This window comes from Clostridium sp. RTP31139st1_H3_RTP31139_211217 (assembly GCF_040227035.1).
Lineage (GTDB): Bacteria > Bacillota > Clostridia > Clostridiales > Clostridiaceae > Clostridium > Clostridium saudiense.
The window spans coordinates 30,483-88,153 of sequence record NZ_JBCOAB010000012.1 but is presented as its reverse complement, the minus strand read 5'-3'; the positions used below and the strand labels follow the sequence as shown (position 1 = coordinate 88,153).

The following is a 57,671-nucleotide window of genomic DNA, read 5'->3' as shown; positions in this document are numbered from 1 at the left end:
AATAGTATCTATGATAGTAATAGTTGAAATATTAAATATAACTAATTATAATATATTTTTCATTAGTAACATATTAGTAGGATCATTATGTCTTCCATTTTCAATATATATAATAAGAAATGTTAATATATTTAAATTATTGTTTTTAGGGCATAAAATCTAAATATGATTATTTTGTAATACTCAAATATTGATAAATATTTTTTATGTGTTATGGAATTACAGTTTAATTAAATAAGTTTATGTAAAAACGTAAGTGTATTGGTTTAGTTAAATAAAAATTAAATGAAGGTCATATTGAAAGAATATAGCAAAAAACTTTTAAAATTTATGTTAAAAGTTGTATGTTACTATTATTTTTATCAAAAAATATAACATAAATATGTTATAATTTGAAGAAGAAAATTTTACTATTATTATAAATGGATAAATAAGTAGAAAAAATACTCAAGTTATAATAATAAGAGTTAATAATAAGGAGAATAAAATATGTGTGGAATAGTAGGATACATTGGTAAAAGACAAGCAGCTGATTTATTAGTTGAAGGTCTTTCAAAATTAGAATATAGAGGATATGATTCAGCAGGTGTTGCAATCATAGAAGATGAAAGAATAAGCGTAAGAAAACTTAAAGGAAGATTAGCAAACTTAGAAAATGATTTAAAGGCTAATCCAATCAATGGACATATAGGAATAGGACATACTAGATGGGCAACTCATGGAGAGCCATCTGATGTTAATTCACATCCACATTCAAATGGAAATGCAACAATTAGTGTTGTACATAATGGAATTATTGAAAACTACATGAAATTAAGAGAGTGGTTAACTTCAAAAGGATATGAATTCTTATCTGAAACAGATACAGAAGTTATACCAAACTTAGTAGATTACTACTATAAAGATGGAAGAAATCTTTTTGATGCAGTAGTTAAGGCAACTTCAAAATTAGAAGGAAGCTTTGCAATTGGAGTTATTGCAAATAATGAGCCAGATAAAATTATTGCAGTAAGAAAAGATAGTCCACTTATAGTTGGATTAGGTGAAGAGGAAAGCTTTATAGCTTCTGATATACCAGCAGTTTTAAATCACACTAGAGATGTATATCTTTTAGAAGATAAAGAATTTGTTATCTTAACTAAAGATGGGGTTGAACTTAGAACTGAAGATGGTGAAAGAATTGAAAAAGAAGTTTACCATGTAACTTGGAATGTAGATGCTGCTGAAAAAGGTGGATATGAAGACTTTATGTTAAAGGAGATTCATGAACAACCAAGGGCAGTAAGAGATACGTTAGCAGGGAAGATTCAATTAGGAAAAGAAATTGAATTAGATAATGTTAAGTTTAGTAAGGAAGAATTAGAAAACTTTGATAAAGTTTATATAGTAGCTTGTGGTACAGCTTATCATGCAGGTGTTGTAGGTAAAACCGTTATTGAAAAACTTGCTAAAATTCCAGTAGAAATAGATGTTGCATCTGAGTTTAGATATAGAGATCCATTAATAACAGATAGAACTCTTATAATAGTAGTATCTCAATCAGGAGAAACAGCAGATACTCTTGCAGTATTAAGAGATGGTCAAAGACAAGGAGCTAGAGTTCTTGCAATAACTAATGTTGTCGGTTCTTCAGTATCTAGAGAAGCTGATGATGTAATTTATACATTAGCAGGGCCAGAGATTGCAGTTGCATCTACTAAAGCTTATGTAACTCAATTAGCTGCATTTTATATCTTAGGATTATACTTTGGTAGATTAAAGGAAACTATTTCGGTTGAAGAAGCAGAAGCTATTAAAGCCGAAATGTTAACTATTCCTGAAAAGATAGAAATAGCTTTAGAAATGAAGGAAGAACTTCAAAAGTATGCTGATAAACACTATAATCACAGAGATATTTACTTCTTAGGAAGAGGATTAGATTATGCAGTAGCAATGGAAGGTTCTTTAAAACTTAAGGAAATATCTTATATTCACTGTGATGCATATGCTGGGGGAGAATTAAAGCATGGACCAATTGCTTTAATAGATAAAGGAACTGCAGTTATTACATTATTAACTCAAGAAGCTTTAAAAGACAAGATGGTTTCTAATGTAAGAGAAGTTTCTACAAGAGGTGGAAATATTTTTGCAGTAGTTAATGAAGGAGACACTACAACTAAGGACGTTGTTGATTCTTTAGTTTATATTCCAAAGACTATTGATTTATTAACTCCAATGGTAAGTGTTGTACCACTTCAATTAATATCTTACTATGTTGCAAAGCAAAAGGGATGCGATGTAGATAAACCAAGAAACTTAGCTAAATCAGTTACTGTAGAATAGTTTTTAGTAATTAATAATTTAAAATGCGATATAAATCTATATTATATCGCATTTTATAATACTATATTAATAGAGAAAATAAAGGTATTTAAAAGGTAAGGAATTTGGGGGAAGAGAATATGGTAAAAAGTAAGAAGGTAGCTATATGGGCTACTTGTATAGCAGGTATTTTAATTTTTGTTTTAGTGGGAGCAACAGTTTTTTATGGAAATTATCTATTAAATAAAATAGATAAGGTTGAAATAGATAAAGAGAATGTTGGAATAACTGAAGAGGTTGAAGAAAAGCTATCTCAATATGATGATAAGATAACTAATATAGCTTTATTTGGAATAGATGCCGAAGATGGTGGAGTAGGTAGATCAGATTCTATAATAATTGCTACATTAGATTTTCATAATAAAAAGTTAAAGCTAACTTCAATAATGAGGGATTCTTATGTAGATATAGATGGATATGGAACAGATAAAATAAATCATGCATATGCATTTGGTGGAGCTGAGCTTGCTATCAAGACTTTAAATCAAAACTTTAATTTGAATATTGAAGATTTTGTTGCTGTAAATTTTACTACTATGCCTAAAATTATAGATAAAATAGGTGGAATAACAGTAGATATTACTAGTGAAGAAGTATCACATATTCAAGGAATAGAGAGTGCTGGTACTTATAATTTAACGGGAGATCAAGCTCTTGATTATTCAAGAATTAGATATGCTACTGGTGGAGATTATGTAAGAACAGAAAGGCAAAGAACTGTATTGACTAAAATCTTTGGGAAAATTTTAGCTATGAATCCAACTAAATATCCAGGATTATTAAGTGAAGTTTTACCTATGGTTAAAACAAACTTTAATTCAGCTGAAATATTGCAGTTAGGAACTGAAGTTTTATCTATGGGAGTAGCTTCATTAGAACAAGAGAGATTTCCTTTAGATGGATATTGCGAAGGAAAAATGATTGATGGAATTTATTATTTAACATTTGATAAGGATGCAACAGTAAATCAGTTACATGAATATATATTTGAAGATAAGAAAATCTGGGAATAAGATTAGATAAAAATAAAGATGAGGTAAACAGAAATGGGAAGAATGTTTGGAACAGATGGTGTTAGAGGAATAGCTAACACAGAATTAACTGCAGAATTAGCATATAATTTAGGAAGAGCAGGAGCTTATGTATTAACAGAAGGGACACATAAACCAAGAATATTAGTGGCTAAAGATACAAGAATATCAGGAGATATGTTAGAATCAGCTTTAGTAGCAGGTATACTTTCAGTTGGAGCAGAAGCTATAATTTTAGGTGTAGTGCCAACTCCAGCAGTAGCACACTTAACAAGAGAATATAATGCTGATGCAGGAGTAATGATTTCAGCATCACACAATCCAGTAGAATATAATGGAATTAAATTCTTTGATGGAAAAGGATACAAGTTATCTGATTCATTAGAAGATGAAATTCAAAGAGTAATAGAATGTGGATTTGAAGGAGTACCAAGCCCAGTTGGTGAAGGTGTGGGTAGAGTTTATAGAGAAGAATCTGCATTAAATGAATATATAGAATATGCAAAAAGTACTATAAAAACTGATTTTAAGGGATTAAAAGTTGCTTTAGATTGTGCTAATGGTGCTGCATATAAAGCTGCAGTTAAAGCTTTTAGAGCATTAGGGGCTAGAGTTTATGTAATTAACGATAATCCAGATGGGAATAACATAAATGAAAATTGTGGATCAACTCATATGGAAGAATTAATGGATTATGTTGTTAGAAAGAAATGTGATATTGGTTTTGCTTTTGATGGTGATGCTGATAGATGTTTAGCTGTTGATGAAAAAGGAAACATGATTAATGGAGACTTTTTATTAACGATATGTGCTAAGGCATTAAAAGAAGCTGGACAATTAAAGGATGATACTTTAGTAGTAACTGTAATGAGTAACTTAGGATTAGATATTGCTGCTAAAAGAGAAGGAATTAATTTAGTTAAAACTAAGGTTGGAGATAGATATGTTCTTGAAGAAATGCTTAAGGATAATTATGTATTAGGTGGAGAGCAATCAGGGCACATTATATTCTTAAACCATAATACTACTGGAGATGGATTAGTTACAGCACTTCAAGTAGCAGCAATAGTTAAGGAAAGTGGAAAGACTTTCAGTGAGCTTGCTGGAGTTATGAAGGAATTACCACAAGTATTAGTTAATGCTACAGTTCCTAATAATAAGAAGAATATATATTTAGAAGATGAAGAAATTGTTAAGGCTATTAATGAGGTTGAAGCTAAACTAAATGGAGTAGGAAGAGTTCTTATAAGACCATCAGGAACTGAACCATTAGTAAGAGTTATGCTTGAAGGGGAAAATCAAGAAGAAATAAATGAAATGGCTAATGGATTAGTTGATTTAATATTAAGTAAAATTTAATTAAACTAAAATGTAGTAAAGTAAATCACAACTTAAGAAGAGGAGTCAAGCTTTAAAGCTTGACTCTTTTTATGGGAATATATAGTACATAGATAAAAGATTAATATTATAAAAATTTTAAATAAAAATTATACGAAAATTCACTTTCATTAAATCTATATTCATCAGGTAAATCAGGACCACAGCTATTTGAGCCAATACCACTTTGCTTATAATCAATAATTAAATAAGTTAAATCCTCCTTATTTAATTCAAAATTATGGTCAGTATTAGTTAACTGATTAACAGAAAAATGTGAAGCATTAAAAGCAAAATCATTTTCAGATAAAACATAGATCGTTTTCTTAGTATTACTAATAGAAACTTCTCTACAGAAATGATGACTTCCATTTTCCTGAGGCTTTATATAATCTTCATGCATTTCAGAAACAGTAGAATTAAATCTGCCTAAATAACATGATGAATTTTTATCTATATAATTTTCATATGGGCCAAAGCCAAAGTAACTTACATGTTCATATGATTTATTTAATTTTAATTCTACTCCAAAGCGAGGTAAATAAGGAGTTTTCATATTTTTAACAGCTTTAATATCACAATTAACTAAACCAGATGAATAAATGCTCCATACTACTGTAAGATCAAGAACTTTTTCTCTATATGCTGGAATTAAACTTAAAGAACTAATTATTTCTACCTTATTTGAATATTCTTTAATTTCATTATTATATACATATGTTGTAATTTGATCAAAACCAGCTTCAATCCAATCATTTTTAATTTTTCTATCATTATCTGTAGGAGCTCTCCAAATAATAAAGTCCATAGGATTATCTATAAATACTTCTCCCAATGATTCGATAAAGTCAAAGGAACCAGTATTTTTATTATATATATAATTAAAATCTGAATTTGAAATTTTAATTTTATTAACGGATTCTTCTATATAAAACTTTTCAGCAGTAGCATTAATTTTTATTAGTTCAGCTAAAGATGATATATTTTCTGCTTCATTTTTTATAATAAATTGATCATGGCCTAAAATTGTATCTTTTTCATAAAGTGAATTATTATATTTTACACTGTATTCAAATAGTATAGTAACTATTCCCTTTGGTAAATTTGATATATTTAAGTCATACCATTTTTCTTCTTTTGCTTTTAGGCTTTCTAATATTAATTTATTAGATGAAAGTAAACAACCATCTAAATACACTTTATAAGTAATATCTAAGAAGTCATTGATATTTTTAAAATCAAGCATATTTTTTAGTTTGACTTTTTTATTAGTTTGGTCTAATTCTAACGCTCTTACAGGTCTGTTAACATTTTTAAATTCTAATAATCCTGTATGAGGAGTTCTATCAGGATAAACTAAACCATCAACACAGAAGTTTCCATCATGATTTATTTCTCCAAAATCTCCACCATATCCATATGCTTTTTTACCATCTTTATATTCTTTCATAAGTAGAGCATGGTCACACCATTCCCAAACATAGGCACCTGCAAATTCATCATGATTTTGAATAAGTTCATCATACTCATTTAATCCACCAGGGCCATTACCCATTGCATGTGCATATTCACATAATATTAATGGCTTGTCTATACCTTTTTTAAAGTAATCTTTAATTTCATCTATGCTTGGATACATTCTGCTAATAACATCAAGGTTAGAAAAATCATTTTTCCTTTCTTTATTAGCGTAAAATGCACCTTCATAATGTAATGGACGTGAAGAATCTAATTTTCTAGCATGTTTAGCTCCACTTTCAAAGTTGATTCCAAAGCCTGATTCGTTTCCAAGTGACCACATAAAAATGCAAGATCTATTTTTAAAAGGAACTATAGAAGAGTCAATTCTATCTACAATAGCATTTTCATAAGTTTTATCATCAGCTATCATATTATAATTATCTAAATATCCAGCTCCATATAATTCAACAACTCCATGAGTTTCAATATCAGCTTCATTCATAACATAAAATCCATATTCATCGCATAATTCATAAAAGATTGGAGATTTAGGATAATGAGATGTTCTTATAGAGTTAATGTTACATTCTTTCATTAATTTTAAATCACAAAGCAAGTCATCATAAGTAACGGCATATCCTTTAACTGGATCAGAATCATGGTGATTAACACCTTTCAATTTTATAGGAGTATCATTAATCTTTAAAATTGAATTTTCTATTTTGATTTCTCTCATTCCTATTTTTTCTTTTATAACTTCATTTTCTGTTTCTATTAGTAATGTATATAAATTAGGTGACTCAGCATCCCAAAGTTCTACATCAGTAATATCTATTTGTAAGTTATTATCATTTATGTCTCCAGAAGAAATTATAGTATTATCTGGATTTAATAAAGTATATTTAATATGTGGATTACCAATAGTTGAAAGAATTTTAAGATTTAATTTTCCTTTTTTAGATGATACGTTTACACTAGGAGTAATCTTATAATCAACAATTCTTGACTTTGATCTTGTTAGTATATATACATCTCTGAAAATACCTGACATTCTAAATTTGTCTTGGTCTTCGAAATAAGTGCCATCACACCATTTTAAAACTAATACTGTAATAGTATTTTTACCATCAACTAAGAAGTTTGTAATATCAAATTCAGATATGCTATGAGATATTTGACTATAGCCAACAAACATATCATTTATCCAAAAGTAAAAACATGAATCTACTCCTTCAAAGTTTATATGGTAATCATGTGATTCAGAATTTATTTTAAAATCAAATTCCTTTTTATAAATTGCACATGGATTATCCTTAGGTACAAAAGGTGGATTATAAGGAATAGGATATTTAACATTTATATATTGGTTATAATCATAGCCATTCATTTGCCAAACAGATGGCACATCAATTGAATCTGAAAGATTAATTTCGCTAATATTATTAAAGTCTTTAATTAATTGTAGGCTATTGAAATAATTAAATTGCCATATTCCATTAAGTGTAAAAAAACTAGTTTGCTTATTTCTATCCTTAATATTAATAGCTTCATCAGTATCAATAAATGGAACATAGTAACTTCTTCTTTGCATCATATTTACATGCAGCTTATAAAGATTTTCGTGGTATTCATTTAATAGTGGCATATTTCCCTCCTAATATATTTAATTTAATTATGGTATAATGAATCATAATTATATATAAGTATTTTTTTTAGTATTTTTTCTTGTAATTTAATATTAATATCCAGATTAATCTTTTGAAATAGTTATAAGGTTCTAAAATATGGTATAATGTTTCCATTATAATTTTGTGGTTAATAATAGGGGCCTTATTAAACTTTTATAAATGAGATTGAGAAAAGACTTAATATAAAATCAATTAGTTTTATAGGTTTGGGAGGTATATATGCAAATACTATGGAAAAAATATACTAAAGAAAATTTTGAAATGAATGTAGATGAGTGTGGGATAGAGCAAGGCATTCCAGGCTTTGGCTATAAATATGAAGTGTTAAAAAATGCAGTTATACATTATATAAGTAAGGGGAATGGTACATTTAAATTTAATGATAAGGTATACAACCTAAAACAGGGTGATGTATTTATATTATTGAAAGGAATGAAAGTTGAATATATAGCATCTATAGATGATCCATGGGAATATTATTGGATAGGTTTTAGTGGTTCAAATGCTAATGAATATTTAAATAGGACATCTATAATTGATTCTTATGCTGCTAAGTGTAAAGGAGATTCAAAAATTCCAGATATAATATCAAATATGTGTGAAATATCAAAAACTTATAATCCTTCACGTTCTGATGATATATTATTATTAAAGGAACTTTATTCATTATTATATGCATTTATAGAGGAGTTTCCAAAGGCTTTTGAGTATAAGGATAAAGAATTACATACATATATTCAAGAAGCAATTGACTTTATTAATTCTAATTATATGAATAGTATAACTGTTAATGATATTGCTGAACATATAAATTTAAGCAGAAGTTATTTATATAAAATGTTTATGAAAAACCTTAAAGTTTCTCCACAGAAATATCTTATAAATCTTAGAATGTATAAAGCAACATTATTATTAAAAGGCACTAGAATTCCAATAGGAGAAGTTGCAAGCAAAGTTGGATATAGTGATTCCTTATTATTTTCAAAAACATTTTCAAAGTATTTTTCAATGTCGCCATTGAATTATAGAAATAATCAAACGAGTGATAATAAATAGTTATAAATTATTTGATGATTACTTTAAATTTAAAAGTTAATTTTAGATATTTACGAGTAGTTTAGAAGAAAATATAAGTATAAGAAGGAGTATTTAAATTGAATTGATGAATTCAACCTAAATACTCCTTTTAATATAGTGAGTATAAAAATTTATTTTAATATACTTTTTTAATTCTATTTAGTTACTCAATCTTGTAATTCCATGTTTTAAATCATCAACTATTGCATCATATTCTGCTTCTGATAAATTGTATTTTCTTAATAATAAGAAGCTTGTTATTATAATTATACATGGAACCAAAGTTTGAATTATGTGTATTCCATTTAATGTGAATGTAGATTGAGTAGAATTTGCTTTATAGCCAATATACGCTAGAATGTATCCACATAAAGAACCTCCAATTGCATTTGAAATTTTACTTTTAAAGATATTTAGGGAAAATATCATACCTTCTGATCTTTTTCCTGTTTTCCATTCACCATATTCAACACAGTCAGTAACCATTGAAGTTAATGTAATATATCCAGCTCCATCAAAAATTCCACATATGAAATTTATAGCTATCATTGCATATAAAGAAGAATATGATAGTAAAAATATTAAAAGTGATCCAGTAGCACCAACTAATAATCCTAAAAGAGCTGTATTTCTTTTTCCAAGTTTTTTTGTTAAATATGGAGATATTAATCCCCCTAATATACTTGCTACTAAAGTAATTGAAGTTACAACAGGAATCATCATTTCTGAATTAAAGTTATATTTAATATAATATATAGATATTGTATTTTTTATTGAGCCACTTAATTCTAGTACTAGCATTGATAATAATACTATTCTTAAAGGTTTATTTGTCTTTAATAATTCTATAAATTGTTTAAAGCCTTGTTTTTCTTTTTTAGTAGAAGTGCTACTAATTTCTTTAGTTCCTAAAGCTGTAATCCAAGTAAGTATGGTTGCAAAACAAACATAAATTATTGCTACTGTTGTCCAGTTTTTAAGAATTGATACAAGTGGAATAGTAAGTGTAGAAATTATAAATCCACCAACATATGCAACTGTTCTTGCAGATGTAACAATCTTAGTTTTTCCTTCAGAGGATCTTGTAAGATTTGCAGATAGTGACCAATATGGTATGTCCATAGCAGTAAAAGATATTCCCCAGAAGATATATGCTACATATATCCAGATAATTTTATTACTATAAGTTAAGTTTGGTGATGAAAAGCACATTATTGTTGCAAGTCCAACAAAAATAGGAACTATAAATAAATAAGGTCTACTTTTACCAAGTTTAGTGTTTGTATTATCAACTATAACCCCCATGATAGGATCTGTTATAGCATCTATAATTCTTGCTACTAAAAATAATGTACCTACAGCAGCTGCACCTACTCCAAAATTATCAGTTAAAAAAATTAGAAGGTAGGAACTAATTAATGAATATATTATATTATTGCCTAAGCTTCCTGAACTATAAGTAAGTAAAGTCTTTATAGAAACATTATCATTTTTATCAATTTTTTTATTATCTATTAGCGTATTCACACTCTCACCTCTATATTTCTTAATAATATCCTTAAATACCTGTTTAATTAAACATTGAATAGAAATCGATTTCTCAGTTTTCATATATATTATTACAAAATTTTTAGTTTAATAATATAGCATTAAGTTTCTAAAATATTGATTTATATTTCCTAATTAAAAAGATTAATTATATATTGACACAACAATACAAGTGTATATACAATTGAAACAAAAGAAATGTTACACAATTGGATATAAATTCAATAAAGGTGGCGGATACAGGAGTGATAATAGTGAGAAATAAAATTGCAGGAGCTATATATGGAATGGCACTAGGGGATTCCATGGGAATGCCTTCAGAACTATGGGGGCGAGATAAAGTAAGAAAATTTTTTGGAAAGATTGAAAGCTTGTTAGATGGACCTAAAGAAAATAGTGTAGCTTGCAATTATAAAAGAGGACAATTTACAGATGATACAGGACAAGCACTTGTTTTAGTAGATTCATTAAATAGTACAAACTTTAAACCTAATTCTAAAGATATTGCAGAAAGACTTTTAAAATGGGCTGAAAAAGAAAAGGCATTTGAAAATAATATTTTAGGACCTACTTCAAAGGTTGCATTAGCTAATTTTAGAGATGGGATAGATTCAAAAGCAGTTACAGATAAGGCTTTATCAAATGGATCAGCTATGAGAATTGCACCAATAGGATGTCTTTTTAATGCTGCTGATAAAGAAAGGATAGCTAACTTTGTTTATGGAGTTTCAGAAGTAACTCATACTAGTGATATATCAATTGCAGGAGCGGCGATGATAGCAATAGCTGTTAGTTCAGCTATCGAAAATACTGACTTTGAAGCTGTCCTAAAAGATGTTTTTGAAATGGAGCCTATTGCTAGAAAGTTAGGTGCAGAAACATTTAGTCCATCATTAACAGAAAGAATAAAATTAGGTATTTATTTAGCTAATAAATATAAGGATGATGAAGATTTATTTTTAGAAAAACTATATGACATAGTTGGAGCTGGTGTAAATATTAGCGAGTCTGTTCCAGCTGCAATTTCTATAGCTTATTATGCACAAGACCCTAATAAGTGTGCGGTGCTTTGTGCAAATTTAGCTGGAGATACTGATACTATTGGAGCAATGGCAACTGCAATTTGTGGAGCTTTTAAGGGAATAGATTCTATAAAGAAAGAGTATATTGAAGTCTTAAACGAAGCAAATGATGTTGATTTTGATAGATATATTTCTATCTTAATGGAAGGAAGGAGTTGCATTAAGTGAAAACTTTAGTACTTGGAGCTGCCATAGTAGATATTATTATGAAAATACCTAAACTACCGAAAAGTGGTGAGGATGTTTTATGTACTGAAAGAAAATTAACTGTAGGTGGATGTGCTTATAATGTTGCAAATATATTGAGAGGCTTTAATGTGGATCATGATTTATTTGTGCCAATAGGCTCTGGAATGTATGCAGATATAATAAGAAAAGGATTAAATGAAGATGGATATGATGTTTTAATAAGTGATTCAGAAATGGACAATGGATATTGTTTATGTTTAGTAGAAGATGATGGTGAAAGAACATTTATTACTGTTAAGGGCATTGAAGGGCTTCATAAAAAAGAATGGTTTAATAGCTTAAATATGAATGAATATGAAAATATATATGTAGCTGGGTATCAGGTTTGTGAAGATAAGGATGACATAATAGCAAATTGGTTAATAGAGCAAAAGGACAAGAATATATTTTTTGCACCAGGTCCAGTTATTAATGATATAGATAAAAATACAATGAAAAAGATATTTTCAACTAATCCAATATTACATCTTAATGAAAAGGAAGCTTTGGATTTTACTAAAAAGGATAATGTGGAGGAGAGCATTTTATCTTTATATGAATTAACTAAAAATATTGTATTTGTAACAGTTGGTGAAAGAGGAACAGTATTTTATGATGGGAAAGAAATTGTATATATAAAGGGTGAAACTGTGAATGTTGTAGATACAATAGGAGCTGGTGATAGTCATATTGGTGCAATTATTTCAGCATATTCTTTAGGCGCAACTAATGGATTTTCTTTAGTTGATTCAAGTAAGCTTTATTCCAAGGATTCAAGGAATATTTCTTTAGATAACTCACAGGCGGAGTGTTTAGAAAATAATGTTGGATATAATTTTGTGTCTGTATGTAAATTAGCAAATAAGATAGCGGCAGAAGTAGTGCAAATACAAGGGGCTAAGCTGAGTAAGGAATGTTTTGATAAATTTAAAGTATAAAGAGGGGGACTATTATTATGGATAAAATTAAAAATTATTTCACAGATTGGACGATGTTTGAAAAGTTATGGCTAATAACAGTATGTACAATTATGACGGTTATTTGGTACTTAAATGGAGATACACCATTTTTATTAGCATTAACTTTAACTGGTAGTCTTAATTTAGTTTTAGGTGCAAAAGGAAAGATAGCAGGATTATATTTTGCAATTATTAATTGTTTATTATATTCATATCAATGTATGGGAGTAAAGCTTTATGGAGAAGTAATGTATAATATGTTATTTAGTATTCCTGTTAGTGCCATAGCTATATATTTATGGAATAAAAATAAAGATGATGATGGGACAATACGTTTTAAGGTTATGTCTGGTAAGTTAATAGTATTATCTTTTGCTGGTACATTAGTCTGTGTATTCTTATATGCTAAGGTATTAAATCTATTAGGTGGAAATTTAGCATTTATGGATTCTTTAACAACTGTGGTTTCTGTTGTAGCTAGTATTCTTTATTTAATGAGATTTTCTGAGCAATGGTTAATGTGGGTTGGGGTAAATGCTTTATCAATAGTAATGTGGATAATGGTATATGTATCTGGTGATAAGAGTGCACTTATTATAATAGTTATGAAACTTACTAATTTATTGAATTCTTTATATGGTTATTATAATTGGAAGAAAATCGCGGGACAAACTAATTTAAAAGTAAAAAACTTTACAGAGGCAAGCTAATGCTTGTTTCTTTTTTTTATTTTGAAGAATATTTTTGTAATGTTAAAATTATGTAAAAATTGTGAAAAAAGCTTGAAATGAGCAATATAGTAGTTCTTTAAAAGTAAATAGCAAAAGAATGCTAAGGATTATAAATAATATAGTAGATACAACGAGAATAGATACTGGAGAATTTAGAGCTGATTTTGGAAATTATGAAATAGTTTCTTTAGTAGAAGATATAGCAATGTCAACAGTATCCTTTGCGAAATCTAAAAATATAAGTATTGAATTTGATACAAATGTAGAGGAGCATTATATTAAATGTGATCCAAGTATGATTGAAAAAATAGTATTAAACTTGATATCTAATTCTATTAAATATACTAAATATAGTAAGTATGGTGGAATTATAAAAATAGATATTATTTTAGAGGAGAAATGGATAAAAATATTGTTTGAAGATAACGGAATAGGTATTCCTTTGGAAATGAAAGATAAAATATTTGATAGATTTTTAAGGCTAGATAATTCTTTGAGAAGATTGAATGAGGGAAGTGGAATAGGGCTAAGTATAGTAAAATCTATGGTTGAAGTTCATGGTGGTAGTATTTCTGTAAATAGTATATTAAATCAAGGTAGTGTTTTTGAGGTTAAATTACCAAATACATTATTAGATAATTCTATAATGAATATATATAAGTTTAATGAAGCTAATACGGAGATTGAGTTATCAGATATATATAATTAGTATTTTTACATTAAATGTTCAAAAAATCTTAGTAATAAGAATTCTTAAAAGTTAGAATTCTTATTATTAAGATATTTATCTATATTTAAGGGGGGATCTTCTAATTTAGCAGCAGCTTCAATTTTATGTCTATAAAATAAAAATATTATTGAAGGTAATGCTGATAAAGCAAATATGAAATATACTAAAATTGATATTTTTTCTTTCGGATTTAAATAAAGTGACATATATATTGTAAAGAATATCATGAAAATCATAAATAAAGTCCAAAGCCAACTTAAAAATTTTAAAGTCACTAAAAGAAAGTTCTTCATAAAATATCGCTCCTTTATTTGTCACAAGACTTAATTATAATAAAATTATATAACAAATAAAGGTAATTTACTATATTTAACAATTAAGGGTAAATGTATTATCTACGAATATTGTAGATTTTTCAACATAGGATATGGAGAATAATTCTAGTATTATTATAATTAATTATGAAAAATAGTTAAAATATATTGCAAATGTTGAAACTAGTCGCAAAAATGGACAACATAGGTAATTATTAAAGTGATATAATTATATATGTTTTTAAGAGAAAATAAAAATTAATATATAAAGGGATAATAGTGATGGAAAAGAGAATAAGAAAAGCAATAATACCAGCAGCTGGTCTGGGAACTAGGTTTTTACCAGCAACAAAAGCACAACCAAAGGAAATGTTACCAATAGTTGATAAACCTACTTTACAATACATTATAGAAGAATGTGTTGCATCAGGAATAGAAGAAATTCTTATAATAACAGGAAGAAATAAAAAGAGTATAGAAGATCATTTTGATAGAAGTGTTGAATTAGAAATGGAACTTGAAAAAGCAGGAAAGCAAGAAATGCTTGAAATGGTTAGAGAAATATCTGATATGGTAAATATCCATTTCATAAGACAAAAAGAACCAAGAGGATTAGGACATGCTATACTTTGTGCAAAGACCTTTGTAGGAGATGAGCCATTTGCAGTACTTCTTGGAGATGACGTTGTTTATAATGATAACAAACCATGCTTAAAGCAACTTGTTGATTGTTATGCAGAATACAAAACTTCAGTTTTAGGAGTTCAAACTGTAGCACCTCAAGATGTAAATAAATATGGAATAGTTGGTGGAATACATATAGAAGATAGAGTATATAAAGTAAAAGACTTAGTAGAAAAGCCAGCAGTAGAAGAAGCACCTTCTAATGTTGCTATCTTAGGTAGATACATAATTACACCAAAAATATTTGAAATATTAGAAAATACTAAACCAGGTAAGGGGAATGAAATTCAACTTACTGATGCATTACTTGAACTTATTAAACATGAAGCAATGTATGCATATGATTTTGAAGGAAGAAGATATGATGTTGGGGACAAATTAGGATTCCTTCAAGCAACTGTAGAATATGCACTTAGAAAAGAAGAATTAAGGGATGGATTTATAGAGTATTTAAAAACTATAATATAATTTCTTTTATTTCCCTAGAAGAATTATTTTCTTCTAGGGAAATTTAATTATGATGAAATGACTAAGCATTTAACCATAGAAAATGATGAAGAAGATTTACATAAGAATATGGAAGTAGCAATTTCAAACTTGTATATAAGTAATAGATGTAATATTATTGTTTTAGATAAGTTTAAGGATTGTAAATTTAATTTTGTATAATAATATAAACAAGTAGGTATTAATTATTTATAAACTTATAATTAGTTATATAAGGAGTAGAGTAATGAAAAAGAATAAAAGCAAAAAGATTGTATTATGGATATTGGCAATTATTTTAGTTGTTGTTTTAGGGGCAGTTGGAGGAGCATTTATTTATGCAAATTCATTATTTAATAAGATGGAAAAGGTAGAAATAGATAAAGATAATGTTGGAATTACAGAAGAGGTTCAAGAAAAATTATCTGTATATGATGATAAGGTAACAAACATAGCTTTATTTGGGATAGATGCTGGAGAAGATGGTATTGGTAGATCAGACTCTATAATGATAGCAACTATAGATACACATAATAAGAAGTTAAAACTAACATCAATAATGAGAGATTCTTATGTAAATATTGATGGACATGGATTAGATAAGATAAATCATGCTTATGCATTTGGTAAATCTCAATTAGCTATTAAAACTTTAAATGAAAACTTTGATTTAAACATTGAAGATTTTGTTGCAGTAAACTTTTCATCATTACCTAAAATAATAGACAAAATTGGTGGAATAGAATTAGATATAGATTCAGAAGAATTAAAATATATTAATGGTTATATAAGTGATATAAATTCAGTTAATGGAACAAATTCTCCAGGAATAACAACTACTGGACTTCAGCATGTAGATGGTACTCAAGCAATGGGATATTGCAGAATAAGATATACTTCTGGTGGAGATTATAAGAGAACTGAAAGACATAGAGAAGTCTTAACTAAGATATTTGAAAAGATATTAAGTATGTCACCAACATCTTATCCATCATTATTAAATGATTTATTACCAATGGTTAGTACAAGTCTTGATGTAGGTGAAATAATGGATTTAGGTAATAAAGTATTAAGTATAGGAAATACAAGCTTAGAACAAGAAAGATTCCCAAGAGATGGGTACTGTGAAGGTCAAATGATAAATGGAGTATATTATTTAGTATTTGACAAAGAAGCAACTGTAAATCAGTTACATGATTATATTTTTGAAGATAAGAAAACTTGGTAATAATAAATAGTGCCCCTGTTGTCAATTTAATATTTAGATTGACAACAGGGGCAAAAACATATATTTCTATTATATGGGACTAAATAAATATATTAGTATTGGGATATTATTTAGTTTTATATAAATATAATTTATTGAGTTTAAGTACACCTAATTGGAGAAGCATAACAATAATAAAGGGGAATTGATTATTGTTAGTAGGGTGAAGAGGAGTATTTTACTGTTTATAGTTTATTAATGAATAAATTGGTAAGAATAATTGGTATAATTTTATAGGTTTATGTTAATTAAAAGGGGGGACAGGTATGAAGAAGAAATTAAGTATAGTATTATGTATATTGTGGATGGGATTTATATTTTATAATTCCAGCCAACCAGGAAATCAGTCAAATGAAAAAAGTATTAAGGTACTTAATATGATAAAGGAATTTCAAGATAATGCACTTGATATGATTCGTAAAATAATAAATGGTAATAATAGTTCAAGCTTAAATGGATATATAGTTTATAATGAAAGTACAAGAGAAATAATTGTTCCAAATAGTACTGTTAATTGGGGAGAGTGTAATGAAGGAGAGATAAGTAATATATTTATTAGTTATGATAATAGTGAAAATTATAACAGTATAGAGTTGTGTTGGATAAATTCAGATAATGTGGAAAGCATATCTTCAAATAGGATAAAAATTAATAAAGTAACTCAAGAATCAAATGATATTTTTAAAAATAGAATGATTAGTATTGATAAAAGTGATATTAAGAATTTGCTTATTAAAGTAAGAGATAGGATAAAGTCATTTGTGTATGAGCATTTCAATAATTTTAATGTTTTTGTTAGGAAATCTGCTCATGCATTTGAGTTTTTAGTACTTGCTATACTTTTATTATGGGCAATGGCCTGTCATGAAATTAAAGGAATGAAGGCAGTTATTTTTACATTATTAATAGTTTTATTTTATGCAATGACAGATGAATTTCATCAGTTATTTGTACCAGGAAGAGGGGCTAGTATTAATGATGTTATGATTGACTTTATTGGTGGAGTAATAGGAAGTATTTTATATAGTTGTGCTAGCTGGCTTTGTAATATTAAAGTAAGTGCTTTTGAAAAAGTCTAATTTAGAAAATATGCGTGCCTTCAGGTAGGACTTAATATTTAGGTCTTATCTGGAGGTATTTTTTATGTACAGAAAATATAAAAAATTTCAAGTCGTAAAGATAGTTATATCGATAGGTTTTAAGAGTTATAGATATAGGTTTGACACTATGAAGTGGGAATTATCATATCTAGATGGTGTTATAATAAAAATATTATTTAGATAATCCTTCATTTTTTATATGTAAATCCATTTGTGGGTATGGAATACTAATATCTTCATTGTCAAAGGCAACTTTTACAGATTAAAGTAAGTCAAAATGTACCTTCCAATAATCACTATTATTAACCCAAACTCTTACTACAAAGTTTATAGCACTATCACCATGATTAGAAAGAGCAATAAATGGTTCTGGTGTTTTTAAGATTAAGTCATGAGCTTCCACTATATTAGATAAAACTCTCTTAACCTTTAATATATCTTGTTCATATCCTACACCAAAAGTTAAATCAACTCTTCTTAATTCTTTAGCAGAGTAGTTTACTATACTTCCATTTGCTAAGGTTCCATTTGGTACAAGTATTAATTTATTATCAACACTTACCATATGTGTATAGAACATACCTATTTTTTCAATAACACCATTATGTCCAGCACCTTCAACATAATCGCCAACGTTGAAAGGTCTTATTAATAAAATTACTAAACCACCAGCAAAGTTAGATAAACTTCCTTGAAGAGCAAGCCCAATTGCAACCCCAGCAGAAGCAACTAATGCTGCAACACCAGTTGTTTTAATTCCTACATATTCTAAAACTACTAAGACTACTAGACCTTTTAAGATTACTTCTAAAAATGTATCTAAAAATGATCTAATAGTTACATCTACATTTCTTCTTTCTAGAGCTTTGTTTAATATGTTAACTATTTTTTTAGCAAGTTTCCAACCAATCCATAGTAAAAATATTCCTATAATTAGCTTTATACCATCAGTAGTTGCCCAGTTAACTATTTTTCCTAAAAATTTTTCTAAACTCATAGTTATAAAGAACCTCCTTTTTTATTATAAGCTATTTTATTATATAGTATTTTTAGTAATTATTACAATGTAATTATAAAAAGTGTTTTAATAAGTGATTTTTGTATATATTTAGTAGAATTTGTAATTGTTTAAATATTCTAAAAAAAATATACTTAAATAGACATCAATATACATTTTCCTCAGGGGGAAAATGAAAACAACTCCTTGATAATATCATGAGTAAAATATCATTATGCAAAAATAATACGGTTTCATAAAATAAAAAACTCCAGCCCCTTGAGGAATTTAAGATATTAAAGGTGAAAAGATAAAAAAGTACAATTATATGGTGATTTAAGGATTGAAAAAACAGCGACAAGCTATGCTTCGCTGTTTTTTCAATTAACCTTTTAATTAGGTGTGAATAATAATATGATTTAATGGCTAGACTTTCAATAAATAGATCGAATAAATAATTTAGTTAGAGGTGAATTAGATGATTAATTTTTTGGTAGGTTTAGGAGCAAGTATAGGAGTTATTATAATTTATTCATTATTAAAGGTTGCAAGTGATTTTGACGATGAAGTTGATGAAATGTATAAAGAATATGATTACTATGATAATTGTGAGTTAAATAAAAAATATAATTATTATGAGGATACACATAGAAAAAATCCTAATAAGGATCAGTATGAAAATAGATAATCTAAAGTATATAAATTTTTGTAAGTTAAAATTCATATAAGTAAATATTCAATAATAATAGAAGAAAAGTTAATTATATACAAAGTTCGTATTTATAGTATAATAAGATTAACTCTCTTTAATTAATCCTCTTTATTAGTGGAATTAAGATTATTTAAGTTGTTTAGTATGCTAATCTTACCAAATTAAAATTTGGAGATTTACTTAAAGTATTAACATTTAATAAATATAAAGAGTAGGATTAAAAATATGAATTGAGTAGGAGTAATTAGTGAATAAAAAGAAAGATATTACTTATATAGATTTTGATAAATGGAATGATAAAATTATAAAAGTAGGAATTATTACTTATGTAATAACTATATTTATTGAATTATTGCTATTTAGATTATATAAACCAACAGTTTGGTGTTCTAGAAGGCAATATTTTAATGGAATTATTTTAACACCAACAATATTTCAAGGAATTGCCTTGATTTATATTATTTTTATAGCAAAGGTTTTAAGCAAGTTTGTAAACCAGTACATTACTACTATGCTTCTTATTATAGGGGAAGTTGGATATACTTTAGTAGCTGTTGCGGTACATACATCAGTAGAGTTTATGTGTATAGTTCTTATGTATCCTATATTATTTACTTCAGCATATAAAGATAAGTTTTTCTGTTGGTATACTTGTACGATTTCAATACTAGGATATATATTACTTAAATTTGGAGTTATTCCTTCAGTTGAATATAGGATATATAATTCATCAGTGGTATATTGTATAATTTTCACAACATTACTGGTATTTATAGCTATTTGGAGCTTGGTTATGAAAAAAATTAATGTTGAGTTTGATACAAATGCGGAAAAATTACGTGAAGAAGCAAGTATAATGAAAACTGCAGCAGAAAAAGATTCTTTAACCAACCTTTATAATCATAATTCATTTTATGAAAGGTTAAATGATAGAATTGATAAAATTAAACCACAAGAAAAATTACATCTAATAGTTGTTGATATAGATAATTTTAAAAGTATAAATGATACTTATGGTCATATAGCTGGTGACAAAGTTATAATACATTTATCGAATGTAATAAAGAAGACATTGAATAAATTTGATTTTGCTAGCCGATATGGCGGTGAAGAATTTGTTGGTGTTTATAATAATATCTCTGAAAATGAGGTGATAGATATTGCCAATAAGATAAAAGATGAATGTAAAAATGCTATAATTAAGTATGAACTTTTAGGAGACAAGCCGTTTGAGATCAGGTATACAGTAAGCATAGGTGTAACATCGTATATTAAAGATGTTAAAAGTGGAACTGAAATGTTTGAATATGCTGATAAGGGCTTGTATGAGGCTAAGCAAACAGGAAAAAATAAAGTTATATTTAATAAAGTAAAAGCATAATAATTATAAAAAAAGGCATATAAAATTTCTTTGGAATATATTGATAAAAGAAGCGAAAAAGTATATATATAAAAGTAGAAGCAAGGGTGGTTCTATAGTAGAAATACTAGAATCAACTTGCTTTTTTATTTAAAAAAAAGTGTAATGACGATAAAGCTGTGTATGATTCCTTTTGCATGAGGACATATAAATGATTTTATGCAGTACAGAAACACTTAGTTTATATAGTAAATTTTATAGGGGTTTATAAGAAGATAATTTTTAGGTATGCATTATAAAAGGATTAGGGGGGAAAGGTATGGATAGTATAATTATGAATTATATTGAAGAAAAATTAACTGATAATTTGAAGAAAGATTTTGTAGTTGCAGCAATACACTTTATAGTTGATGAGGAATTATGTAGTGAAGAAGATATTAAAAAAATAGAAAATAGAAAAAAAGATAAAAGAGATGAAAAAGTCGATGATTGCTTAAAGCTTTCAGCTATTTATGGATATATTGTTTATAGAGCAGTTACATCAGGAAATTTAGATGAAGAAACTGATATGAAGTGTTGTAAGATATTAATGGAATTAAGTAGAACGGTAAGTAATTATATAACTGCAGAAATAGAAGGAAAAGAATTAGTGGATTATTTTAAAGAATTTACTTCAAAATTAAGAATAAGTAATGAGTGTAATAAATTTGTTCTAAATAAAATTAATAATATGGAAGAATGTGATATTCAGTGGGAAGCAACTCATGAGAATTAATAATTTAAAAGAATGTAATATTAATTTAGAAGCTAGTCATGAACTTTAAAGATTAAGATATAAAAAAAGCCCGAAAATATCAAGAAATAAGATTTTTGGGCTTTATATTATATTTAAAATTAATTATTTACCTTCAAAAGATGATTCATCAAATTTAATGAAAAAGCCTTGTGGATGAGCGCATACAGGACATTTAGCAGGAGCTACTTGACCTTCATAAATAAATCCGCAATTTGTACACATCCAAGCTGATGTTGCAGTATCTTTAAATAATGATCCGTTTTCAAGTCTATCTGCATATTTCTTAAATCTTTTACTGTGAACATTTTCTACAGAAGCAACATTACTAAATAATATTGCTATATCAGGGAAACATTCATCTTTAGCTATTCTAGAAAATTCAGGATAAACATTTACGCCTTCGTTATTTTCATCACGTTCTGCTAATCTTAATAATTTTAAAGTACTAGTTTCAACTTCAACAGGATAAGAAGCAGTAATTTCTATTTCTTGTCCGGAGAATTCTTTTAATTTATCCATAAATTGTTTGGCATGAGCAATTTCTTGATTAGCAGTATAAAGGAATAAATCTTGTAAGATAGAATAGCCTTCCTTTTTAGCAGCAGAAGCAGCAAATGTATATCTATTTCTTGCTTGGCTTTCACCAGCAAAAGCTTTAAGTAAATTTTCTTTTGTCTTACTTGAATTAAAATCAGTCATTATAAATTACCATCCTTTCATCTCGTTTATTTTATATTCTATGCAATTTACCAAATTTTATTCAATAGGGCAATATTCTTTAAAAACTCAAAAAAATTTCAGAAAATAACCTAATTAATTTACCTCAAATTTCCAATAGTGTATTGAAAGCTATTATGGAAGAGTGATAAAATATGTAGATAGAGATAGGGGTTGATAAAATATGAATTGTTCAAAACATCATGATAGAGAAGCAAAAGGAATGTGTGTCAGATGTAATAGGCTTATTTGTGAAGAGTGTGCAGTAAAAATTAATAATAAATATTATTGCAAAGAGTGTGTTTCTGAAATGTATTCAACAGATAATGAAAATGATAATACTTATAATAATAATTCAAATAATATGAATTATACTAATGATAGTAATTTAGGTAATAATATAAATGAAATAAATAACCCAAATAATAATCAAGAACAATTAGATTTAGGGAAAGTCAATTCATATACAAATGTGAATGTAAGCGATAGTTTATATAGGAATTCAAATAATAATTCACAAGAAAATTTATATTCAAATTATCAAACTAATCAATATGGAAATACAGGTGTTAAAATAGATAGAAAGTATAAAGAAGCAAGTTATGTTTTATCAATAATAGCAATTGCACTTTTGATTCCTAAGGTGGTTTTGGCTATTGGTGGTTTTGCAGATTGCTTTGAAAATATGTATCTTTCAATAAGGTATGATGAAGGGGTTAGAGCATTATTTTTCTTTATAAATTCTTTATTAACATTAATTGAACCATTAATAATTATTGCATTAGCAGCATTATCATTTAAGAACTTTATGAAATTGAAAAAGGTTGTTAGGATTATAGCCCCAATAGCTGTAGTTGCGATATTTACATTATTAATATTTATTACTGGAAATATTGCATTAAGATTTATATACATTAGTCCATTTATAAGCATGTTATCTTACATTATTCCTGTTGCTTTAATTGTAATAGCAAATTGTTTAGATAAGGAATAAGTTTAATTAAATACAAGATTATTAAGCAAGTTGATGTTAAGATTAAAATCAATCTTTTGAATAGAGTTTTAATCTTAACATTTTTATTTGTAAAAGGTTTTATTAGTATACTTAATAATGTAAAATAGGATTAATGAAATAAATTAAGGAGATAAATTCAATATAGGAGGTAAGGATATTGAGTAAGATAAAGGTTTTAAGCGTATTTGGAACGAGGCCTGAAGCAATAAAAATGTGTCCATTAGTTAAAACGTTAGAAAAGGATGAAAGAATAGAATCAATAGTATGCGCAACAGGTCAGCATAGAGAAATGTTAGATGCAGTTTTAGAAATATTTAATGTAAAGCCACAATACGACTTAAATGTAATGTCACATGGACAAACAATTGTAGATGTTTCAAATAAGGTTTTAACTGGAGTAGATAAGGTAATTAAAGAATGTAATCCAGATATAGTATTAGTTCATGGAGATACTTCAACTACATTAAATGGAGCATTAGCAGCTTTTTATAATCAAAAACCAATTGGGCATGTAGAAGCAGGGCTTAGAACTGGAGATATATATTCACCATTTCCAGAAGAAGCAAATAGGAAGCTTACTGGAGCAATTGCAACATTACATTTCGCTGCAACAAAGAGTAATAGGGAAAATTTAGAAAGAGAAAATATACATAATAATATATATATAACAGGTAACACTGTAATTGATGCACTTTTAAGTGTAATAGATGAAAATCATAAGTTTGAAGATGAAAGTTTAAATAAGATAGATTTTGAAAATAAGAAATTAATTTTATTAACTGCGCATAGAAGAGAAAATTGGGGAGAACCAATGAAGGGAATCTTTGCAGCGGTTAGAGAAATGGTTGCTAGAAATGAAGATGTTAATGTTATATTCCCTATGCATAAAAATCCACTAATAAGGGAACTTGCAACTGAAGGGTTCAGAGGAATTGAAGATAAAGTACATTTAATTGAACCTTTAGAGTATGTTGATTTTGCTAATTTAATGGCTAAATGTTATCTTATAATGACTGATTCAGGAGGAATTCAAGAGGAAGCTCCTGCACTGGGTAAACCAGTTATGGTTTTAAGAACTGAAACTGAAAGACCAGAAGCTATTGAGGCTGGCACAGTTAAATTAGCTGGTATAAATAAGGATGATATTTTTAATATAGCAAATGAACTTATTAATGATAAAGAAGCTTATGAAAAAATGGCACATGCAGCTAATCCATATGGAGATGGAAAAGCTTGTGAAAGAATAGTAAATAATATAATTGAATATTTTAAGTAACAAAATCCTCCTAAGAGTAATACTGAAGTATTACTTACTTGGGAGTATTTTTATTTTTTAAATTTGGCAAAAAGATATATAATTAATAAATTAATTTATGAAAAATTACTATTATTTTTGTGATATGTTATACTTGAACATAAAAAGAAAATAATGTAAAGTTAAATGTGCAAGAAAAAATTTGCTTTTAGAATTAGAACTAGGGGATAAGAGTGTGTTTAATTTAGGTAAGGAAGAAGTAGTGAAAAAGAATAATCAAATAATAGTATTACTTATATTAGCTTCATTATTAGTTATTGGCTTTTTTGTTTACTTATTTATAGATTATGAAGTTGGATATAAATATATAGCGGGGCAAGGTTTTATAGCATCTACAGATGATATTGTTACTTGTATATTTTTAAACATAATGGCCTATTTAGGGTGCTTAATTTATTACATAGGAAATGAAAAAGATGAGTATTTTATTATTTCATTGATATATTTAAATTTATTAATAGGTATAATATATGAAAGAATATTTGGAATTGAAAATTTGGGAATAATTAATGCAATTTTAAGAGCGCTAATATTAATATCAATTTTATATATAAATCGTATAAAAAGCCTTATTGCAAGTGGTAAAAAAATAATAGTATCAAATTTAGTTATAGGATTTACCATTATTAATATTTCTATAGAAGGATATCTAATAAATAGATATAGAGCTATGGGATATCGGAATTTAATAATAATTGCAATTATTCTATCAGTTATTATTAGTTTCATAGCAATTATAATTTTAGCTAGAAATGCTATTAAGAACTTAGATGTATTATATTCTTATGTGCTTACAAGCATTTCATTATTAGTTAGTAGAAAGTTTATTATTATATATGGAATATTTAATTTTCCAACAGAAAATAATTTAGGAATACTTAAGCTATACATGGGTTTAACTAAGTTTTCATTTTTATTTATAGTATGTGGAGTTTTTATGCAAGTTCTTTTGAAAACAAAAGAAAGTGTACAATTAAGCTCTGAGTTAAAAATATTTTATAAATTAGCAGAGTTTAATTATAGTGAACAAATAGCACTATTTGATAGCAATGGAGAGTTATGTTATGCAAATAAAAAATTTAGGGAATCAATAAGTAAATCACAGGATGAACTAAAGCAGTATGATGATATAAGAAGAAGTTTATATGAAGGTGGATATAGTGTTTTAGGATTGATTAAGCTTTTAAATGAAAACACTGATATAAAGAAGGTTTTAGAAGTAGAAAATATTGATAGAGTTTTTGAAGTTTATGGTCAAAAAATATATACACCTAATAATAAGATTTATTATGCCTTTAAATTTAATGATATAACTGAAGAGTATCGTAAAAATCAAGAAACTAAAAATAATGAAAAAATATTATCGGATATAATAGATGATATACAAGAGATGATAATAGCTCTTGATAAGGATGGAAATATTATATTTTTAAATCTAACAGCTAAAAAGTACATTGGAGATATTGATTTTAAACAAAAGAAAATAAATTATGCTAGTTTAGTAAGTAATCCTGATCAAAGAGAAAATTTTGAAGCAAAAATAAATGAAAAAATAAGATATTCTATAAGTATAGATGAAGGAAAAACTATAGAAATTGAATCTATAACTTTAAAGATAAAGGATAAAGAAATATCTAAAGTGGACAAGATAATTTTAGCAAGAAATCCAGGTGAAAGTAATAAATATAACAACCTACTTTTAGAATATGATAAATTTAAAGAACATGAAAGAATAAAAAATAATTTCATTATAAATTTATCTCATGAATTTATAACACCTATAAATGTTATTTTTTCAGTAATTCAATTATTAGAGAATGTAGATATTTCTGATAAAGATCAATTAGTAAGCATATACAGTAAATATAAAAAGCCTGTAAAGGTAAATTGTTTGAGGATATATAGAACTATTAATAATATAATTGACACATTAAGACTAGATTATGAAAATATTGAGATGAATTTCAAAAATATAAATATAGTTGAATTGGTAGAAGAAATTGTAACCTATATTGCAAAGTATTCAAATAATATTAATATAATATTTGATACAGAATTTGAGGAAAAGATAGTAAGTTGTGATCCAAGTAAAATAGTTAAAGTAATTACTAATATATTAGCTAATGCTATTAAATTTAGCCCAAATAATAGTGAAATACATATTAATATTAAATGTGAAGATTCTATGATAATTATTGAATGTATTGATAATGGAATAGGTATAAGTGAAGAGATGATTGAAAATATATTTGAGCCATTTTTACAAGTTGATAATTCATTGAGAAGAGCGAGTGAAGGTAGTGGAATGGGATTAAGTATTGCTAAGAAGCTAATAGAGCTACATAATGGAAGTATTTCTGTTGAAAGTAAATTAGGAATAGGAAGTATCTTTAGAATAATTTTACCGGATAATTGTTTAGAAAGTTCACATGATAATATTAGTAAAATTTACGAAGTGAACAGTAAAGAAATAGATGCAGAATTATCCGATATATATAATTTGTATTAATTTAAACACCATCTTAAAATATTAATAATTTTAAGATGGTGTTTCTTTATTATAAGTTGTGAAAAGTAATAAGAAAAAGTAGGAGAAAAATAAACAAATAGTAAATGAATAATTAACAAATTGCTAATTATATAAAAGTTATATTTTTAAATTTATAAAAAATAAAAATTGAATTATAAATTTAATTTAATTCAAAAAACAATTACAAAAATGAACGTAAAGAGTTTAAAAAACGAAAAAAATAGAGTAAAATATAAAAAGATAAGTACTAAGTAAGGCAATTATCTATATTTGGCGAAAAAAGGAGAGGTGTAAATGAAAAAGATAGTATCGTGTACTATTGCAACTGCTTTAGCTACTACAAATTTAACTACTGTATCTGCAGATACTATAAAATCTGTAACAAAAATAGATGATTCTATTAATGCTAATATTAATGAAGAAGCTAATAGCTCAGTAGATGTTACCATAGAAGATATAGAGAAAATTGAAGGTTCATCTGAGGAAGGAATGGTAACAGAAAATAATAATGATTCGACAGATTTAGGAGATGAAGTTGTAGAAACAGAAGGTACTGAAAAGGAAACAACTTCTAATAATGAAGCTGATGAAATGATGAATGAAGGTATATTAAATTCAGAACAATCTTCAGAATTAAATTCAGAGGCTAGCGAAGTAGATAGCAAAGAGAGTGAGCAACAAGAACTTTCAAAATCTAATGATTCTACATATTTACAATCAGCTAAAAGATATGGGAAATTAGAATTTGATATGAATTTTGCAATGCCAATATCAAATACAGATTCTATGAAGCTTAAAATAAGTAAAGAGAATCAAGAGATTGGAGTAATAACTGATTTATCTGTTGAAGAAGGAACTTTCAGCAATGGTGCAACTTATAAAATTGAAACGTTAAATTCAAAGAAGTTACCGTTAGAAAGTGGAGATAATGATATTTACTTCTTACATATAACAATAGAAAAATTAGAACTTGGAACATATAGTGCAGAAATTACTGCTGAAAGTTATGTAGATACTACGGTTGAAAATATAGAAATAATGGATTTCTCAAAGAGAGTTATTTTAGGAAATAGTAGTAATGAAGCTTTAAAATATAATGGAGTATTTTTAGCTGGTGATGTAAATGGTGATGGAAAAATCGATATGGGTGACTATGAACTTATATTTGAAAATATCGGATCATCATATAACTCAAAATATGATGTAAATAAAGACGGAAAAATTGACATTGCTGATTTAACTTATGTTAATGAAAATATTGGATTAAGCCAAGGTCAAGTAGTAATTGAAAATACTGATGCAATCCTTGATGTTAATAATGTTAACGTAGATGAAAGTAAATTTAAGTTAGAATTTGGAGATAACTTAAAAGATATATTCTTAGATAATGAGAAATCAATAGGAATTGCGAAAAATGATGGACAGGCTCCTAGTAAAGAATCACCATTAGTTATTGATATTGATTTATCAAGTGCTATGAGGAAAAATGGATTAGCTAGAACTGGAAATGGCAATGAAGCTGTAGAAATGGAGAAAATAGTATTAAAGGCTCCTGAAAACTCTATTAATGCAAATGCAGGAATGCCAGAGGCAGGAAGTATAACTTATACTGATGAAAATGGTGTTCAACAAACAATTGAATTTAATAGCAATTCAAGTGATGTTTCAACAGCATCAGTATATTCAAGAAGCGTGGATGGGGATATAGTTATTGATTTAGGAACTCAAGTTGCTGTTAAACAGATTTCTATAAATGTAACAGCAAATAGAGGAAATAAAAATATTTCTGAAATAGCAAAAATTGAGTTTTTAAATAATGTATATAAGGAAGTTCCAGCTCCAAATATGAACATTCCTACAATAAAAACTTTAGAAACATCAACAAAATTACATGATGAAAGAATAACAATATCATGGGAAGCGCAACCAAATGTAACATCATATGAAGTAATGTATCAAAAACTTGATGCTAATGGAAAAGTTGTTAGTACAAAGAAGCTTCAAACAAACGAAACAAATATAAATATATTAGATAAGGATATTAAGCCTTACGACTTATATAGAGTAAGTATTCAATCATTAAATGGTGAATGGAGCAGTGGTTACTTAAGTGAAGATGATGTACCATCAGCTTTTGATGGAAAGGCAGATAACGTAGATGCTGACTTTAATCCAATTGATAGTTACTACAATGGTGATAAGGGAAGTGTATCAGAAATACAAGTTGTTCCATTAAATTCACCAGAGCCACCAAGAAACTTAACAACAGAGCAAGGATATAAGTCATTTACAGTAAGCTGGGAAGAGCATTCTGAAGCAAGAGACTTTGATATTTACTATAGAAAAATTGGTGATGAAAATAAAAATTGGATAAAAGCAAATGATAATAATAAAGAAGTTGCTGAAGGTAGCCAAGATATTACTAATCCAGATAAGAGTAAATTAGTAAGAAGTCATAGCTATACAGTTAATGGGCTTGAAGATAATGTTTCTTATGAAGTAAGACTTACAGCAACTAACCATTTAGGTACAAGTGAAATGTCTAAGACATATATAGCAAGTACAACATCAGTTAATCCACCAGTAATGCAAGAGTACAAGCTTATAAATAGACCAACAGATGAAAATGAAATTGGTACTACACATATCATTGATGTACGTAATAAGCTAGATGCTGATGGATGGGCAACTCAAGATGATTACTTACATTATGACTCTGAATATGCATTAGTTGATGGAGACTTTACTACTGAATGGAAGGTTGATAACTGGGATACAGGAGCTAGTTATGGAGCTGATAGAGGTTCAGAGATTACATTTGATGATACTTATACAATAGGCTCAATAGGAATTGGACAAACTTTAGAAAAAGGAAATTATATGGGCTTATATAAAGTTAAGGTTACTTATTGGGATGAAAATGGTGATAAACAAGTAGTTTATACAGAATCAATAACTGAAAAGTCTTCTAATGGACATAATTATTATATTGTAAAATTACAAGAACCAATAACTACAAATAAAATAAAGGTAGATACATCTGGATATGGTGGAAGTATACAAAGAATATCAGAGCTTAAATTCTATGAGTATGATAGCTTAGCAGATGATATAAAAGATTTATATGAAGATGATTTAAGATTAGTTCTTAAAGATACAGTAACTCAAGATATGTTAGATGAGTTAGCAGAGAGATTAAATACTCCAGATCCTATTTGTGGTGAATATCATCCAGAAAAGTCTGTTTTAGAAAAGGAATTAGATATTGCACAAAAGTTATTTAATGATAAGGAAGTTTCAGAAAAAATAACAACTCTTGATGCTAGTATCAGAACTGATAATGAAGGACCATCTTTAGGAATGGAAAATAGTTATCAATCATTAGGAAGTGTTGCAAGACCTTCAGTTGATGATGATGGAACAGCTAAGCAAATAGCTGTATATATGGGTTCATCTGATCCTAATACAAAGGTTGATATAGTATTCTTACAAAATTATGGACAACCAGGAGAATATATAAGTAAGGTTTATACAATATCACCTGGTAGAACTGAAATAACTATTCCAACAATTATTTCTGCCGATGTAGAAAAGGGTGGTCAAGTTATGGCTAGAGTTACTCAAGGTTCTACAACTGCAAATGTACAAATACGTTTAAGTGGAGTTACAGAAATTCCTCATTTAAATGTTAATAATTTAATAAATGATGATTCTAAGGAAAGTGAAGTTAAAGATAAGATTAGAACTTACATATCAGAATTAAGAACATATATGTCTGATATTAAGACACTTTACCCAACTCAAGTTAGTGATAAGGATAAGATAAATAATATATATCTTTATGATGAACAAACATCACCTTTAAATACAACAGATATTGAAGGAGATAGATTTACTCTTACATTACCTGCATCAGAAATACTAAGAGGTATAGAAAGTGGGTTAGAAGGTGATACAGAAGCTCAAGTAAATAGAGTTTATGATGCACTTTTAGCTTGGGAGCAAGAAGTACAAGTTGGTTTTGCTAAGAAAGGTGTATTTGAAGAAGTTCAAGACTTTAATGGAAATGGTCAAATTGATGAAGAAGACCAAGCATATTTCAAAAAGCATAGAGCACCACTTACAAGATTAAATATTAAGTATCAAAGAATGATGATGGGAGCAGCGGCTTATGCATCAAGTCACCATATAGGTGTTGGATTTGGTTCAGCACAATATATTCAAGGTGTTCCTTATAAATTTGATGATGCTGGAAATGTTATAAATGCAAGTGAAGCACACCTTTATGGAGGTTTAATAGGCCATGAAATGGGTCACTGTATGGATATTGGAGATAGACTTTATCCAGAAACAAGTAATAACTTAATGACTGCAATAACTGGAACTATGTTAGATGAAGATAGTCCATATGCATCAGCAATGAAAGATTTATATAAGAAGGTAACTTCAAATACTATAGGATTATCTACTGATAGAACTGTTGTAGTAAACATGCTATGGCAACCATACCTAGCATATGAAGATGACAGTACTTATAAGATGTTATTTACAGATAATGATGCAGATTTAAGTAATGATTCATTCTATGCAAAATTAAATAGAGCATATAGAGAAATGACAGAAGAAGAAAGAGCTGATGGAGATAGAGATCAATGGTTAATAAGAATGACTTCAAAAGTTGCAGAAAAAGATTTAACTGATTTCTATGAAGCTCATGGAATAGTGGCAAATGCTACAACTTTAAAATATGTATCTCAATTCCCTAAAGAAACTAGAAAGATTCAATATATAAATGATGAAGCTAGAAGAAGAAGAATGGAAGGAACTGCAGATATGGAAGCAGGAACTACACTTTCAGCTAGTTTTGGCGTTGATTCTAAGGGAAATCAAATTGTAAGTGGTTCTTATGTAAATGATAAAAATGTTACTATTAATTTATCTGTAGATAAGAGCAATGATAATATCTTAGGATATGAAATTTATAGAAATGGTAAACCTTGTGGATTTATTGAAAGAGATAAGGCTTCTGCAGATACAGTTTATACTGATGTTGTTGATAATATGAATAACAGAGTAGTAACTTATTCAGCAGTTGCATATGATTATAATTTAAATCCTACAAATACAGTTGAATTAGGAACTGTTAAGGTTAGACATGATGGTGGAGTTGCTAAGTCTAGTACGATTTTAACTACAAATACTATAAGTGTTGATGAAGGGCATAACGATATTCATTCATGTAATGAAAATGAAGATTTAAAACTTGCATTAGATGATGACAATACTACTGCTTACGAAGGTAGAATGTTAACTAAGGATGAGTTTAATAGTTCAGTTCATTTAACTGAAATGAATCCAAATAACGATCCATATGTAGTATTAGATACAACTGAAATGAAAACTTTAGTTGGTATTAAGTATACTGCACCAGTACAAACTTCAGGATTCATATTTAAGAAACAATCTGTAGTAAGTACAGCTCTTAAGAAATATAAAATTGAAGTAAGTAAAGATGGTTCTAATTGGACAACTGTTAAGGAAGGAACATTAGATTTAACAGCAGATAATCCTACAGCTACAATTTACTTTGATAAAGAAGGGGGTACTGGAGGAAATCAATTAAATTCATATAATGCAAGATATGTTAAGGTTACAGCTCTTGGAACTAAGAGTATTTCGGCAGCAGAATTAGAAGTATTAACTCCTCCAGGAGATAATATTGAAATAGGTGTATCTGATGACAATATTAATTACAAAAATGGTATTGGAATATTAAAGGATAAATTTGTTTATCAAGTTGACAACCCTGATACTGCTGAAAATGAAGAAAAATCAATACCAGCAGGTTCAATAGTTATAACTGGGGAATATAGAGGAAATCCTGCATTCAATGTGCCTTTAGTATTAAATCAAAATGAAGAGCATATTGCAGATAAGTATAATGGAATACTTATGGCTGAAATTCCTGATAATGGAGATTTAGAAGAAATATCAGAAGGTAACTGGATTTATTGGGTTGAACCACAAGATGCAGCAAATTTCATGACTGATAACACTGAGATTTTTGCAGAATTATATAGAACAGATAGTGCTGATGCCTTAACTGGTGGTCAAAGACTTGTAAGTGATACATTTAAAATTGCAGTACCAGATAAATTACCAGAAATAGTATTATCTTCAGGTACTACTACAACAAGAAGCAAATCAAATGTTAAGACTTTTGAAATTAAGGAAAATGTAATTGAAAAAATTACTGAAACAAGATAAAGCTTAGCAAGCTTAGAGAGTGACAAGTTTTAAGTGGCAAGTCACAAGGTTAGCAAGTGACAAGTTATGGTTTAAATTCAGCTTAGCTGAATTTGAAAAAGTGTATTTGGAAGAAACTCCGCAAGGAGTTTCTACTTAAACTACTAACTATTAGCTACTAACTCAAAACTAAAGTAATGGGGGGATAAAATGAAACCAGATAATTTTGAAAAAAAATCTGTTAGAAAAGCTAACAATAATAAATATAATAAAAGAATTGTAAGTTTAATTGCATTATCTGCAGTTGTTGTAAGTACATGTGCAGTGACAAAAAATATTTCAGCAGATAATAAAGAAAAGAGTAGCAATGTCTCTGTTGAATTGAATGTTGAAAAGTTAGAAAGAGATAAAGTGAAGATAGAATTAGAAAACTTTACTCCTGTAATAAAATCATTACAATTAAGCTTAAAGATTGATGGTAATGCAAAGTTTAGAGAAGACAGCATTAAATGGCTTGTAGAATCATATGCAGATGAAAGTTCAAGTGATTTAAAAACTCATGTAAAAATGGGTAATGATAAAAAATCTATGGAGATATTCATAGTTTCAAGTGAACCTTTAGTTAAAAATGGTGGAACAATAGAAATTTGTGAAATAAATGTTGAAAAAGATTCAGTAGGAAAATCAGCATATAGTATTGAAGCTAATGTTAATGCTGAAGGGGAATCTTATAGCTATGTAATTAACGATACAAATAGACAAGTTAGTGGAATTGATATGGCTAACTTAAGTGAAGAAAAATTAACTATAAATTCACTACCAGTAATAAGCTTAAAAAATTCTCCTGCAATAGCTGATGGAAGTATAATAGTATCTAAAGGTGACACTTTTGATGCAAAAAGTTATATTGAAGTTAATGATGAAGAAGATGGAGAAATTTCAGTTGATGAGGTTACTGTAACTGGTAAAGTTGATACTAAGAAGGTTGGTACATATAGTATTAAATATTCAGTTAATGATAGTGAAGGTGATGAGGTAACTTTAGTACAAACTGTTATGGTTGAAGAGGTCAATGCTAATAATGCAACTCCTCCAACAATTACTATTAACAATAATGGACAAGGAGATGGAAAATTAGTTGTTACTGAAGGTAAGGTAGGAAATTTACTTGATTTAATAACTGCAGTTGACTATTTAGGAAGAACTATTAATGTTAATATAGAAGGAAATTATGACTTAAATGTAGCTGGAGAGTACAAGATTACATTAGTAGCTACTGATAGATTAGGAAATGAATCTAGAAAAGATATTGTATTAACTGTTGAGAAGGCACCAGTAGTTCCAGATCAACCAGATCAACCGACTCAACCGGATCAACCAGATCAACCGACTCAACCGGATCAACCAGATCAACCGACTCAACCGGATCAACCAGAACAGCCAGGTCAACCAGATGGATCAGGATCAGCAAATAATAATGAAAATAATGGTACAAATAATAGTACAGATAATAATGGTACAAATAACAATACAGCAAGTAATAATATAACAAATACTGATAGTGAGAAGAAAAATGAACTTCCTAAGACAGGGCAAGGAGTATTCTATGGAGTAATAGTAGCTATAGCAGCTGCTATTATAGGAAGTGGAATATACTTAGTTACAAAAAAGAAAAAGTAAAATAAATTTAAAATATTGAACCCTGAAGGTGCAGTTAAAGCTGTATCTTTAGGGTTTAATTATTATCATATAATATCCAAATAAGAAAATAAGAAAATAAGAAAATAAGAAAATAAGAAAATATGTTAAAAAACATAAAAAGTAAACATTTTCTATGATTCATTCAACAAAAGCACCTATTATATAAAAATAATCCATTTATAATAAAATATGTAAAGGGTATCAAAAAAGAGATTCGGGAGGAGAGTTTATGAGATTAACAAAAAGGGCAAAATGGTGCTTTGGAATTGGAGCGATAGGTAAGGATGCTATATGTAATTTAGTAGGTATATTTTTAATGGTGTATATTACTGACATATTAAAATTATCACCGGCATATGCAGGAGCATTATTCTTTGTAGCTCGTATTTGGGATGCTGTAAATGACCCAGCAATGGGTATGATAGTTGATAATACACATACAAAATGGGGAAAATTTAGACCCTGGCTACTTATAGGAACAATTATTAATGCAATTGTATTTGTTTTATTATTTACAAGTGGTAATATGTCTACTTCGCAATTATATATTTATGTTGCGGTAATGTACATTTTATATGGAATGACTTATACAATTATGGATGTTCCTTATTGGTCATGGTTACCTAACTTAACATCAGATCCAAGAGAACGTGAAGAAGTTTCAGTAATTCCAAGGTTTTTTGCAAGTATGGCTGGATTTATAGTGGGGACATTTGGCTTAGCTATAATAACTAACTTTGATAGAATATTTGGAAATGGAGATTTAAAGGTAGGTTATACAGCATTTGCAGTTGTTATTGCAGTAATTTTCTTAGTTACTATAGGAATTACAGTATTTAATGTTCCTGAAATATCTACAAAGAAAAGTATAGAAAAGACTAGTTTAAAACAAGCTTTTAAATTATTAATAAAAAATGATCAAATGATTGCATTTATGGGAGTATTATTAGCATTTAATCTTTGTACACAAATAGTAAACGCAATATTAATTTATTATTTTAAGTATGTAACAGGGATGGAGAGTTTATTTTCAGTATTTAACTTTTGTATATTAGCTGAAATGGCAGGACTTATGTTTTTTCCTAAGGTTGCAAAAAAATTAGATAGACCAAAGGTTTATACATTAGCATGTTTATTAGTAGTTTTAGGATTAGGAATAATATTTATTGGTGGATTTATTGCACCACATAATGCAGTTATAGTCGCATTAGGAGCAATTACCTTAAAGATTGGATCAGCATTTTCACTTGGAATTACAACTGTATCTATTGCAGATGTTATAGATTATGGTGAGTTAAAGTTTGGAACAAGGAATGAATCAATTATTTGTTCTGCACAAACCTTCCTTATGAAAGCTTCACAAGCTGTATCAGGATTATTTACAGGAGTTGGACTAGCTCTTGTTGGATATGTTCCAGATGTAGCACAAACACCTACAGCAATAATGGGTATACGTATATTAATGATTGGAATACCAACAATATTTGTAGCATTAAGTTACTTTATTTATAAGAAATACTATAAATTAAAAGGAAATTATTTGAAAGAAATTGCAAAAAAAGTTGAACTAAAAGTTGCAGAATAAAATTACGGGGGAGATTAATCATGGGTATCATTTTTAATGAAAAAAGTAGGGAGTTTCATTTATTCAATAACAATCTAAGTTATATAATTAAAATTTTAAAAAACAATCAATTAGGACAATTATACTTTGGAAGGAAAATTCATCAAAAAGAAAATTATGACTATTTACTTGAATGTGCATATAGACCAATGTCTGCATACATGTATGAAGGCGAGTATGAATTTTCATTAGAGCATATAAAGCAAGAGTATCCATCATATGGAACTACTGATTTTAAATATCCTGCATATGAGATCATTCAAAATAATGGAAGTAGAATTACTAATTTTGAATATATAGAGCATAAAATATATGGTGGAAAACCTAAGTTAAAGGGTCTTCCAGCTACTTATGCAGAATCAGATGCAGAAGCAGATACATTAGAAATAAAATTATATGATAAAGAAATTGATGTTGAATTAGTTTTAAATTATACAATATTTAATAATGAATCTGCAATAGCAAGAAGCTGTAGATTTATAAATAAAGGCAAGGAAAATCTAGAATTAACTAATGCTATGAGTATGTGTTTAGATTTACCTGATTGTAATTATGAAATGATTCAATTATCAGGTGCTTGGGCAAGGGAACGAGAAGTAAGACATAGAAAGTTAGAGCAAGGTATACAAGCTATAAATAGTACAAGAGGAAATTCGGGGCATAATCATAATCCATTTATAGCATTAAAACGTCCAAATGCTGATGAGTTTCAAGGTGAGGCTTTAGGATTTTCTTTAATATATAGTGGCAACTTTTTAGCTCAGATTGAAGTAGATACTCATGATGTTTCAAGAGTGTTAATGGGGATAAATCCTTTTGGATTTACATGGAATTTGGGGAATAATGAAGAATTTCAAACTCCAGAGGCAGTTATAGTATATTCAGATAAAGGAGTAAATGGTGTAAGTCAAACATATCATAAACTTTATAGAACAAGGCTTGCAAGGGGGCAATGGAGAGATAAGGTTAGGCCAATATTAATTAATAATTGGGAAGCAACTTATTTTGATTTTACAGAAGATATTCTTTTGGAAATTGCAAAGACTGCTAAAGATGATGGAATTGAATTATTTGTTTTGGATGATGGATGGTTTGGAGCTAGATCAGGTGAAACTAGTGGACTTGGAGATTGGTATGCAAATACTGATAGATTGCCAAATGGAATTTCAGGATTGTCTAGAAAAATAGAAGAGTTAGGGATGAAATTTGGATTATGGTTTGAACTTGAAATGGTTAATAAGGATAGTGAGTTATATAGAAATCATCCTGATTGGATAATAAAAACTCCAAATAGATCAAGCTCTCATGGAAGAAATCAATATGTATTAGATTTTTCAAGAAATGAAGTTGTAGATTATATTTTTGAAATGGTAGATAAAAATTTAAGTGAATCTAGTATTTCTTATATAAAGTGGGATATGAATAGATGTATTACAGAATGTTATTCAGCAGCTTTACCATCATATAAACAAGGTGAAGTATTTCATAGGTATATTTTAGGGGTTTATGATTTATATGAAAGATTAATAAATAAGCACCCATATATATTATTTGAATCTTGTGCAAGTGGTGGAGGGAGATTTGATCCTGGTATGCTATATTATGCCCCTCAATGTTGGACTAGCGATGATTCTGATGCTATTGAACGTATTAAGATTCAATATGGAACTTCTTATGTTTACCCAATAAGCAGTATGGGTGCACATGTATCTATAACTCCAAATCATCAGCTTTTCCGTAATACTTCATTAGAAACTAGAGGAAATGTTGCATACTTTGGTGCTTTTGGATATGAATTGGATTTAACTAAGTTAACAAAAGAAGAGCATGAAATAATTAAAAAGCAAGTTGAATTTGTGAAAGAATATAGAGAGCTTATACAAAAGGGTACATTCTTTAGGTTACAAAGTCCTTTTGAAAATAATATTTCAGCATGGATGGTTGTATCAGAGGATAAGAAAGAGGCTATAGTTGCTTATTTTAAGGTATTAAATGATGTTAATTGTCCATTTAGAAGAATGAAGTTACATGGGTTAAATGAAAACTTATTATATTCAGTAAAGACAATAAGTAGTTCATCTAAGGAAAGTAGAAATAGTAATAGTAATTCAGATAAATTTAATTCATATTATGGAAGTGAACTAATGAATTTAGGATTAATAACTACAGATCCATCAGCAGGGCAAGTATTAGATGATGGAGAAACTTGTACAGATTATTGGTCAAAAATTTATGTAATAAGGGCAGAGGAGAAATAATATGAATTTGAAAACTAAGAGAATACTAATGGCGTTTATAGGTGTAGTCGTAACGGGGATTAGTATTGGAATGTTTCAATCTTCAGCATTAGGAACAGATCCATTTACTAGTTTTACAACTGGATTATGTAATGTTACTGGATTATCTTTTGGAGCTTTTTATACTATATTATGTGCTTGTATGTTAGTAATTGTATTCATATTAGATAAACGTTATATTGGTCTTGCAACTATATTCAATTTAATTGGAAATGGATTTATAGCTGATATAAGTAGAAGTTTTATTGAAAGTATTATAGTAAATCCAAGCTTTTTAATTAGAGTAGTATTACTAATTTCAGGTGTAGTTATAATGTGTCTTGCAGCATCACTATATTTTACAGCTGATCTAGGAGTATCAGCTTATGATGCAATTTCTAAGATTATGGCTGATAAGAAGATGGCACAATTTAGACTTTGCAGAATTTTAACAGATTTAATTTGTGTAATTGTTGGATTTTTATTAAAGGCTTCAGTTGGAATAGGAACTGTAGTTACAGCATTATTTATGGGGCCGCTAATTCAATGGTTTAATAATAATGTTTCGGAACCACTATTATATAAAAGTAGTAAAAAAGATAGTTTGAAAATTAATTTTTAAAATTAATAATAGTAATTAAGTAAAATCCTTTAAAATAACATTTATAAAAAATAGAGAAAAAAACGGGCAAGGTAAGCATTGTCCGTTTTCTATTTATATAAAGTCTAAGGATTTAATTTCCATTTCAAGTCTTTTCTTATGTTCATCCCTATTGGATTTTCTATATTTAGTAGGAGTTAATCCAAATTTGCTTTTAAATACTGCAGAATAAGCTTCGGGATTTTTATATCCGCAGTTCAAAGAAATTTCTTCAATTGATTGGTCAGTTAAAGTTAAAAGTTCAGCAGATTTAGTTATTCTAAAATTAGATAAATAATCTTTAGGGGATATTCCTAAAATATCATTAAATAGTATATATAAATAACTTCTACTAATAGAAAGATGTTTAGCAATATCATTAACCATAATTCCTGATGAATAATTATTTTTTATAAAGCTAATAGCACCTCTAACATAGGTGTTTTTAGTTGTAAGCTCTTTACTTATACTATTTTTAGAAATATTACTATCATTAATTAATAAGGAGAAAAATTGATATAATAATCCTTGCAAGTAAAACTCTTCTTTTAAGTTTGATTCATTATGTTTAAGCATTTTTAATACTAATTTCTTCATTTCGCTTGAATTATCATTTTTAAATATTAAATCATTATGATTTAATCCAATTTCATGAAGATATTCAGCAGCCCTAGGACCTGAAAAACCAATCCAAATATATGTCCAAGGTTCTTTGCTATCTGCTTGATAAAATGTTCTAATATTTGGTTCAATTAAGAATCCATGATCTTTTTCAATGGTGTATTTTTTATCATCAACATAATAATAACCTTTTCCGGATAATACATAATGAATTATGTAATTTGCTCTTACTGCTGGGCCAAAATTATGTAATGGAGCACATTTAGCATGTCCGCAAAAACATAGATAAAAATCCTTGAATTTTCTACTGGATAGTTGTAATACAAAAGAATCTTCCATAACAATTCCTTTCTAATTATAGATATTTAGGGTCTAAAGATTTTCAAGTATAAATTATATTATACAGTTATTTATTATTTCATTCTATACATAATAACTTTATATTAGGTAAAAATATAATTAACTGGAAATTAACATCATGTTAACCAATTTAATCAAAATAATGGTTATTATATTTTAAGTAGGGAAAAACTAAAATCATTAAATTATTAAATTGTTAAAAGTATGAGGGAGGAAATTAACAATGCATAGGTTTAAAAAAATAGGGGTAATAGCATCATTAGTGGCAACTATGACTTTTAGTATGATAGCCTGTTCTAGCAATAATTCAGAAGGTGGAAATGCGGAAATAGACACAATAGTAGCTAGTAATGAAGCATCACAAAAAACATCTACGGCAAAGTATATATTTATGTTTATTGGGGATGGAATGTCTTATCCACAAGTAAATGGTGCACAAATATATAACGGAACAGTTGATAATGAGGATTCAGTTGAATTAACAAGATTAGGATTTACTGAATTCCCAGTTACAGGCTCAGCATCAACTCAAGACTCAACATCATTTGCACCAGACTCAGCTTCAACAGCTACATCAATAGCTTCAGGAGTTAAAACACATAGTGGAGTTATAGGGTTAGAAGCTGATAAAACTACAGAAGTAACAACAATAGCTGAACAATTAAAAGAAAAGGGATATAAGGTTGGGATAGTTTCAACAGTTACATTAAACCATGCTACTCTAGCGGCGTTTTATGCTAATGTAGAATCGAGAAATAGTTATTATGATATAGCACTTCAAATGGCAGATAGTGATTTTGATTACTTTGCAGGTGGGGAATTGGGGCAACCTACAGGTAAAGATAAAGATCAAAGAGATATTTATGAAATATTAGAGGAAAAGGGATATACAGTAACTAGAGATAAAGATGAAATATTATCTCTTGACAACGAAAGTGGAAAGGTGTATGCAATTAATCCAGAGTTAGTTGGTGGAGCTATGGAATATAGCATTGACATGGATGAAGATTCGTTAAAATTAAGTGATTTAGTTAGCACTGGAATAAATGTTTTAGATAATGAAGAAGGGTTCTTTATGATGGTTGAATCAGGTAAGGTTGACTGGGCCGGGCATGCTAATGATGCTATGAGTAATATTCAAGATGTAGTAGCATTTGATGAAGCAATTTCAGAAGCTGTTAAGTTTTACAATGAACATCCAGATGAAACTTTAATTATCGTTACGGGTGACCATGAAACAGGGGGTATGACTTTAGGTCAAGCAACAACTGGCTATGATACTGCTTTTGATTTACTTTCAAATCAAAAAATGTCTTATGAGGCTTTTGATGAAGTGTTAAAAACTTACTTAGAAGCTAATCCAAATGCATCTTTTGATGATACTTTTTCTTTAGTTACAGAAAACTTTGGATTACTTAAAGAAGGGGAAGATAATAATCTTTTAGTTTTAACTGAATATGAACTTAATAAAGTAAAAGCTGCTTACGAAGAGACATTAAAACCAGCAGAGGAAAGAGCTACTGGTGAAGAAGCTACTATATTATATGGTGGATATGAGCCATTAACAGTAACTTTAACTCACATATTAAATAATAAGGCTGGTATTGGATGGACATCTTATTCACATACAGGATTGCCAGTTCCAGTTTATGCAATAGGTGCAGGAGCTGAAGAATTTAATGGATTCTATGATAATAATTTCTTTTTGCAAACTTAGTGGATCATTATAGGTTACATTTAGAAGTTTTATTAATAGGATTTTTTGTTGTATTGCTTATTATATTTTCAGGTAGTACAGGGGTTAGAACTATAATATCATTTGCATTTACATTGATATGTATATTAAAGGTATTTGTTCCAATGCTCCTTAAAGGATATCATCCCATATATTTAGCATTAATTATAGGTGTTGTGATATCTACAGTAACTCTTATATTAGTAGGAGGATTTACTAAAAAAGCTTATAGTGCAATCTTTGGGTCAATAGCATCATCACTTATAACTTGTGTACTTGCTATTTTCTTTGGCAATTTATTTAATATTCATGGATCAATATTGCAGTGGTCAGAATCTCTTATTTATTCTGGATATCAAAATTTAAATTTAACTTTAATATATCAAGCTGGTATTTATTTATCATGTTCAGGAGCTATACTTGATTTAGCAATTGATATATCAGCAGCCGTAGAAGAGGTAGTTGATAAAAAACCTGATATATCTAGGAAGGAAATATTATTATCAGGCCTTAATGTAGGTAGGTCAGTTGTTGGCTCTCAAACTACAACTTTACTTTTAGCTTATATGGGGAGTTTTATTGGAGTAATGATGGTTTATATGGCACAAGGGACTCCGCTTATGAGTATATTAAATACAAAATTTATTTCATCTGAAATAGTACAAACATTTGTAGGTTGTATAGGTCTTGTTATAGTATCACCTTTAACATCTCTAATCTGTAGTATAATTTATACAAAAAAACATAAGCTTTAAAATTTAGACCCAAATGGTGAAGAAGTTTGACTATTTGGGTCTAAATTTATTGTAATATATAGTTTTCAATATTCATTTAACAATAATTATATAAATATTACAATAAATTGTACTGTTTACATTATTGTTTATTGTTATAATTTAAATTTTATTTATTTTATAGAAAAATGATAAAAATAAATAAAATATGTCAAAAAATAAGGAAAAAATATAATATAATTATTATAAATTTATGTAGAAAGTTAAGTTGGGGTATTTAATGGTAAAGAGAATAGTAAACGTAATTATAAACGATTTATCAAGAAGTGTAAGTTATAGTCAAGAGCAAAGGGAGCATATTGAATATAGTTTGACTGTAATAACTTATGAATTAATAAAGCTTATTTTGATAGTTTTAATTTTATATATGTTAGGACTTTTAAAAGAAGGACTAGCTGTATTATTAGCAATAATAATAACTAAACCATTTATTGGTGGATATCATGAAGATAGTCAGATAAAATGTTTTTTTGCAACAATGACAATAGTATGTGGCTTGATTATATTAGGAAGAAGTATTGAATTAAATATGGTATCTATATAAAAGTATAAATTAATTATTAAATAATGAGGACTCTCATAACTAATTTTTATATGTTATGGGAGTACTTAAATTTTAAAAGCTTGAGATTTATTTAAATTAAAAGCAGCATCAAATTAAAAAACAACAAGTATACTTTAATCATCAACAAAACATTTAGAAGAAGTGGATTTAATTAAATAGGGATAATTGGACTTTTTAAGCTCTAAGCATTTATACGATAAAGTTTATTTTTATGATTTATGGCAATAATCAAAATAAATGAATTTATAAGAGGAGTTAAACACATGAAGAGAGTGATTAAAAGAGTAACTAAAGTGTTTACTGTTAGTTTTTTATTAATAAATACATTTATATTGACGGTAAATAGTGAAAATGTTGATTTATTTAAAGTAAAGCTTGAAGAAATAGGAATTCCAGAAGAGTATTCAAAAAATATTAGTGATCACATAGAAAACTTAGATATTAGTGCTGAAGAGTTTCAAGCAATAATGAATAATAGTAGTGAAGTGTTTTCTAGGATTGAAGAAGGTCAAGAAATAAGTGATTTTTCTTTATCAGACCTTGTTGGAATATATGGTGAAGCATTAAGAGTTGCAAATGATTTAGATATTGAAGTTAAGATTGATTCAAATAATAAGGAAGTAGAGATTAAGGATAAAGAAAATGATGAGATATTACTAAAATGCCATATTGAAGATGTAAAAAAATATTATGAGAATTATAAAAAATCACCACTCACAGATGAAGAGTATGATGATTTATTGAAGTATATAGATAGTAGTGATGATAGTATATCAAATAATAATGAAGATTCATCAGTTTCAGAAAAAAAAGATACAAATGAAAATAGCATAAATAATGATATGAATGAAGATGATACAAATATAGATAAAGTTGAAGTAAGTGATGCTAGTAATACTATAGTAAATGATTCTGAAAGTAATAGTTCGATTAATAAAGCTGATACGATTAGTCAGAAGAATAGATATAGAGTATTAAGTATTATTTATTTGGTTTTATTGTTATGTGTGCTTTTATCAATAGTGAGTAGTAAATTATTTAAAGAGAAAGATGAAAAATGGCAATAAATAGGATATAGCCTTTTTAGGCAAAGAATGAATTTAAATATTATAACGAAAAGTGTTAAAAACATAAACTCGCAGGTTTAATATTTTTAACACTTTTTATTAACATAAATAAATATAATTTTAAATTAGTCTAAAGAATATAAGAATTTATGTATATCATTAGTAGTTTCTTCAGCATCTATAGTTAGATGTAGCATGTCTGTATAGATAGTTTCAGATTTTCCATCAAGAGGAAATCTAGATTGCTCTATATTAGGAGTACCCATGCCTAGAACTGTAGTAGCTATAGAGATAATCTCACTATTAGTAAGATTAGTTGTTACTAAAGGCAAAATATCGTCCATTATAGAAATTAGTTCTGTAAGTGATGAATCTTTAAATTTGTTAAATAAAGCTTCAAGAACATCTCTTTGTCTTTCACTTCTTTTATAATCACTACCTTCAGTATATCTTATTCTACAATACGCAGCCGCTTGAGTTCCGTTTAAGGTTTGGGTACCAGCTGAGGTTAATTTTTCAGTATTTGTACCATTTTCACTATCAATATTTTTAATATATCCATTTATATAATTTAATTCTTCATTAGTTATATTCATTTCAACCCCACCAAGTTTATCAATAATTTCAGGTAAAGTGTGTAAACTAACAGAAATAAATTTATCAACAGTTAAATTAAAGTTGGTATTTATAGTTTTTAATATAAGCTCTGGTCCGCCATATGCCATTGTATAATTCAAGTTATCTTTTCCAATTCCACCTGGTAAATCTAAATACATGTCTCTCATTAGTGAAAAAAGTTTAAGTCTATTATTCTTTTTATCTATTCCTAATATCATAGTACAGTCTGCAGCACCATAAAGATTTCCGTATTCTTCATTTTTACTGTAATCTGTTCCTAATAGAGCAATAGTTATAAGATCTTGATCTTCTTTTGCTGGTTCCTTACCAGTTTCAGTTACGACAGATCTATCAATTTCCACTCTTTCAACCTTAGATGAATAGTGATTAAGAGCAAATGCTATACTTCCAATTATTAAAACTAATACTAAGCAAATACCCATTAGAACCTTTTTTGTTGTAGATAATTTTTTCATAAGTTCCCCCTATAGTCCATAAAATTTGTAATTTTTAATAGTATAATAATTTTAACATGAACAAATGAAGTTTGACAAAATATATTAATATTTGATTTTGGAAATAAAATACTTTTTCTGTTTATTAAAATATTAAGTAATTTATATATGAATCTTTTGTGTGAAATTTATAATTATATTTAAGAAAAATATGATATTATTACATGGAAAGCGCAATTATAAAACTTTATTAATTAAATTAAAAAAGTTATTTAATATTTGAAAAATATGTTATATAATAATAAGTGAGGAAATTAATAATTATTTGGGAGGAAATTAATTATGGCAGTATTAGTATCTGGGGGAATGGGTTATATCGGAAGTCATACAACAGTAGAACTTTTAAATGCAGGATATGATGTTGTAATTGCTGACGATTTAAGTAACAGTAAAGAACTTGTTAAAGATAGAATTAGAGAAATAACAGGTAAGAACGTTAAATTTTATAATGTTAATTTAACTAATGTATATGAAACAGAAAAAATATTTGAAGAAAATAACATAGATTCGGTAATTCATTTTGCGGCCTTTAAAGCAGTAGGTGAATCAGTTGAAAAGCCATTAGAGTATTATTACAATAACTTAACAAGTGCATTAGTAGTATTAAAGGCTATGAAGAAATATGGATGTAGAAACTTTGTATTTAGTTCATCTGCAACAGTTTATGGAGATGCAAAGGTAGTTCCTATAACAGAAGATTCTCCATTATCAACTACTAACCCTTATGGATCAACTAAGCTTATGATTGAAGATATGTTAAGAGATATTGCAAAGGCAGAACCACAATTAAACATAGCGATACTAAGATACTTTAATCCAGTTGGAGCTCATAAGAGTGGAACAATAGGTGAGGATCCGAATGGAATACCAAATAACTTAATGCCATATATCACAAAGGTAGCAATTGGAGAATTAAAGCAATTAAGAGTATTTGGTAATGACTATCCAACTCATGATGGAACAGGTGTAAGAGATTATATCCATGTTGTAGATTTAGCTGTAGGGCATGTTAAAGCTTTGGAAAAACTTGCAACTAATCCAGGACTTGTAACTTATAATTTAGGAACTGGTATTGGATATTCAGTACTAGATGTTGTTAAGGCATTTAGTGAAGCATCAGGAAGAGAAATTCCTTATGAAATAGTAGAAAGAAGAGCAGGGGATATTGCTACTTGTTATGCTGATCCTAAGAAAGCAAATGAAGAGTTAGGATGGAAAGCAGAAAGAGGAATCAAGGAAATGTGTGAAGATTCTTGGAGATGGCAAAGTAATAATCCTAAGGGATATAATTAGATAATGTATGCTTTTATAGCTAAGGAAAACAGAATTATTGCTTTTCCTTAGCTTTTTTATTTTGTAAAGTGAATAATTGTAAAAGTCTATTAATATAACTAAATAGATAATATAAAAAGAAAAATATGTGAATATATTAAATTTAATGATTAAAGGTTACAATGATAATTACAAAATGTTAATGAACATAAAAAGATGTTTGAAATGTAAGGGAAAAATTAAAATATATACAAGATAAAAACGACTTCTGTAAAGTACAGAAATCAGCTTTTAGTAGTTTAAATTATTTCTTGTATTATTGATATAAGATTTACTTTAATTAATTCTAATGTAGCATATTTTTAATAATATGGTATGGAAATTATAAATTAATTTTTATTTCAGAGTATTCCATTTCGTTATTAGAAATTGCATAAAATGTAATTTCATTTATATGACTTAGTTCTGAAGATGGAATAGAAATTTCTATATGTTGATGGTTATTATCATCAGTAATGGTTTTACAATCTAAAATTCTATCTCCAACTTTTACATATGAGTATAAAGTTTCATTATTAATAAGAGGAATTGATAAATCTGTCACTGCATAATTATCATTAATTTTATAAGTATTATCAATGTTTGTAAACTGAGAATTTATTAGATTACTATAACTTGACAATGGTTTATTATAACTTATTTCTTTCATTGATGTGGCATCAAAATATGTTGAGTTATGTGTATATTCTGTAGACTCAAATAACACAATATCAGGGTTAAATAAATTTATATAATAATCAATATCAAGTATATTTTGATAATTATGAACTAGAATAAATTCAGAAAAACTATCTGTTAAAAACTTATGCTTATTATTAAAATAACTTCCAGCAAACACTAATATTTTTGGAGCTTCAATATTATCCGTATTAATATAGTGAGCAAAATTACTGTAATGTTCAGATATTTTAATTTTATCTATAAAAGTATCTACATTTTTTATATTTGATGAATCTTTTAGTTCATAGGTAATTGTTTCTTCATTAATAGGAAAATATGAAACTGGCAATGTAGTATGAGTACTTACCCCTATATCATAATTATTTATATCAAATTTATCTATAGAGGAATCAATTTCATTTAGTTTATTTAATATAGTAGATATTCCTATAATAGCCCCTGTTTCATTCCAATGATTAGCATCATATTTTTTATCAAATACTTGATAATTATTTTTTGCATTAATAAGATTATCACCAGTATATACATAATTTATATTATTTTTAGTAAGACTATCTAAAAGGTAGTTAAGGTTAAAATTCTGATAATTAACTCCTATTGGTAAGTATTCAGAATATACGGTGGTCTTACTAGGTTCAACAGCATATAAAAAATTTATATCCCTAGAATTACAATAATCCTGTATTTTTAAAATAAAATTAGAAAATGTATCTTGATATTCACTATCGAATCCTTCTCTTGATAATTTTGAAAATACATAACCATCTTGTCCATATTGATAGCTAGGATGAATCATATAATTAAATAATGAATCCATAGCTTTAGTATATGCATTAATCATAGTCGTTCTAAAACCAATTCTATTATTAATGAATTCTTCTGCATTTGTAGTGAAGTCTCCAGATAATACATCTGAAATTTCAATTAGTTTTTTATTATCTATTTCAGATATTTGATTATTTTTTAAATTCATAGTTATAACAGGTATAACTAATATTAAAATAAAGGCTATTATTCTTAAAATATATATACGTTTCATATAATCACCACCAATTAAAATTGAAAATAAATAAATGGACTATAGGTTGAATTTACAATGAAAACTATACAAGTGATTAATAACAGAGATAAAAATATAGTTTTTATTACTTCAAAATACTTTGTTGAATTATATTTTTTAAAAATATTAGGAAGTATAGGTGTTGATATAAAAATAGAAATTATTAACCATACTATCATTCTAAAATTCATAAAGTAAGGGAATTCAAATGATAGAATTTCATTATGAACTAGTCCAAATAAAACTAGGATAAATTTAAATGCATCTTGCAATGTATTGAAGCTAAAGAATACCCAGCCTATAATAACGATAAACATGGTGATTAATCATTTAATTATATTAGGAGTTTTTATATACCAATGTTTATTATGAATTAATCTTTCGATTACAATAAAGAAACCATGCCATACTCCCCAAAAAACAAAGTTCCAAGAAGCGCCATGCCATAATCCAGTAATTAAAAATACGATTAGAAGATTTATATAGGTATTACCAGTCCTATTACCACCTAATGGTATATATATATATATTCTCTAAACCAAGTAGATAACAATATATGGCATATTCTCCAAAATTCGGTAATTATTTTAGATATATATGGATAATTAAAATTTTCCATAAATTTAAATCCAAACATATATCCAAGACCTATGGCCATATCTGAGTAACCAGAAAAATCAAAGAATATTTGTAGAGTATAGCAAATTATTCCTAACCAAGCTGTAGGTGTATCTATAACATTATATGAGTATGGAATTACCCATGCTATAAAATCAGCTAAGATATCAGCTATTATAACTTTTTTTGCAAGACCGATAATAAAGCGTTCAATTCCATAACTAAATTTTTTTAGTGTTTCCTTTCGATTTCTAATCTGACTATCTATATCCTTATATTTTACTATTGGACCAGTAACTAATTGTGGAAATAGAGAAATATATAGCGCGACTAGGAAGGGATTTTTATTAACCGTGGCAACCCCTCTATATATATCGATTATATAGGACATTCCTTGAAATGTGAAAAATGATATTCCAATTGGCATTACAATTTGTTTTAATTGAAAATTGCTATTAAATATATTATTTATATTGTTTATTGTAAAATCATAATATTTATAGTAGAACAAAATACTTAGATTTAATATTACACCAATTATTAGTAAAAGTTTACTTAAATTAGATTTTTTATTAAATTTAAATATTAAAATACCAAATGTATAATTTATTAGAATTGAAATCAGTAGTATTGGAACATAATTTACTCCTCCCCAAGCATAAAAGAATATACTTGCTAATAGAAGTATATAATTTCTAATTTTTCCTTGGCATAAATAATAAAAAAGCAATGTAAATGGTAAAAAAAATGAAAATAAAAATTTGCGAACTAAATACCAAAATTATTCCTCCTATGTTATACTAAATTTTAATTATATGTTGTGCATATCTGAGATTTTAGGTAGTATATAATAATAAAAATACACATAAGAAATATTATAACTTAAAAGCTATAATTATTAAATTTATTATATATGAAGTTTTAATGATAAAATATAAAACTAGTAAAGCTATTTACTCGTTTTATGAATAGGTCTATAATTGTATAATTGAGAAATCAAAATAATTAATAAAGGATGGTAAGATCTACGTGAATATATGTTATGGGATTATTACACATAAAAATAGCAATATTTTAAGAAATACTATAAACTTATTATATAGAGATAATGATATAATTTTACATGTAGATAAAAAGGTTGACAAAGCAATTTTTGGTGAATATAAATCTGTTGCGGATATTATGGATAATAATGTTAATGTTCAATGGGGTACATATTCTCAGATTGAAAGTACATTAAATATAATAAAAAACGCAATGAAGTATAATTTTGATTATTTATGTATTATATCAGGCGATGATATGCCATTAAAAAGTAGCACTATGATAAAGGAGTTTTTTGAACGTAATAAGGGTAAAGAATTTATAGGGATAGATACAGGTATAAATTATAACTCTATTAAAAATAGAGTTAAATATGAGCATAAAGGATATCATTATAAAAAAAATAAAAATATTTTAGAAAAAGTAGCTGCAAAAGTTCAAAAGGAATTATCATTACAGAAGAAAAATAATAAGTTTGAATTATTACCAAAGTTGTATAAAGGACCAAATTGGTTTTGTGTTAGTCATGAATTTTGTATTTATTTACTAGATTACATAGAAAATAATAAATGGTATGAAGACGCTTTTAAAAAATCATTATGCGGAGATGAAGTTTTTTTTCAAACAATAATAATGAATTCTAAATTTAAGAATAGAATTTATAGGCTTAATGAAGTTGATGATAATCATATGGCCTTAAGATATATAGATTGGAAAACGGGACCAGAGTATCCAAGGTTATTAGATGAAAATGATTTTGAAAAAATTAAAGAAGATAAAAATAGTGACTGCATATTTGCTAGGAAATTTAATGAAAATTTAGATATTAATAAATTTAATAATATATTTAATTTATATGAATAATTAGTTTATAAATAATTACTAAACTTTTCTATAAATATATGATAAAATATAAAGTATTATGAAATTAATTGTAGGATTAATTAGGAGGAATTAATATGAACGTACCTTTTTCACCACCAGATATAGCACAATTAGAAATAGATAATGTTGTTGAAGTGTTAAAATCAGGGTGGATAACTACAGGACCTAAGACAAAAGAGTTCGAGAATAAAATTGCAGAGTATTGTGAAACTGAGAAAGCAGTTTGTTTAAATTCTGCTACAGCTGCATTAGAAATGACACTAAGGGTATTAGGTATAGGAAAAGGAGATGAAATAATTACTTCAGCCTATACATATACGGCATCTGCTAGTGTGATTGATCATGTGGGGGCAAAGATTGTATTAGTTGATACAGAAAAAGACTCTTTTGAGATGGATTATGATAAAATATCAGATTTAATAAATGAAAGAACAAAAGCAATTATTCCGGTTGATTTAGCTGGTATAATGTGTAATTATGATAAATTATTTGAAATTGTTAATAGTAAGAAGGAAATATTTAAAGCAAATAACGAAATTCAAAAGGCTATAGGAAGAGTAGCTATAGTAGCTGATGGAGCTCATTCATTTGGAGCAAAATATAAGGGGAAGATGAGTGGAGCAGTTGCTGATTTTACTAGTTTTTCTTTTCATGCAGTTAAAAATTTAACAACAGCAGAAGGGGGAGCAGTAACTTGGAGAAAGATTAAAGGTATTGATAGTGAAGATATATATAAGAAATATATGATACTATCTCTTCATGGACAAACAAAAGATGCTTTATCTAAGACTAAGATAGGGTCATGGGAGTACGATATTTTAGAGCCAGCCTATAAATGTAATATGACTGATATAATGGCTGCTATAGGGTTAGCTCAGTTTACTAGATATGATGATATATTAAAATATAGACATAAGATTGTTCAAATGTATGATAAGGGATTTAAGAATAATTGTAATTTAGAGGTATTAACTCATGATAATGGAGATAGTCATTCAAGTTATCACTTATATTTAGTTAGATTAGTTGGGAAAGATGAAGAGTATAGAAATGAAGTAATTAGAAAAATGTCGGAATTTGGAATTGCTACGAATGTTCATTATAAGCCATTACCTATGTTAACTGCATATAAAAATTTAGGATTTGATATTAAGGATTATCCAAATGCATTTAATATATATAGGAATGAAATAACATTACCTCTTAATACTGTTATGACAGAGGAGCAAGTAAATTACGTAATAGAAAAACTTAATGAAATAGAAAGAGGATAGTATATGTCATTGAAAAAGTACGATAACTTGCCAGAGTTTATGAAAAATAATGAGGTAAAGGAATATTACGATATTCTTAATAAAAGAAGAGGACAATTAGCCTTGAAGAGAGCTTTAGATTTTATCGGTGGATTAATAGGTACTATAGTACTTTCACCAATAATGATTATTTTAGCGATAGTTATAAAATGCGAATCTAAGGGGCCAGCATTATTTAAACAAGTTAGAGTAACTCAATATGGTAGAGAATTTAAAATATTTAAATTTAGAACTATGGTTGTAAATGCTGAAAAACTAGGAACACAAGTGACATCAAAAGATGATCCTAGAGTTACTAAGGTCGGAAAGTTTTTAAGAAAGTATAGATTAGATGAATTACCACAAATAATAAATATATTGTTTGGAGATTTAAGTTTTGTTGGTACTAGGCCAGAGGTTCCAAGATATGTTAATGAATATACAGATGAAATGATAGCTACATTATTGTTGCCAGCAGGGGTAACATCGGAAGCTAGTATTGAATTCAAAGATGAAGAAAAGATATTAGATAATAGTAATAACATAGATAATGATTATATATATAAGGTTTTACCATTAAAAATGGAATATAATTTACATTACATCAAGCTTTTTACAGTTTTGTATGATATTAAAATTGTATTTAGAACTGTTGGTGCAGTTTTAGGATTAGAAGAAAATAACTCACAGCAATCGGACAGTTAAAAGAGAGGAGATAAATATAGTGAAGGTTTCTTTTATAGTTGTAGCTTATAATGCAGGCAGTAAACTAGAAAATCTTTTAGAAGATCTTAAAAAACAAGACTATAATCATAATGATATTGAAATTATATTAGTAGATAGTAATTCAAGTGATAATACAAAAGATATTATGATGAAGTTTAAAGAAATAAATAAGACATTTTCTAAAGTTTTAGTATTAGATAATCCTAAAAAGATTTTGCCTTGTGGATGGAATATTGCATTAGAAGCTAGTACTGGGGATTTAATATTAAGAGTAGATGCACATTCTTCTCTGCCAAATGACTTTATTAGCAAAAATGTAAATAGGATTGATATGGGAGAGAAAATTGTTGGTGGTCACAGAATAAGTATAATAGATGAAAATAATGCTTGGCAAAAAACTCTTTTAATAGCTGAAAAATCTATATTTGGTAGTGGAATAGCAACTTATAGAAGGAAAGAGAGAGAAGAGTATGTAAGTACTCTTGCTCATGCTGCTTATTCTAGGGAAGTATTTAAAAAGGTTGGGGGATATGACGAAAGATTAGCGAGAACAGAAGATAATGAAATACATTATAGAATGAAGAAAGCTGGGTATAAGTTTTTACTTGATCCAACAATAAAGTCATATCATCATGCTAGAAATAGTTTGTCGAAAATGATGAAGCAGAAGTATTTGAATGGATATTGGATTGGATTAACAATGGGAATATCTCCAAAATGTTTTTCAATATATCATTTTGTGCCACTAGTATTTGTATTAGCTCTTATATTTAGTATAATATTTGCATTTGTATTTAGTGGTATACCATTGATTTTATTATTAGGTGCATATTTTACGTTTAATATATTGAATACTATTTTTTCTATAATTTCAGAGAAAAAGCATTTAGATTATTTATTATTACCATTTATTTTCTTTTTATTACATTTATCTTATGGATGGGGAACATTATATGGTTTAATAAAGTTACCATTTTGGATAAGATTAAACAAATCATTTGAATATCCAATAGTTAAATAAGAATTAGTATGATTATATAATTTTATATTTATCGAAAGAGGAATATGAAAAATGGATAAAATAAAAAAGAACATGAAGAGAATCTTAGGAAATATAAATAAAATAGGACTTAAAAATAAATGTTTTACTATAATTAGTAATAATTGTTGGGGAGGATTTGTCTATCAAAAGTTTAATTTACAGTATAGGACACCTTTTGTTGGGCTATTTATATTTGCACCGGATTATATAGAACTGCTTGAGAATTTTGATATTCTAATTGAGAAGAAGTTATTTTTTATAGATGCAGGAAGTTCTAAATATAAAGAAGAACTTATTAATAATAATACATTTAATAAGTATCCTATAGCAAAGTTAGGAGAAAATGTTGAAATTCATTTTTTGCATTATCATTCTAAAGAAGAGGCAGAAAATAAATGGAATGAAAGATGCTCAAGAATAAATCGAGATAATTTATTGGTGAAATTTTCGGATAAGGATAAGTGTTATGATGACTTAATATTTAGATTTGATAAATTGAAGTTTAAGAATAAAATATGTTTTTCAGCAAAGGAATTTAAATCATGTAAGTCGGTAATAACACTTAGAGAGTTTAGTGGTGAAGAATTTGTTAAAGATGAATGGAGATATTATAAAAAATATATTAATATTAAGAAATTATTAAACTCCTTAAATACATAATTAGAGGACTACTTTAGATTATATAATATAAACTAAAGTAGTCTTTTTGTATTTAGAATACCACAGGTTCGACCTGTGGTTCCGGAAAGTTTCTAGCGATAAGTAGAAATAAAAAAACTCCGTTGTGAAATTATAGTAGGTTTGCCGACCACAACTATAATACAAGGAGGTATCCAATATGGATAATAGGAGTTTAGTACATGGCAAATGCATGTAAAGATCATATATATATGCTTGTTAGTATACCACCTAAATTGAGTGTTTCACAGTTTATAGGATATTTAAAGGGAAAAAGTTCATTGATGATATTTGACCGACATGAAAATTTAAAATATAAGTATGGAAATAGGCAGTTTTGGTGTAAGGGATATTATGTTGATATAGTAGGACGAAATAAAAAGGTAATAGAAGAGTATATCAAAAATTAGATTCAAGAAGATTTAGCATATGAACAAATGAGTTTAAAAGAATATATAGACCTGTTTACGGGTAAGCCGGTAAAGAAAGGCAAGTAATACAGCCCCTTTAGGGGTAGCCAGTGAAAATATGCGGTTGGCAAACCGTTCGACGTGCGAGTAGCACAGGCAGTAACAGAGCATTATAGGCGCAGAGCAAACCACCTGTTTGACTGGTGATCCTGATTATGTAGAAAAACGTAAAAATATAAATTTTTTTTTATAAAAAATACAATTTATTGATTAAATAAATAATATTAGGTATAATCTTCATGAGTGCTATAAACTAGTTTGCTATGAATTTGTACTATCCTTAATTATTTAGGGGGAAATTCATGAAATTTATAAAAAAAGTTACTTTTTTAGTACTATTCTTATTTATGGTGAATCTAATTATGCCTAATGTAGATGTACAAGCATTTGTAGATTCTAATACAAGTAAAATTAATTCTAATGAAGAATTAGGGTTAATTTTCCAAGATGAGATGAGTATAGAAGACGTTAATTTTGACAGTGAGAATATTAGTGATGAGGGGGAAGATGTAAATAATATTAATGAAGAAAAAAGAAGTGTTGGTGATGAGCCAGTAGTAATTAAATTAGAAAATCCTATTGAAAATCATAAATTAACAGGATCATTTTTTGTAAAAGGATGGGCTGTAGGCTTAGAAGGTATATCAGAAGTAAATGTATATATAGATGGAAAACTTTACGGACAAGCTACTTATGGTATAACAAGAAATGATATAGGTAGTAAGTATCCTCAATATATTAATTCTACTAATAGTGGATTTAATATGGAAATTGAAGGATACCAAAATGGTGTACATGAAGTAAAAGTTATTGCAATTGATATTAAAGGACAAAAAGCAGAAGCAAAGGTTAATATAAATGTTGATACAACGACAACAGTTATTATGTCAAAGGGAACATTGAAAAGGGAGCAAATGATTTCATACTTATTAAAGAGAAATCCAAGTAAGAGTCAAGAGTATGCTGAAGCTTTTGTTGATTATACTATAAATGAATCAAATATTGAAGGTGTAAATCACGATATATTATTTTCTCAAATGATGCATGAAACAGGATTCTTAAAGTTTGGTGGGGATGTAAAAGAAGAGCAGAATAACTTTGCAGGATTAGGTGCAGTCGGAAATGGAGTACCTGGTGAATCATTTCCAACAATACAAATAGGAATAAGAGCAGTTGTTCAGCACTTAAAAGCATATGCATCTACAGAGGCCTTAGTACAAGAGTGTGTAGATACAAGGTTTAAATATGTTCAAAGAGGAACTGCATTATATGTAGAGCATCTTGGAATACCAGAAAATCCAAAGGGGAAAGGATGGGCTGCATCAAATTCATATGGATATAAGATTTTAAAGATAAGAGATGAGATAGCTCAAGAACCTATTAACTATATTTCTAAAATAACAAGCTTTAAGACGACAGGAGAAGCTGTAGTAGGGTCGAAAATGACAATGATAGCAACAGCAACACCGGAGGCAGAGACAGAGTATAAGTTCTTAGTAAGGGATCCATCAGGAT

Annotated in this window: 46 protein-coding genes and 1 pseudogene (1 of these 47 only partly in view); 37 read left to right on the top strand and 10 right to left on the bottom strand. The window is 27.6% G+C overall.

The genetic code is table 11. The annotated features are described in order from the left end of the window. From ABUA17_RS07545 to glmM, 4 genes are all read left to right on the top strand, one after another. Positions 1–163, top strand: the 3' portion of a protein-coding gene (locus tag ABUA17_RS07545; protein ID WP_055278041.1) for a hypothetical protein. Its footprint begins 341 nt before the window's first position; the window shows 163 of its 504 coding nt (coding positions 342–504); its start codon lies beyond the left edge, outside the window; the stop codon is at positions 161–163. Between the two features lie 326 nt (positions 164–489). Further along, positions 490–2,322, top strand: a complete 1,833-nt coding sequence (glmS, locus tag ABUA17_RS07540; RefSeq protein ID WP_195951875.1) for a glutamine--fructose-6-phosphate transaminase (isomerizing) — start codon at positions 490–492, stop codon at positions 2,320–2,322. A 119-nt stretch (positions 2,323–2,441) separates the two neighbouring features. Next, positions 2,442–3,374, top strand: coding sequence for an LCP family protein (locus ABUA17_RS07535; protein WP_055277868.1), 933 nt, complete (start codon positions 2,442–2,444; stop codon positions 3,372–3,374). Between the two features lie 33 nt (positions 3,375–3,407). After that, positions 3,408–4,751, top strand: coding sequence for a phosphoglucosamine mutase (gene glmM / locus ABUA17_RS07530; protein WP_055277867.1), 1,344 nt, complete (start codon positions 3,408–3,410; stop codon positions 4,749–4,751). A gap of 106 nt (positions 4,752–4,857) precedes the next feature. Here the strand turns inward: glmM and ABUA17_RS07525 are convergent, their stop codons facing one another. Continuing rightward, positions 4,858–7,875 (bottom strand): glycoside hydrolase family 2 TIM barrel-domain containing protein, encoded by a 3,018-nt coding sequence (locus ABUA17_RS07525; RefSeq protein ID WP_055277866.1) that lies wholly within the window; start codon positions 7,873–7,875, stop codon positions 4,858–4,860. A gap of 262 nt (positions 7,876–8,137) precedes the next feature. Here ABUA17_RS07525 and ABUA17_RS07520 point away from each other — a divergent pair, with 262 nt between their 5' ends. Then, positions 8,138–8,974, top strand: a complete 837-nt coding sequence (locus ABUA17_RS07520; protein WP_055277865.1) for an AraC family transcriptional regulator — start codon at positions 8,138–8,140, stop codon at positions 8,972–8,974. 180 nt (positions 8,975–9,154) lie between these two features. On the opposite strand, the gene ABUA17_RS07515 is transcribed toward ABUA17_RS07520, so the two are convergent. Further along, a complete protein-coding gene (locus tag ABUA17_RS07515; RefSeq protein WP_055277864.1) occupies positions 9,155–10,522 on the bottom strand; it encodes an MFS transporter in 1,368 nt (455 codons plus the stop codon). A 275-nt stretch (positions 10,523–10,797) separates the two neighbouring features. On the opposite strand from ABUA17_RS07515, the gene ABUA17_RS07510 reads away from it, so the two are divergent. The 4 genes from ABUA17_RS07510 to ABUA17_RS07495 all read left to right on the top strand — a co-directional run bounded on the left by ABUA17_RS07510 (position 10,798) and on the right by ABUA17_RS07495 (position 14,252). Beyond that, positions 10,798–11,793 (top strand): ADP-ribosylglycohydrolase family protein, encoded by a 996-nt coding sequence (locus ABUA17_RS07510; RefSeq protein ID WP_055277863.1) that lies wholly within the window; start codon positions 10,798–10,800, stop codon positions 11,791–11,793. Next, positions 11,790–12,791 (top strand): PfkB family carbohydrate kinase, encoded by a 1,002-nt coding sequence (locus tag ABUA17_RS07505; protein WP_055277862.1) that lies wholly within the window; start codon positions 11,790–11,792, stop codon positions 12,789–12,791. The genes ABUA17_RS07510 and ABUA17_RS07505 overlap by 4 nt, the downstream gene beginning before the upstream one ends. 17 nt (positions 12,792–12,808) lie before the next feature. Then, complete coding sequence (pnuC, locus tag ABUA17_RS07500; RefSeq protein WP_055277861.1) at positions 12,809–13,522, top strand: nicotinamide riboside transporter PnuC; 714 nt, start codon at positions 12,809–12,811, stop codon at positions 13,520–13,522. A gap of 118 nt (positions 13,523–13,640) precedes the next feature. Further along, positions 13,641–14,252: a sensor histidine kinase gene (locus tag ABUA17_RS07495; RefSeq protein ID WP_055277860.1), complete on the top strand. Its 612-nt coding sequence runs from the start codon at positions 13,641–13,643 to the stop codon at positions 14,250–14,252. 44 nt (positions 14,253–14,296) lie between these two features. Here ABUA17_RS07495 and ABUA17_RS07490 read toward each other — a convergent pair whose 3' ends face one another. Further along, positions 14,297–14,566: a hypothetical protein gene (locus tag ABUA17_RS07490; RefSeq protein ID WP_055277859.1), complete on the bottom strand. Its 270-nt coding sequence runs from the start codon at positions 14,564–14,566 to the stop codon at positions 14,297–14,299. A gap of 303 nt (positions 14,567–14,869) precedes the next feature. Here ABUA17_RS07490 and galU point away from each other — a divergent pair, with 303 nt between their 5' ends. From galU to ABUA17_RS07465, 5 genes are all read left to right on the top strand, one after another. Beyond that, positions 14,870–15,739, top strand: a complete 870-nt coding sequence (galU, locus tag ABUA17_RS07485; protein ID WP_042401106.1) for a UTP--glucose-1-phosphate uridylyltransferase GalU — start codon at positions 14,870–14,872, stop codon at positions 15,737–15,739. Positions 15,740–15,796: 57 nt separating this feature from the next. Continuing rightward, the gene (locus ABUA17_RS07480) at positions 15,797–15,940 is read left to right on the top strand and encodes a hypothetical protein (protein WP_156327491.1); all 144 of its coding nucleotides are present in this window, start codon (positions 15,797–15,799) and stop codon (positions 15,938–15,940) included. A 64-nt stretch (positions 15,941–16,004) separates the two neighbouring features. Beyond that, entirely contained in the window at positions 16,005–16,985 is a 981-nt protein-coding gene (locus tag ABUA17_RS07475; protein ID WP_055277858.1) for an LCP family protein, read from the top strand. A 305-nt stretch (positions 16,986–17,290) separates the two neighbouring features. Continuing rightward, positions 17,291–18,103, top strand: a complete 813-nt coding sequence (locus tag ABUA17_RS07470; RefSeq protein WP_055277857.1) for a VanZ family protein — start codon at positions 17,291–17,293, stop codon at positions 18,101–18,103. A 64-nt stretch (positions 18,104–18,167) separates the two neighbouring features. Further along, positions 18,168–18,308 (top strand): hypothetical protein, encoded by a 141-nt coding sequence (locus tag ABUA17_RS07465; protein WP_349817975.1) that lies wholly within the window; start codon positions 18,168–18,170, stop codon positions 18,306–18,308. Between the two features lie 78 nt (positions 18,309–18,386). Here the strand turns inward: ABUA17_RS07465 and ABUA17_RS07460 are convergent, their stop codons facing one another. Beyond that, positions 18,387–19,121, bottom strand: a complete 735-nt coding sequence (locus ABUA17_RS07460; RefSeq protein WP_349817976.1) for a mechanosensitive ion channel family protein — start codon at positions 19,119–19,121, stop codon at positions 18,387–18,389. A gap of 478 nt (positions 19,122–19,599) precedes the next feature. Between ABUA17_RS07460 and ABUA17_RS07455 the strand changes: the two genes are divergently transcribed. From ABUA17_RS07455 to ABUA17_RS07445, 3 genes are all read left to right on the top strand, one after another. Then, on the top strand, positions 19,600–19,809 hold the full coding sequence (locus ABUA17_RS07455; protein ID WP_042401115.1) for a hypothetical protein: 210 nt from the start codon (positions 19,600–19,602) through the stop codon (positions 19,807–19,809). A gap of 271 nt (positions 19,810–20,080) precedes the next feature. After that, positions 20,081–21,214, top strand: coding sequence for a GGDEF domain-containing protein (locus ABUA17_RS07450; protein ID WP_055277856.1), 1,134 nt, complete (start codon positions 20,081–20,083; stop codon positions 21,212–21,214). Positions 21,215–21,512: 298 nt separating this feature from the next. After that, entirely contained in the window at positions 21,513–21,968 is a 456-nt protein-coding gene (locus tag ABUA17_RS07445; protein ID WP_055277257.1) for a hypothetical protein, read from the top strand. A gap of 123 nt (positions 21,969–22,091) precedes the next feature. On the opposite strand, the gene rbr is transcribed toward ABUA17_RS07445, so the two are convergent. Continuing rightward, positions 22,092–22,688 (bottom strand): rubrerythrin, encoded by a 597-nt coding sequence (gene rbr, locus ABUA17_RS07440; protein WP_055277254.1) that lies wholly within the window; start codon positions 22,686–22,688, stop codon positions 22,092–22,094. A gap of 202 nt (positions 22,689–22,890) precedes the next feature. On the opposite strand from rbr, the gene ABUA17_RS07435 reads away from it, so the two are divergent. The 8 genes from ABUA17_RS07435 (at position 22,891) to ABUA17_RS07400 (ending at position 40,035) form a co-directional block, all read left to right on the top strand. Continuing rightward, the gene (locus ABUA17_RS07435) at positions 22,891–23,700 is read left to right on the top strand and encodes a B-box zinc finger protein (protein ID WP_042401126.1); all 810 of its coding nucleotides are present in this window, start codon (positions 22,891–22,893) and stop codon (positions 23,698–23,700) included. A 178-nt stretch (positions 23,701–23,878) separates the two neighbouring features. Beyond that, the gene (gene wecB / locus ABUA17_RS07430) at positions 23,879–24,997 is read left to right on the top strand and encodes a non-hydrolyzing UDP-N-acetylglucosamine 2-epimerase (RefSeq protein WP_055277253.1); all 1,119 of its coding nucleotides are present in this window, start codon (positions 23,879–23,881) and stop codon (positions 24,995–24,997) included. A 214-nt stretch (positions 24,998–25,211) separates the two neighbouring features. Then, the gene (locus ABUA17_RS07425) at positions 25,212–27,545 is read left to right on the top strand and encodes a sensor histidine kinase (protein WP_055277251.1); all 2,334 of its coding nucleotides are present in this window, start codon (positions 25,212–25,214) and stop codon (positions 27,543–27,545) included. Between the two features lie 315 nt (positions 27,546–27,860). After that, complete coding sequence (locus ABUA17_RS07420; protein WP_349817977.1) at positions 27,861–33,833, top strand: fibronectin type III domain-containing protein; 5,973 nt, start codon at positions 27,861–27,863, stop codon at positions 33,831–33,833. Between the two features lie 189 nt (positions 33,834–34,022). After that, on the top strand, positions 34,023–35,492 hold the full coding sequence (locus ABUA17_RS07415; RefSeq protein WP_349817978.1) for an immunoglobulin-like domain-containing protein: 1,470 nt from the start codon (positions 34,023–34,025) through the stop codon (positions 35,490–35,492). Between the two features lie 250 nt (positions 35,493–35,742). Continuing rightward, the gene (gene melB / locus ABUA17_RS07410) at positions 35,743–37,098 is read left to right on the top strand and encodes a melibiose:sodium transporter MelB (protein WP_055277245.1); all 1,356 of its coding nucleotides are present in this window, start codon (positions 35,743–35,745) and stop codon (positions 37,096–37,098) included. Positions 37,099–37,118: 20 nt separating this feature from the next. After that, positions 37,119–39,395: an alpha-galactosidase gene (locus tag ABUA17_RS07405; RefSeq protein ID WP_055277243.1), complete on the top strand. Its 2,277-nt coding sequence runs from the start codon at positions 37,119–37,121 to the stop codon at positions 39,393–39,395. Position 39,396: 1 nt separating this feature from the next. Further along, positions 39,397–40,035: a YczE/YyaS/YitT family protein gene (locus ABUA17_RS07400; protein WP_055277241.1), complete on the top strand. Its 639-nt coding sequence runs from the start codon at positions 39,397–39,399 to the stop codon at positions 40,033–40,035. A gap of 93 nt (positions 40,036–40,128) precedes the next feature. Here ABUA17_RS07400 and ABUA17_RS07395 read toward each other — a convergent pair whose 3' ends face one another. Beyond that, positions 40,129–41,013, bottom strand: a complete 885-nt coding sequence (locus ABUA17_RS07395; RefSeq protein ID WP_055277239.1) for an AraC family transcriptional regulator — start codon at positions 41,011–41,013, stop codon at positions 40,129–40,131. A 244-nt stretch (positions 41,014–41,257) separates the two neighbouring features. Between ABUA17_RS07395 and ABUA17_RS07390 the strand changes: the two genes are divergently transcribed. From ABUA17_RS07390 to ABUA17_RS07375, 4 genes are all read left to right on the top strand, one after another. Next, entirely contained in the window at positions 41,258–42,751 is a 1,494-nt protein-coding gene (locus ABUA17_RS07390; protein WP_055277237.1) for an alkaline phosphatase, read from the top strand. After that, the gene (locus ABUA17_RS07385; RefSeq protein WP_055277234.1) at positions 42,751–43,524 is read left to right on the top strand and encodes a YibE/F family protein; all 774 of its coding nucleotides are present in this window, start codon (positions 42,751–42,753) and stop codon (positions 43,522–43,524) included. The genes ABUA17_RS07390 and ABUA17_RS07385 overlap by 1 nt, the downstream gene beginning before the upstream one ends. A gap of 259 nt (positions 43,525–43,783) precedes the next feature. Then, positions 43,784–44,107 (top strand): accessory gene regulator B family protein, encoded by a 324-nt coding sequence (locus ABUA17_RS07380; RefSeq protein ID WP_055277232.1) that lies wholly within the window; start codon positions 43,784–43,786, stop codon positions 44,105–44,107. Between the two features lie 284 nt (positions 44,108–44,391). Then, entirely contained in the window at positions 44,392–45,195 is an 804-nt protein-coding gene (locus ABUA17_RS07375; RefSeq protein ID WP_055277230.1) for a hypothetical protein, read from the top strand. Positions 45,196–45,320: 125 nt separating this feature from the next. On the opposite strand, the gene ABUA17_RS07370 is transcribed toward ABUA17_RS07375, so the two are convergent. Then, entirely contained in the window at positions 45,321–46,289 is a 969-nt protein-coding gene (locus ABUA17_RS07370) for an LCP family protein (protein ID WP_055277228.1), read from the bottom strand. A gap of 321 nt (positions 46,290–46,610) precedes the next feature. Here ABUA17_RS07370 and galE point away from each other — a divergent pair, with 321 nt between their 5' ends. After that, positions 46,611–47,621, top strand: coding sequence for a UDP-glucose 4-epimerase GalE (galE, locus tag ABUA17_RS07365; RefSeq protein ID WP_042402537.1), 1,011 nt, complete (start codon positions 46,611–46,613; stop codon positions 47,619–47,621). Between the two features lie 361 nt (positions 47,622–47,982). Here galE and ABUA17_RS07360 read toward each other — a convergent pair whose 3' ends face one another. The 3 genes from ABUA17_RS07360 to ABUA17_RS07350 all read right to left on the bottom strand — a co-directional run bounded on the left by ABUA17_RS07360 (position 47,983) and on the right by ABUA17_RS07350 (position 50,530). Next, positions 47,983–49,380, bottom strand: coding sequence for an alginate O-acetyltransferase AlgX-related protein (locus ABUA17_RS07360; RefSeq protein WP_055277225.1), 1,398 nt, complete (start codon positions 49,378–49,380; stop codon positions 47,983–47,985). Positions 49,381–49,727: 347 nt separating this feature from the next. Next, positions 49,728–49,871, bottom strand: a complete 144-nt coding sequence (locus tag ABUA17_RS07355) for a hypothetical protein (RefSeq protein ID WP_278336338.1) — start codon at positions 49,869–49,871, stop codon at positions 49,728–49,730. Between the two features lie 38 nt (positions 49,872–49,909). After that, positions 49,910–50,530 (bottom strand): MBOAT family O-acyltransferase, encoded by a 621-nt coding sequence (locus tag ABUA17_RS07350; protein ID WP_349817979.1) that lies wholly within the window; start codon positions 50,528–50,530, stop codon positions 49,910–49,912. Between the two features lie 518 nt (positions 50,531–51,048). On the opposite strand from ABUA17_RS07350, the gene ABUA17_RS07345 reads away from it, so the two are divergent. The 7 genes and pseudogenes from ABUA17_RS07345 to ABUA17_RS07315 form a co-directional block, all read left to right on the top strand. Next, positions 51,049–51,927, top strand: coding sequence for a beta-1,6-N-acetylglucosaminyltransferase (locus ABUA17_RS07345; protein ID WP_055277223.1), 879 nt, complete (start codon positions 51,049–51,051; stop codon positions 51,925–51,927). A 95-nt stretch (positions 51,928–52,022) separates the two neighbouring features. Beyond that, complete coding sequence (locus ABUA17_RS07340; protein WP_349817980.1) at positions 52,023–53,222, top strand: DegT/DnrJ/EryC1/StrS family aminotransferase; 1,200 nt, start codon at positions 52,023–52,025, stop codon at positions 53,220–53,222. Positions 53,223–53,225: 3 nt separating this feature from the next. Beyond that, complete coding sequence (locus ABUA17_RS07335) at positions 53,226–53,945, top strand: sugar transferase (RefSeq protein ID WP_172676175.1); 720 nt, start codon at positions 53,226–53,228, stop codon at positions 53,943–53,945. 19 nt (positions 53,946–53,964) lie between these two features. Continuing rightward, the gene (locus ABUA17_RS07330; RefSeq protein ID WP_055277220.1) at positions 53,965–54,987 is read left to right on the top strand and encodes a glycosyltransferase family 2 protein; all 1,023 of its coding nucleotides are present in this window, start codon (positions 53,965–53,967) and stop codon (positions 54,985–54,987) included. A 51-nt stretch (positions 54,988–55,038) separates the two neighbouring features. After that, complete coding sequence (locus ABUA17_RS07325; RefSeq protein WP_055277217.1) at positions 55,039–55,668, top strand: DUF1919 domain-containing protein; 630 nt, start codon at positions 55,039–55,041, stop codon at positions 55,666–55,668. A gap of 203 nt (positions 55,669–55,871) precedes the next feature. Then, positions 55,872–56,183 (top strand): annotated as a pseudogene (tnpA, locus tag ABUA17_RS07320) (IS200/IS605 family transposase); the annotation flags it as partial. A 275-nt stretch (positions 56,184–56,458) separates the two neighbouring features. Next, positions 56,459–57,671 (top strand): glucosaminidase domain-containing protein (locus tag ABUA17_RS07315; protein ID WP_349817981.1); only part of this gene is annotated, 1,213 nt, incomplete at its 3' end.

Coding starts and splice junctions, on each gene's coding strand:
- ABUA17_RS07495 (WP_055277860.1), top strand. CDS start 13,641: ATGCTAAGGATTATAAATAATATAGTAGATACAACGAGAATAGATACT.
- ABUA17_RS07405 (WP_055277243.1), top strand. CDS start 37,119: ATGGGTATCATTTTTAATGAAAAAAGTAGGGAGTTTCATTTATTCAAT.
- ABUA17_RS07395 (WP_055277239.1), bottom strand. CDS start 41,013: ATGGAAGATTCTTTTGTATTACAACTATCCAGTAGAAAATTCAAGGAT.
- ABUA17_RS07465 (WP_349817975.1), top strand. CDS start 18,168: ATGTACAGAAAATATAAAAAATTTCAAGTCGTAAAGATAGTTATATCG.
- ABUA17_RS07375 (WP_055277230.1), top strand. CDS start 44,392: ATGAAGAGAGTGATTAAAAGAGTAACTAAAGTGTTTACTGTTAGTTTT.
- ABUA17_RS07435 (WP_042401126.1), top strand. CDS start 22,891: ATGAATTGTTCAAAACATCATGATAGAGAAGCAAAAGGAATGTGTGTC.
- ABUA17_RS07480 (WP_156327491.1), top strand. CDS start 15,797: ATGACTAAGCATTTAACCATAGAAAATGATGAAGAAGATTTACATAAG.
- ABUA17_RS07470 (WP_055277857.1), top strand. CDS start 17,291: ATGAAGAAGAAATTAAGTATAGTATTATGTATATTGTGGATGGGATTT.
- ABUA17_RS07525 (WP_055277866.1), bottom strand. CDS start 7,875: ATGCCACTATTAAATGAATACCACGAAAATCTTTATAAGCTGCATGTA.
- ABUA17_RS07420 (WP_349817977.1), top strand. CDS start 27,861: ATGAAAAAGATAGTATCGTGTACTATTGCAACTGCTTTAGCTACTACA.
- ABUA17_RS07520 (WP_055277865.1), top strand. CDS start 8,138: ATGCAAATACTATGGAAAAAATATACTAAAGAAAATTTTGAAATGAAT.
- ABUA17_RS07475 (WP_055277858.1), top strand. CDS start 16,005: ATGAAAAAGAATAAAAGCAAAAAGATTGTATTATGGATATTGGCAATT.
- ABUA17_RS07445 (WP_055277257.1), top strand. CDS start 21,513: ATGGATAGTATAATTATGAATTATATTGAAGAAAAATTAACTGATAAT.
- galU (WP_042401106.1), top strand. CDS start 14,870: ATGGAAAAGAGAATAAGAAAAGCAATAATACCAGCAGCTGGTCTGGGA.
- ABUA17_RS07400 (WP_055277241.1), top strand. CDS start 39,397: ATGAATTTGAAAACTAAGAGAATACTAATGGCGTTTATAGGTGTAGTC.
- ABUA17_RS07380 (WP_055277232.1), top strand. CDS start 43,784: ATGGTAAAGAGAATAGTAAACGTAATTATAAACGATTTATCAAGAAGT.
- glmS (WP_195951875.1), top strand. CDS start 490: ATGTGTGGAATAGTAGGATACATTGGTAAAAGACAAGCAGCTGATTTA.
- galE (WP_042402537.1), top strand. CDS start 46,611: ATGGCAGTATTAGTATCTGGGGGAATGGGTTATATCGGAAGTCATACA.
- rbr (WP_055277254.1), bottom strand. CDS start 22,688: ATGACTGATTTTAATTCAAGTAAGACAAAAGAAAATTTACTTAAAGCT.
- ABUA17_RS07325 (WP_055277217.1), top strand. CDS start 55,039: ATGGATAAAATAAAAAAGAACATGAAGAGAATCTTAGGAAATATAAAT.
- glmM (WP_055277867.1), top strand. CDS start 3,408: ATGGGAAGAATGTTTGGAACAGATGGTGTTAGAGGAATAGCTAACACA.
- ABUA17_RS07415 (WP_349817978.1), top strand. CDS start 34,023: ATGAAACCAGATAATTTTGAAAAAAAATCTGTTAGAAAAGCTAACAAT.
- pnuC (WP_055277861.1), top strand. CDS start 12,809: ATGGATAAAATTAAAAATTATTTCACAGATTGGACGATGTTTGAAAAG.
- melB (WP_055277245.1), top strand. CDS start 35,743: ATGAGATTAACAAAAAGGGCAAAATGGTGCTTTGGAATTGGAGCGATA.
- ABUA17_RS07535 (WP_055277868.1), top strand. CDS start 2,442: ATGGTAAAAAGTAAGAAGGTAGCTATATGGGCTACTTGTATAGCAGGT.
- ABUA17_RS07340 (WP_349817980.1), top strand. CDS start 52,023: ATGAACGTACCTTTTTCACCACCAGATATAGCACAATTAGAAATAGAT.
- ABUA17_RS07335 (WP_172676175.1), top strand. CDS start 53,226: ATGTCATTGAAAAAGTACGATAACTTGCCAGAGTTTATGAAAAATAAT.
- ABUA17_RS07455 (WP_042401115.1), top strand. CDS start 19,600: ATGATTAATTTTTTGGTAGGTTTAGGAGCAAGTATAGGAGTTATTATA.
- ABUA17_RS07460 (WP_349817976.1), bottom strand. CDS start 19,121: ATGAGTTTAGAAAAATTTTTAGGAAAAATAGTTAACTGGGCAACTACT.
- ABUA17_RS07490 (WP_055277859.1), bottom strand. CDS start 14,566: ATGAAGAACTTTCTTTTAGTGACTTTAAAATTTTTAAGTTGGCTTTGG.
- ABUA17_RS07390 (WP_055277237.1), top strand. CDS start 41,258: ATGCATAGGTTTAAAAAAATAGGGGTAATAGCATCATTAGTGGCAACT.
- ABUA17_RS07370 (WP_055277228.1), bottom strand. CDS start 46,289: ATGAAAAAATTATCTACAACAAAAAAGGTTCTAATGGGTATTTGCTTA.
- ABUA17_RS07360 (WP_055277225.1), bottom strand. CDS start 49,380: ATGAAACGTATATATATTTTAAGAATAATAGCCTTTATTTTAATATTA.